At 71.1% G+C, this 53,462-nt stretch carries 52 protein-coding genes and 2 pseudogenes (1 of these 54 only partly in view); 26 read left to right on the forward strand and 28 right to left on the reverse strand.

Translation table 11 applies throughout. From position 1 onward, the window contains the following. Positions 1–919, reverse strand: the 5' portion of a protein-coding gene (locus tag ACFQ6X_RS26535; protein WP_383184946.1) for a helix-turn-helix domain-containing protein. It extends 425 nt beyond the left edge of the window; only the first 919 of its 1,344 coding nucleotides appear in the window; the start codon lies at positions 917–919; the stop codon falls past the left edge of the window. A 326-nt stretch (positions 920–1,245) separates the two neighbouring features. Here ACFQ6X_RS26535 and ACFQ6X_RS26540 point away from each other — a divergent pair, with 326 nt between their 5' ends. Together ACFQ6X_RS26540 and ACFQ6X_RS26545 are read left to right on the forward strand one after the other, a co-directional pair. After that, complete coding sequence (locus ACFQ6X_RS26540; RefSeq protein WP_383184948.1) at positions 1,246–1,908, forward strand: hypothetical protein; 663 nt, start codon at positions 1,246–1,248, stop codon at positions 1,906–1,908. 169 nt (positions 1,909–2,077) lie between these two features. After that, positions 2,078–2,806, forward strand: a complete 729-nt coding sequence (locus ACFQ6X_RS26545; RefSeq protein WP_383184950.1) for a hypothetical protein — start codon at positions 2,078–2,080, stop codon at positions 2,804–2,806. 43 nt (positions 2,807–2,849) lie between these two features. Here the strand turns inward: ACFQ6X_RS26545 and ACFQ6X_RS26550 are convergent, their stop codons facing one another. The 4 genes from ACFQ6X_RS26550 to ACFQ6X_RS26565 all read right to left on the reverse strand — a co-directional run bounded on the left by ACFQ6X_RS26550 (position 2,850) and on the right by ACFQ6X_RS26565 (position 6,046). Beyond that, positions 2,850–3,395, reverse strand: a complete 546-nt coding sequence (locus tag ACFQ6X_RS26550) for an MOSC domain-containing protein (RefSeq protein WP_383184952.1) — start codon at positions 3,393–3,395, stop codon at positions 2,850–2,852. 94 nt (positions 3,396–3,489) lie between these two features. Next, entirely contained in the window at positions 3,490–3,699 is a 210-nt protein-coding gene (locus tag ACFQ6X_RS26555) for a hypothetical protein (RefSeq protein WP_383184954.1), read from the reverse strand. A gap of 4 nt (positions 3,700–3,703) precedes the next feature. Continuing rightward, on the reverse strand, positions 3,704–5,485 hold the full coding sequence (locus ACFQ6X_RS26560) for a hypothetical protein (RefSeq protein ID WP_383184956.1): 1,782 nt from the start codon (positions 5,483–5,485) through the stop codon (positions 3,704–3,706). A 3-nt stretch (positions 5,486–5,488) separates the two neighbouring features. Next, positions 5,489–6,046 carry a hypothetical protein gene (locus ACFQ6X_RS26565; protein WP_383184958.1) on the reverse strand — a complete coding sequence of 186 codons (558 nt, stop codon included), beginning with the start codon at positions 6,044–6,046 and terminating at the stop codon, positions 5,489–5,491. 743 nt (positions 6,047–6,789) lie between these two features. On the opposite strand from ACFQ6X_RS26565, the pseudogene ACFQ6X_RS26570 reads away from it, so the two are divergent. From ACFQ6X_RS26570 to ACFQ6X_RS26615, 10 genes and pseudogenes are all read left to right on the forward strand, one after another. Beyond that, positions 6,790–7,767: pseudogene (locus ACFQ6X_RS26570) on the forward strand (MarR family transcriptional regulator). A 369-nt stretch (positions 7,768–8,136) separates the two neighbouring features. After that, entirely contained in the window at positions 8,137–9,384 is a 1,248-nt protein-coding gene (locus ACFQ6X_RS26575) for an amidohydrolase (RefSeq protein ID WP_383185030.1), read from the forward strand. 138 nt (positions 9,385–9,522) lie between these two features. Further along, positions 9,523–10,578: a BMP family protein gene (locus tag ACFQ6X_RS26580; RefSeq protein WP_383184960.1), complete on the forward strand. Its 1,056-nt coding sequence runs from the start codon at positions 9,523–9,525 to the stop codon at positions 10,576–10,578. A 186-nt stretch (positions 10,579–10,764) separates the two neighbouring features. Next, entirely contained in the window at positions 10,765–12,351 is a 1,587-nt protein-coding gene (locus ACFQ6X_RS26585) for an ABC transporter ATP-binding protein (RefSeq protein ID WP_383185032.1), read from the forward strand. After that, positions 12,348–13,466 carry an ABC transporter permease gene (locus tag ACFQ6X_RS26590; RefSeq protein WP_329208058.1) on the forward strand — a complete coding sequence of 373 codons (1,119 nt, stop codon included), beginning with the start codon at positions 12,348–12,350 and terminating at the stop codon, positions 13,464–13,466. The genes ACFQ6X_RS26585 and ACFQ6X_RS26590 overlap by 4 nt, the downstream gene beginning before the upstream one ends. After that, positions 13,463–14,725: an ABC transporter permease gene (locus tag ACFQ6X_RS26595; RefSeq protein ID WP_383184962.1), complete on the forward strand. Its 1,263-nt coding sequence runs from the start codon at positions 13,463–13,465 to the stop codon at positions 14,723–14,725. The genes ACFQ6X_RS26590 and ACFQ6X_RS26595 overlap by 4 nt, the downstream gene beginning before the upstream one ends. Then, a complete protein-coding gene (locus ACFQ6X_RS26600; RefSeq protein WP_383184964.1) occupies positions 14,722–15,138 on the forward strand; it encodes a cytidine deaminase in 417 nt (138 codons plus the stop codon). Before ACFQ6X_RS26595 ends, ACFQ6X_RS26600 begins: the two co-directional genes overlap by 4 nt. 144 nt (positions 15,139–15,282) lie before the next feature. Beyond that, positions 15,283–16,560, forward strand: a complete 1,278-nt coding sequence (locus ACFQ6X_RS26605; RefSeq protein WP_383184965.1) for a thymidine phosphorylase — start codon at positions 15,283–15,285, stop codon at positions 16,558–16,560. A gap of 131 nt (positions 16,561–16,691) precedes the next feature. Continuing rightward, positions 16,692–16,874: pseudogene (locus ACFQ6X_RS26610) on the forward strand (Uma2 family endonuclease); the annotation flags it as partial. Positions 16,875–16,894: 20 nt separating this feature from the next. Continuing rightward, the gene (locus ACFQ6X_RS26615) at positions 16,895–17,260 is read left to right on the forward strand and encodes an STAS domain-containing protein (protein WP_383184966.1); all 366 of its coding nucleotides are present in this window, start codon (positions 16,895–16,897) and stop codon (positions 17,258–17,260) included. Positions 17,261–17,284: 24 nt separating this feature from the next. Here ACFQ6X_RS26615 and ACFQ6X_RS26620 read toward each other — a convergent pair whose 3' ends face one another. From ACFQ6X_RS26620 to ACFQ6X_RS26635, 4 genes are all read right to left on the reverse strand, one after another. Continuing rightward, positions 17,285–17,578 (reverse strand): hypothetical protein, encoded by a 294-nt coding sequence (locus ACFQ6X_RS26620; RefSeq protein ID WP_383184968.1) that lies wholly within the window; start codon positions 17,576–17,578, stop codon positions 17,285–17,287. After that, positions 17,575–18,570 (reverse strand): sigma-70 family RNA polymerase sigma factor, encoded by a 996-nt coding sequence (locus ACFQ6X_RS26625; protein ID WP_383184969.1) that lies wholly within the window; start codon positions 18,568–18,570, stop codon positions 17,575–17,577. Before ACFQ6X_RS26625 ends, ACFQ6X_RS26620 begins: the two co-directional genes overlap by 4 nt. Before the next feature lie 96 nt (positions 18,571–18,666). Beyond that, complete coding sequence (locus ACFQ6X_RS26630; RefSeq protein WP_383184971.1) at positions 18,667–19,386, reverse strand: L,D-transpeptidase; 720 nt, start codon at positions 19,384–19,386, stop codon at positions 18,667–18,669. An 86-nt stretch (positions 19,387–19,472) separates the two neighbouring features. Next, a complete protein-coding gene (locus tag ACFQ6X_RS26635) occupies positions 19,473–20,783 on the reverse strand; it encodes an MFS transporter (protein WP_383184973.1) in 1,311 nt (436 codons plus the stop codon). Between the two features lie 62 nt (positions 20,784–20,845). On the opposite strand from ACFQ6X_RS26635, the gene ACFQ6X_RS26640 reads away from it, so the two are divergent. After that, positions 20,846–21,799: a LysR family transcriptional regulator gene (locus ACFQ6X_RS26640; protein ID WP_383184975.1), complete on the forward strand. Its 954-nt coding sequence runs from the start codon at positions 20,846–20,848 to the stop codon at positions 21,797–21,799. 28 nt (positions 21,800–21,827) lie between these two features. On the opposite strand, the gene ACFQ6X_RS26645 is transcribed toward ACFQ6X_RS26640, so the two are convergent. After that, the gene (locus ACFQ6X_RS26645) at positions 21,828–22,586 is read right to left on the reverse strand and encodes an alpha/beta hydrolase family protein (protein WP_383184976.1); all 759 of its coding nucleotides are present in this window, start codon (positions 22,584–22,586) and stop codon (positions 21,828–21,830) included. 114 nt (positions 22,587–22,700) lie between these two features. On the opposite strand from ACFQ6X_RS26645, the gene ACFQ6X_RS26650 reads away from it, so the two are divergent. Both ACFQ6X_RS26650 and ACFQ6X_RS26655 read left to right on the forward strand, forming a co-directional pair. Then, complete coding sequence (locus ACFQ6X_RS26650; RefSeq protein ID WP_383184978.1) at positions 22,701–23,855, forward strand: adenosine deaminase; 1,155 nt, start codon at positions 22,701–22,703, stop codon at positions 23,853–23,855. Positions 23,856–23,989: 134 nt separating this feature from the next. Then, a complete protein-coding gene (locus tag ACFQ6X_RS26655; protein ID WP_356428251.1) occupies positions 23,990–24,298 on the forward strand; it encodes a hypothetical protein in 309 nt (102 codons plus the stop codon). Positions 24,299–24,388: 90 nt separating this feature from the next. Here the strand turns inward: ACFQ6X_RS26655 and ACFQ6X_RS26660 are convergent, their stop codons facing one another. From ACFQ6X_RS26660 to afsQ1, 5 genes are all read right to left on the reverse strand, one after another. After that, entirely contained in the window at positions 24,389–24,592 is a 204-nt protein-coding gene (locus ACFQ6X_RS26660; RefSeq protein ID WP_383184979.1) for a PspC domain-containing protein, read from the reverse strand. A 91-nt stretch (positions 24,593–24,683) separates the two neighbouring features. Then, positions 24,684–25,256, reverse strand: a complete 573-nt coding sequence (locus ACFQ6X_RS26665) for a VanZ family protein (RefSeq protein WP_383184981.1) — start codon at positions 25,254–25,256, stop codon at positions 24,684–24,686. Between the two features lie 94 nt (positions 25,257–25,350). Continuing rightward, entirely contained in the window at positions 25,351–26,004 is a 654-nt protein-coding gene (locus ACFQ6X_RS26670; protein ID WP_383184983.1) for a hypothetical protein, read from the reverse strand. After that, on the reverse strand, positions 26,001–27,533 hold the full coding sequence (locus tag ACFQ6X_RS26675) for an ATP-binding protein (RefSeq protein WP_383184984.1): 1,533 nt from the start codon (positions 27,531–27,533) through the stop codon (positions 26,001–26,003). Before ACFQ6X_RS26675 ends, ACFQ6X_RS26670 begins: the two co-directional genes overlap by 4 nt. After that, positions 27,530–28,207 carry a two-component system response regulator AfsQ1 gene (gene afsQ1, locus ACFQ6X_RS26680; RefSeq protein WP_198959609.1) on the reverse strand — a complete coding sequence of 226 codons (678 nt, stop codon included), beginning with the start codon at positions 28,205–28,207 and terminating at the stop codon, positions 27,530–27,532. The genes ACFQ6X_RS26675 and afsQ1 overlap by 4 nt, the downstream gene beginning before the upstream one ends. 203 nt (positions 28,208–28,410) lie before the next feature. Between afsQ1 and ACFQ6X_RS26685 the strand changes: the two genes are divergently transcribed. Next, positions 28,411–29,187, forward strand: coding sequence for a SigE family RNA polymerase sigma factor (locus ACFQ6X_RS26685; RefSeq protein ID WP_383184986.1), 777 nt, complete (start codon positions 28,411–28,413; stop codon positions 29,185–29,187). A gap of 149 nt (positions 29,188–29,336) precedes the next feature. Here ACFQ6X_RS26685 and ACFQ6X_RS26690 read toward each other — a convergent pair whose 3' ends face one another. After that, on the reverse strand, positions 29,337–30,059 hold the full coding sequence (locus ACFQ6X_RS26690; protein ID WP_383184987.1) for a uridine kinase: 723 nt from the start codon (positions 30,057–30,059) through the stop codon (positions 29,337–29,339). 63 nt (positions 30,060–30,122) lie between these two features. Here ACFQ6X_RS26690 and ACFQ6X_RS26695 point away from each other — a divergent pair, with 63 nt between their 5' ends. Beyond that, positions 30,123–30,539, forward strand: coding sequence for a hypothetical protein (locus ACFQ6X_RS26695; RefSeq protein ID WP_383184989.1), 417 nt, complete (start codon positions 30,123–30,125; stop codon positions 30,537–30,539). An 84-nt stretch (positions 30,540–30,623) separates the two neighbouring features. On the opposite strand, the gene ACFQ6X_RS26700 is transcribed toward ACFQ6X_RS26695, so the two are convergent. From ACFQ6X_RS26700 to deoC, 3 genes are read right to left on the reverse strand one after another with little or no spacing between them, the layout of a single operon-like run. Then, positions 30,624–31,526 (reverse strand): aldehyde dehydrogenase family protein, encoded by a 903-nt coding sequence (locus ACFQ6X_RS26700; RefSeq protein WP_383184991.1) that lies wholly within the window; start codon positions 31,524–31,526, stop codon positions 30,624–30,626. Continuing rightward, a complete protein-coding gene (locus ACFQ6X_RS26705; protein WP_383184992.1) occupies positions 31,519–32,955 on the reverse strand; it encodes an aldehyde dehydrogenase family protein in 1,437 nt (478 codons plus the stop codon). The genes ACFQ6X_RS26700 and ACFQ6X_RS26705 overlap by 8 nt, the downstream gene beginning before the upstream one ends. A 5-nt stretch (positions 32,956–32,960) precedes the next feature. Beyond that, the gene (gene deoC, locus ACFQ6X_RS26710) at positions 32,961–33,908 is read right to left on the reverse strand and encodes a deoxyribose-phosphate aldolase (RefSeq protein WP_307125297.1); all 948 of its coding nucleotides are present in this window, start codon (positions 33,906–33,908) and stop codon (positions 32,961–32,963) included. Positions 33,909–34,044: 136 nt separating this feature from the next. On the opposite strand from deoC, the gene ACFQ6X_RS26715 reads away from it, so the two are divergent. Next, on the forward strand, positions 34,045–34,683 hold the full coding sequence (locus ACFQ6X_RS26715; RefSeq protein ID WP_383184993.1) for a PH domain-containing protein: 639 nt from the start codon (positions 34,045–34,047) through the stop codon (positions 34,681–34,683). An 87-nt stretch (positions 34,684–34,770) separates the two neighbouring features. On the opposite strand, the gene ACFQ6X_RS26720 is transcribed toward ACFQ6X_RS26715, so the two are convergent. The 3 genes from ACFQ6X_RS26720 to ACFQ6X_RS26730 all read right to left on the reverse strand — a co-directional run bounded on the left by ACFQ6X_RS26720 (position 34,771) and on the right by ACFQ6X_RS26730 (position 37,926). After that, positions 34,771–36,411, reverse strand: coding sequence for a phospho-sugar mutase (locus ACFQ6X_RS26720; RefSeq protein WP_383184995.1), 1,641 nt, complete (start codon positions 36,409–36,411; stop codon positions 34,771–34,773). A 102-nt stretch (positions 36,412–36,513) separates the two neighbouring features. Further along, positions 36,514–37,338, reverse strand: a complete 825-nt coding sequence (locus ACFQ6X_RS26725) for a purine-nucleoside phosphorylase (protein ID WP_329208018.1) — start codon at positions 37,336–37,338, stop codon at positions 36,514–36,516. A gap of 150 nt (positions 37,339–37,488) precedes the next feature. Next, entirely contained in the window at positions 37,489–37,926 is a 438-nt protein-coding gene (locus tag ACFQ6X_RS26730) for a gamma-glutamylcyclotransferase (protein WP_307125293.1), read from the reverse strand. 261 nt (positions 37,927–38,187) lie between these two features. On the opposite strand from ACFQ6X_RS26730, the gene ACFQ6X_RS26735 reads away from it, so the two are divergent. Both ACFQ6X_RS26735 and ACFQ6X_RS26740 read left to right on the forward strand, forming a co-directional pair. Beyond that, a complete protein-coding gene (locus tag ACFQ6X_RS26735; RefSeq protein ID WP_383184998.1) occupies positions 38,188–39,627 on the forward strand; it encodes an NAD(P)H-quinone dehydrogenase in 1,440 nt (479 codons plus the stop codon). A 210-nt stretch (positions 39,628–39,837) separates the two neighbouring features. Continuing rightward, a complete protein-coding gene (locus ACFQ6X_RS26740) occupies positions 39,838–40,809 on the forward strand; it encodes a DeoR/GlpR family DNA-binding transcription regulator (RefSeq protein ID WP_383185000.1) in 972 nt (323 codons plus the stop codon). A 62-nt stretch (positions 40,810–40,871) separates the two neighbouring features. Here the strand turns inward: ACFQ6X_RS26740 and ACFQ6X_RS26745 are convergent, their stop codons facing one another. Next, complete coding sequence (locus tag ACFQ6X_RS26745; protein WP_383185002.1) at positions 40,872–41,483, reverse strand: TetR/AcrR family transcriptional regulator; 612 nt, start codon at positions 41,481–41,483, stop codon at positions 40,872–40,874. A 106-nt stretch (positions 41,484–41,589) separates the two neighbouring features. Beyond that, complete coding sequence (locus ACFQ6X_RS26750; protein ID WP_383185004.1) at positions 41,590–43,344, reverse strand: acetyl/propionyl/methylcrotonyl-CoA carboxylase subunit alpha; 1,755 nt, start codon at positions 43,342–43,344, stop codon at positions 41,590–41,592. A 367-nt stretch (positions 43,345–43,711) separates the two neighbouring features. On the opposite strand from ACFQ6X_RS26750, the gene ACFQ6X_RS26755 reads away from it, so the two are divergent. Next, complete coding sequence (locus ACFQ6X_RS26755) at positions 43,712–44,176, forward strand: hypothetical protein (RefSeq protein ID WP_383185006.1); 465 nt, start codon at positions 43,712–43,714, stop codon at positions 44,174–44,176. A gap of 11 nt (positions 44,177–44,187) precedes the next feature. On the opposite strand, the gene ACFQ6X_RS26760 is transcribed toward ACFQ6X_RS26755, so the two are convergent. From ACFQ6X_RS26760 to ACFQ6X_RS26775, 4 genes are all read right to left on the reverse strand, one after another. After that, positions 44,188–44,799, reverse strand: a complete 612-nt coding sequence (locus ACFQ6X_RS26760) for a nucleoside triphosphate pyrophosphatase (protein WP_383185008.1) — start codon at positions 44,797–44,799, stop codon at positions 44,188–44,190. Positions 44,800–44,895: 96 nt separating this feature from the next. Further along, positions 44,896–45,024: a morphogenic membrane protein MmpB gene (mmpB, locus tag ACFQ6X_RS26765; RefSeq protein ID WP_267882482.1), complete on the reverse strand. Its 129-nt coding sequence runs from the start codon at positions 45,022–45,024 to the stop codon at positions 44,896–44,898. Between the two features lie 84 nt (positions 45,025–45,108). Then, positions 45,109–45,315: an acyl-CoA carboxylase epsilon subunit gene (locus tag ACFQ6X_RS26770; RefSeq protein WP_383185011.1), complete on the reverse strand. Its 207-nt coding sequence runs from the start codon at positions 45,313–45,315 to the stop codon at positions 45,109–45,111. 15 nt (positions 45,316–45,330) lie between these two features. Next, positions 45,331–46,911, reverse strand: coding sequence for an acyl-CoA carboxylase subunit beta (locus ACFQ6X_RS26775; RefSeq protein ID WP_383185013.1), 1,581 nt, complete (start codon positions 46,909–46,911; stop codon positions 45,331–45,333). Positions 46,912–47,086: 175 nt separating this feature from the next. Between ACFQ6X_RS26775 and ACFQ6X_RS26780 the strand changes: the two genes are divergently transcribed. The 5 genes from ACFQ6X_RS26780 (at position 47,087) to hutH (ending at position 53,398) form a co-directional block, all read left to right on the forward strand. Further along, entirely contained in the window at positions 47,087–47,995 is a 909-nt protein-coding gene (locus tag ACFQ6X_RS26780) for a biotin--[acetyl-CoA-carboxylase] ligase (protein WP_383185015.1), read from the forward strand. 181 nt (positions 47,996–48,176) lie between these two features. Next, complete coding sequence (locus ACFQ6X_RS26785; protein WP_383185017.1) at positions 48,177–49,376, forward strand: adenylate/guanylate cyclase domain-containing protein; 1,200 nt, start codon at positions 48,177–48,179, stop codon at positions 49,374–49,376. Between the two features lie 339 nt (positions 49,377–49,715). Next, positions 49,716–50,528, forward strand: coding sequence for an enoyl-CoA hydratase-related protein (locus ACFQ6X_RS26790; protein ID WP_329207996.1), 813 nt, complete (start codon positions 49,716–49,718; stop codon positions 50,526–50,528). Positions 50,529–50,610: 82 nt separating this feature from the next. Further along, positions 50,611–51,789 carry a diguanylate cyclase domain-containing protein gene (locus ACFQ6X_RS26795; RefSeq protein WP_383185019.1) on the forward strand — a complete coding sequence of 393 codons (1,179 nt, stop codon included), beginning with the start codon at positions 50,611–50,613 and terminating at the stop codon, positions 51,787–51,789. Between the two features lie 58 nt (positions 51,790–51,847). Then, entirely contained in the window at positions 51,848–53,398 is a 1,551-nt protein-coding gene (gene hutH, locus ACFQ6X_RS26800) for a histidine ammonia-lyase (RefSeq protein ID WP_383185021.1), read from the forward strand. Positions 53,399–53,462 lie beyond the last annotated feature (64 nt).

Below are 53,462 nucleotides of genomic sequence, written 5' to 3' on the forward strand. Positions count from 1 at the left end.
TGTCGGACGTCCCCTGCACGGACAGTTTCACGATCGTCTCCCCGCCGTGCACCGCCCGCTGGGTCGCCGCCCAGGTACCGGCGTCCTGTTGGACCGGAGGGGGCGGCACCCGCTCCGGCGGTGCGGCGATGACGTAGTCGTGGCCGCAGCCGAACGCCCATCCCTGGGAGTCGACGGACCAGGCGAGGGGAGGACCCGCCGGTTCAGACCCTGCCGGGGTTCTCGTGGAGCCGGCCGGGTCCGAAGGCTCGCGCCGGGTGCCCGGAGAGCTCGCGGTGCCGTCCTTCGGACCATGGGAAGGCGACACGGAGCGGGTGTCCGAGGCCCTCGGCCCGGCGGACGCGGCCGCGGTCTCCGGGGCGACCGACGCGGCCCGTGAACCGTCGTCGGCGTCCCGGCCGTCCGGCAGCAGGGCCAGGCTCCCCGCAGCGGCGAGCACGGCACACACGACGGCCGCGGAGCGCTTGCGCCGGTACCAGGGCCGGGGGCGGCGGGGCGCGGCGGGTGGCGGACCGCTCACCAGGCCGTCCGAGCCGGCCGGACCACCGGCAGCTTCGCTCGTAGGGGCGCCGCCGTCATCGCAGCCGCTGTCGCCGGGCTGCCCGCCGGCCGGGGCATCCGATCCTTCCGCCTCGCCAAGAGGCCCGGTCGGGTGCGGGCGTTGCCGGGCAGCCACGGCCAGGAGCCAGCGGCGGTGCAGCTCCAGACGCTCCGCACCCGACGCCCCGCACAGAGCCGCGAAACGCTCCACGGGCGCGAAGTCGAGAGGGACGGCCTCACCGGTGCAGTAGCGGTGCAGCGTGGACGTGTTCATGTGGAGACGACGGCCGAGCGAACCGTAACTGCGATCCGTACGCTCCTTCAGTTCCCTCAGCAGCGCCGCGAACTGTGCCACGGAGTCCTGTGTCTGCACCGTCACCTCCGCACCCGTCAGTCCCGATCCGGTTCCGGGAGCAGGCGTCCCGGGGTGGGGGGCCTGTCCCAGGCGCCCATATACCTGCACGTCAGGGTGGCTGGGATGGTTCCACCCCGGCCGATCCGACGGTGGGCCTTGCGCCGGCCCACCGGGACCGCCGATGCTCGTGGTGCCGCCCCGGTCCTCGCCGGACGCACCGCCACCGTCGAAGCGAGCGGCGCGGCTACTCGGTCGTACGACGGCCGGCGCGATGACGTCGGGCCGTCACACCGCCACATCCCACGCATGCCACCAGGCACTTCATCACGCACTCCACACGGGGGACACCCATGCCCATGCACACCCGCACCGCTGTGCTCGCCGCCGCGCTCTCCGTCGTCGCTCTCGCCGCCTGCGCGGCACCGACCCAGGCAACGGAGGGCGCCGCGCAGGGGAAGGCCGTCACAGCGAAGAACGCCGTCGTGTCGGCGAAGGCCGTCCCGCCCGCGTTCCTCAAGGCGTCCCAACTGCCGCCGCACCCCTCGTCCGACTGGGTCGCGGGGCCGGTCACCGACGGTTTCCCGGTCGAGCTCGCCTACTGCCTGGGCGAGGGCGTACCGGCCTACGACTACCGGCACCGGGTCTTCCACACCGATCTGGACACCGGCGCCGCACAGGTCACCGTCGTCGCGGGCTCCGACGCCAAGGGCAAGGCGCTCGCCGCACTGCTGAACGAGGAGATCCGCTCCTGCGCCGACCGTATCGAGGAGAACGACCCGGAGGTCGAGGCCGAGGGCAGGGACTACGGTTCGCTGCCGGTCGAGGAGGGCGCGCGGGTGCACGGTCTGCACACCACGACGTCCTACGGCGCCACGGACATCCATCTGCTGTCCGTGGGACGGGACGGCCGGACGGTGACCGTCGTGAGCTGGGGGCAGATGGGGACCTTCGCCGACGCTCCGGTGGCCGCCTTCAAGAACACGACGACCACGGCGGTCAAGAGGCTGTACTGACGCCCCGGCAGACGGCATCGCGAAACCGACCGACCGCACGACCACCATGAAAGCCGGGGCGTCCTCCCGCCGGGGGATCCGGGAGGACGCCCCCCCCGGCGGTGCGAGCGCCTACGGCCCGGCTGCGTCCCGCGGGACTCCGGCGGTCCAGCCGGGCAGACTGTGCGGGGTGAACGACTACCGCCCGGTGGACCGGGACCCCGCTCCCGGACACTACGGACTCCTGCGCGTGCGGACCGCCGATCTCGGCCCGGCCCGCTGGCTCAGCGAGCGTGCCCCGGGGCACGGTGACTTCGGGACCGTGGCAGGCGTCGCCGCACCCGGATTCGCCGCCTACGCCAGGGTGTTGCATCCGGCCTCCCTGGACGAGCGGCCGGTGCGGTGGGCCGGGGTGGCTGCCGCATACGGGCGCGAGGTCGCGCCGGGCACGAACTGGCACGAGCTGATCGGGATGGACCGCGACTACTCCAATGCCGACGCGTACGGCCTGCCCGGTGTCTGGGACGAACATCCGGCGGAGGGACCGACGCCGCCCGCTGTCGCCCAGGCTCTGATCCCCGTCCTGGCCCGGCACACCCGTACGTCCGAGCGCTGCTGGTTCGGTCTGTGGAACGGCTACGGGCGGTGGGACTTCGACCGGGTTCCCTACTTCGAAACTCCCGGCCGGGAAGAGGTCCTGCTCACCGGGACACTGGCCGAAGCCGTCTCACCGGTGTCGTTGGACGAGTTCGCCGAACTGCCCGACCTGTGGTGGCCACAGGACCGAGCCTGGTGCCTGGGCGGTGACGTGGACCTGGTAAGCACGTACGTCGGCGGGTCCCAGGCCTTGATCGCCGAACTGCTGGCCGCCCCGGAGCTGGAGACGCACCCGGTGGCGCCGGGCGACGGAGTCGGTTGAGGCCGACAGTGGTCGGCCGGTGCCATCGGAACAGGGGGAAACCCTAGACGCGTTCCAGGGGGCGGTGGGGCTGGGGCGGGAGTTCGACGCCGATGGAGTCGTAGGGGCGAACGGGTCCGCCACGGCGGACCACGGCCATGATGCCGGACTTGAAGGTGAACTCGCCCGAGGCCGGGTCCAAGGCGAAGACCTCGCCCAGCAGCCCCTCACGAAAGTCGTTGATCTTCGCGCACGGGTTGCGCAGCCCCGTCACCTCAACCACTGCCTGCTCCCCGAGGTGGAGCAGAGCGCCGGTGGGGAGGCCGAGAAGGTCGACGCCTCGGGTGGTGATGTTCTCCCCGAGCCCGCCGGCGGAGACATCGAAGCCCTTGAGCGCGAGCTCGTCGAAGAGCTCCTCGTGCATCAGGTGGACCTGGCGCAGATTGGGCAGGTCCGGCTCGTAGGTCATGCGGAACTGGTGGCGGATCGTCTCACCGGCGTGAACGTCCCCTTCGACCCCGAGACCGGCAAGCAGCGTGATGGACTCGCGATTCGGTTTGCTGAACGAGTACGTCGCGTTGCAGCTCACCGCGGTGACGTGGCCGGCCATCGTTTCCCCACCTGTTGTCGGTCCCTGGCGAGGCCGATCCTAAGAGGCGCCGCGACCAGCCTCGACCGGTCAGACATCTTGTGCGGGACAGGCCTTAGCCGTGCCTGCGCCTTCCGCGGATCAGCCACACTCCGACAGCGGCCAGCGCAGCCGCGATCAGGGCCGTCCCGACCGATCCGTCGGCCTGTGCCGTTCCGAATCCGTAGACCACCGTGAGGAAGGCGGCGAACAGGAAGCCGCCTCCGAGGAACCGCTCCCGTGCTCGGACCGTCATCGTCGCCCGCCCCTCGTTGTGTGAACTCATTGTTCTAACCCTTCAGCTTATCTCTGAGGCCTCCGGAGCACGGCGAGGCCGCCATCTCCCTCGTGCGCAGAGCGGCATAGGTGCCCAGGCCCAGTCCCTCGCCGGGGTCGCTGTCCCCGGCAAGCGCCGGCAGTCCGACGGGGCGGGCCGGGGCCGTCCCCGCTTCGGCGCCCTTCGAACACGCCAGTTCCGCGCTGCTCCACGCCGCCACGGCTTGCGCGGTGGGGTTGTCCGGCGTCGCCTCGTGGCTCTTCAACTGCTCCATGAAGGACGAGGACTCGGCCGCTGTCTCCTTCTGGAAGCCTCCGCATGCGGCGGTGGTGCTCCAGAGCAGGGTCAGCCATGCCTTCACCGCGTCGCTGCCCTGCGCGTACTGCGCGACGGCTCGTTTCACCGCGTCCTTGAGCAGGGGCTTGTCGTGGTCGAGGACGGCACAGGATTGGTCCGTCCGCAGCAGGGCGAGCGTCGCGGATGTCGTCACCGTGATCCGGTCGAGGGGGTCCTCCGTCCGCTTCAGCTCGGTCTTCGCCCTGCTGAGGATGTCCTTGGACGCCAAGGGTTCAGCCTTGAGGGACGCCTGCAGGAAGAAGCGGACCTGCTCCCGGAGCGGCGCCGTCGGAGCCGGCTCCCGGATCTCACCGAGGCCGGCGGCTGTTCCGGTCAGTTGAGCCTGAGCGACGGTCGCGAGATACCCGTCAACAGCCGAGTTGTCGTCCGGCTGGTCCGAGATCCGGCCCCGCAGCAGGGCGATGTCCGCCATCGCCTCAGCCGTCGAGTCCGCCACCGCGACCGTTGGCCGGCCAGGCACTGACGCGAGTGCTGTGGAGGCCACCGCCAACTCGGTCAGGGAAGCCGAGGCCTTGCGGTAGTACGGGCCGTTGCCGGCCAGCGAGTCCCGCAGCGCATCCTGGGCCCGCCGGCCCACGGTCTCGACGTCTCCGGTGTCCTGGCGCCCGTCCGAACGCGCAGCGCCCGACACCTGCAGAAGCAGAACGGCTTCCGGTACGGACCACGAGTCGTCCCGCTTCACCAGCCGTGCGATCTCGGCCCGGACGGCGTCGCCGGTCCTCGGGCCCACAGAGCAGGAGAAACCAAGGCCGCCCAACGTGCGCGCTGCGACGTAGTCCGACAGCACCTCGCTGGTACCCGTGACCCGACAAGCCCGGGGCTGCGCCTCCAGATGTCCCGCCACCAGGCCCCTGACCTGCGTACCGGCTGTCTGCCACCGTGCGTTGCCGGGATCCGTGCGGTGGATCTCGTCGGCCAGCCGTGCCGCCGCCTCCACGTCCGGAAGGGCCGGCCCGGCGAGAAGCAGAGCGCGGACCGCAGCGGAAGCCGCAGGCCGCACGAGGTCCGGGTCCAGCTCACTCCCGAACGCCTGGAGGCCTGCCCGCAGATGCTGGATGCGCAGCGCCGCGTCGTCCTCCTGCGTGGCGAGTACGCGATCCGACCACCAGGCGGCACGCCGGCCGAGGTCGGTCGCCGCCTCGGGCCGGCCGGTGTTGCGGAGCACGGCGACTGCCGCCGCGGTCCGGTGCGGGTCCTCACCCGTCAGCGGAACGGTGCTCATGGCGGACGGACGGTCGGCGAAGGTCGCTGCCAGCCGAGCCGTCACTGCGTCAGGAGCCTGTACGCGGGGCCCGATGTGCAGTCCCTCATCGGGCGGGAGCTGCGGCGGAGCCTGACAACTCACGATGCCCATCAGCCCCGTGGTCAGCAGGGCGGCGAACAAACGGCGCCGGGGGGCGGAAGCGGGCTTCCGCCCCCCGGTGGTCGAGAACGACATGCGTCAGACGGTCCCGCCTATGGGGCTGGTGCGCCTGTAGGCATTCACGTCGTAGTGAGTGTTGCCGTACTTCATGCTGGCAGTGGCCGTGTGGGAGACCCAAATCCATCGGCCGTACGGATTCCCGCGTCCGATGACCCTCCCGTGATTGGCAACCACAGCGGAGTTCTTGTCGCCGGCGTACACCCCGCCGCCGCAGTCGTCCTCGCCACCGATGCCGCCGGGGGACAACCCGCCGCCACCGACACTCACGCTGCCTATCCCATACTTGTTGAAGCAGATACCGTCGCTCAGCTTGATGGTGTAGCTGGCCACCGGACCCGCGGAATTCCTCTTCCAGGAGGCAGAGGCAGTGGACGAATCGAGCGTCCACGTCCGCTGTCCCGCGCCACGCCAGGTGTCCTTGAAGCCGACCTTCAGCGTGCCGATACTCACCCTGCGGGTGTTCGACTTGCTGTTCTCGACCGCAACAGCCGGCAGCACACTCGCTGTCAGGACTGCTGAGGCGACGGCCCCGAGCACGACGGCCCGCGCAGCGGTCCGCCCTTGATTCTTCCTCACGGAATATTCCCCCATTTATTCTTCTGTCGCCCGGACGCAGGCAGGTAAAAGCGCCACGCCCGTAGCGGAAGATCGACAGAGCAGCCAGGCGGAATGGAAGCCCCCTGGCGATCCCTGCCGCCGACGGTGCAAACCCACCAATGTGCCCCTGGTCAGGGGGCGGTGGGCGACCTTGATCAAAGTATGGCTTCCAAGATCCGTTCACTACAAGGCTCTTGAGGAACATCTGAGGTCGGCGCACTCTCCGGCCAAAGGCTCGCCCGGCAATTCGCTACAGCTGCGGGATTGTTCACCCGCTTTCCCGTACCGGTTGAATTCTGAACCAGGTAACCCCGGTGCAGAGGGTGTCCTTTTGGTCGGTCGGCCGGGGAAAGGCGAGCGGCCACGTCTCGGGCGTCGGCTCGGAGCTCGGGTTCCGGGGCTCGGGTTCCGAGCTCCGTGACCGGGCCGTTCACTCCTCGGGGGTACGTGGACGGGCGCGGGCCCGAGTCTTGAGCTTCGGGATCCGGGTGTCGGGATGCGAGCCCCGGGGTCCGAGCGCTGTCTTTCCTCCGGTAGGCGGAAGAAGGGTTGGGTAGACCTCCCCACCCTCCCTGACCCGTCTCGGCCAGCAAGTATGACTAATCGTGACCGGCTTGCGGCGCTGTGTCGCGGCTGCTTACGGTGCCCACAACTGAACGACCCCGACTCGGTGTTGAAGCACCGTGCCGGGGTCTCACCCCAAGATCGAAAAGAGCGATCTCGTGGCTACCGAGCACCCTAGCTCCGCCTTGCGCGCACCCGCATCCTCGCGCCCGTACGCGAGGGCCAATCCCGGCTACGGCAAGCGTTCCGTACCGGATCAACGTCCGCCCCGCGCAGATGACTTCGTGCTCCTGCCGGAGCGCGAGCGCCACATCGCCGGGTACGTGGACAGGCTCCCCGACGGCGCCGCCATGGACATCAAGTCGCTGGCCAAGGACCTGCCGCCGTACGGGCAGATGGCCGTCGGCAGCGCGCTGAGGGCCCTGGGCGTCGCCGGGCACCTGCGCCACGTCCGGTGCCTGGCCGCCGTCGGTGACGGGCAGGTCCGCTGGGTCACCCGCACGTACTGGTCCCGGACGGCCCGCGACAACGAGTGGTGGATCGCCCGCCTCCAGGCGGAGGGCAACCCGGAACCGCCCGCGCCCCTGCCGATCCCGGCCCCGTCTGCCGCCGCACCGGTCCCGGTGCCGGGCGCAGCCGCCGTCGTGCCGCAGCGGCGGCCCCCGGCACCGGCAACGGCGTCGGCACCGCGGGGCCACTCGCCCGCCTACCTCGCCCTGGCCCGGCTCGGCCGCGTCGACCCGCGGCTCGCCCTCTCCGCCGGCGACTGCGCCGCCCTGGAGGAGCTCGCCGCCGCGTGACTCGCGCGGGGCGTGGACGGTGAGTACCTCGTACGTACCCTCGCGGCCGGTCTCCCCGCCGCCGTCGACTCACCGGTCGGATTCGTCAGGCGCCGGCTCCGCGACAAGATCCCGCCCCGGCTGCCCGCCGCGCCCGCGCAGGATGCGCCCGTACGCCGGCTGATGGTCGAGTGCACCCAGTGCGGCGCCCCCGGCCGCCCGGAGGCGCTCCCCGACGCCCTCTGCCGCTCCTGCCGCACCAGCCGGCAACCCGCCCCGGACACCGGCCCGGCCACGGCGCCGACCGCGGACGGACCTGACGCAGCGGCTTACGTCGGCACCCTCCGGCTGCCCTGACCGCCGGAAGCGGTGCTGACCACTCCCAAATCGGGAACCGCGCGTCGCGCGTCGTGCCACGGCCCCGTACTGGCGGGCGTGATCCGATGGGGAGGGCGAATCGGGAGTGGCCGGTGATCCTTGCCCGGCGACCGGGCGGGGCGGGCGGGTCGGGCGGGCCGGGTGGGTCGGGCCGACCGGGCGGGTCGATTCCGTGTGCGGCCGCGCTCGCGCCCCGCTCGCGCCGCCGTGGAGAACGGCGGAGTGTACCCACCGTGAACGCCCGTCACACGCCGCAACGCCAACTTTTGTTCCTCTAAGCGGCTGAACTTTTATTGATCTGTGGCCAGTTGAGGGGCCCGGGGGCCTACCCTTCACTGGGTGAACCAGTTGAAGTCCCGCGCGTCCCACGCCGAAGCCGAGCTGCCCGGGGGAGTCGCCCTGCCCGGTGTGCTTCCCGGCGCCCTGTCCGATGAGCTGCGTGCCGAGCTGATCGCCTTCCGGCGTGACCTTCACATGCACCCCGAGCTCGGCAACCAGGAGTTCCGTACCACCGCGGCCATCAAGGCCCGGCTGGAGAGGGCGGGGCTGAAGCCCCGGGTGCTCTCGACCGGGACCGGGCTCATCTGTGACGTGGGACGGCGGGAGGGCGACACGCGGAGCATGCTCGCGTTGCGGGCCGACATCGACGCGCTGCCGATTCCGGACACCAAGGAGGGCATCTCCTACCGGTCCACGGTGCCCGACCGGGCGCACGCCTGCGGGCACGACGTCCACACCACCACGGTTCTCGGTGCGGGTCTCGTGCTCGCCGAGCTCGACCGGCAGGGCCTGCTGCCGAACCCCGTGCGGCTGATCTTCCAGCCGGCCGAGGAGGTCCTGCCCGGCGGTGCGGCCGACGCGATCGAGGACGGGGCGCTGGAGGGCGTCCGGCGGATCATCGGCGTGCACTGCGACCCGAAGGTGGACGTGGGGAAGGTCGGGCTCCGGATCGGTGCGATCACCTCTGCCTGCGACCGGCTGGAGATCACCCTCGACGGGCCCGGCGGGCACACCGCCCGGCCGCACCTGACCACCGACCTGGTCACCGCCGCGGCCAGGGTCGCCACCGACGTGCCCGCGCTGCTCGCCCGGCGGGTCGACGCGCGCGCGGGGCTCGCCCTCACGTGGGGGCGGCTGGAGACCGGGCACGCGCCCAACGTCATCCCGCAACACGCCGAACTGTCCGGAACGGTTCGCTGCCTCGATCTGGACGCCTGGCGCGAGGCGCCGGATCTGGTGCACGCGGCGGTCGACGAGGTGGCCGGAATGCACCGGGCCAAGACCGTGATCAATTACATCCGCGGTGTGCCGCCCGTCGTGAACGACGCGGAATCCATCGGTCTGCTGGACGCCGCGATGACCGCCCGCCGCGGATCGTATGCGATCGAGGACACCGAACAGAGCCTGGGCGGGGAGGACTTCTCCTGGTACCTGGAGCACGTCTCCGGCGCCATGGCCAGGCTCGGAGTGCGTACGCCCGGCGACACCCGCGGTCTGGACCTGCACCGGGGGAACTTCGACGTGGACGAGGAGGCGATCACTGTTGGAGTGGAGCTGTTCACCGCTTCGGCGCTGCTCGACGGCAACCGCTCGTAACCGGACAGGACACCTCCTGTTCGCGACGATCCGATAACGGCTTCCGTACAGGTCCTTATCTGACATCTACGCGCGTTACGATCGCCGCGAAACCAGCGCCGGAAGAGGCGCTTCGGTCAGGTTTGAAGGAGCCTTCCCTTGCGCCGGATCACCAGGATTGCCACCGTGGGCATTATGTCCGCGGCACTCGCACTCAGCGTTACCGCGTGCGGCGACTCGTCCTCGTCCTCCTCGGACACCGCGTCGTCGTCCACGGACAACAAGACCGCCATCGCGTACGACATCGGTGGCCGCGGCGACCAGTCGTTCAACGACGCCGCTTACGCGGGTCTGGCCAAGGCCGAGAAGGAACTCGGCGTCAAGGGCACCGAGGCCGAGCCCTCCGAGGGCGAGTCGGACGCGGACAAGGTCCAGCGCCTCACCTCGCTGGCCCGCGCCGGCAACAACCCGGTCATCGGTGTCGGCTTCGCCTACGCGCCCGCCATCAAGAAGGTCGCGCCGAAGTTCCCGAAGATCACCTTCGGCATCATCGACGACGCCTCGGTCACCGGCGACAACATCGCCAACATCGTCTTCAACGAGGAGCAGGGCTCCTACCTCGCGGGTGTCGCCGCCGCCAAGGTCACCAAGACCAAGAAGGTCGGCTTCATCGGTGGTGTCGAGACCCCGCTGATCAAGAAGTTCGAGGCGGGCTACGCCCAGGGTGTCGCGGACACCGACCCCTCGGTGAAGGTCATCCCGCAGTACCTGACCCAGCCGCCGAACTTCGACGGCTTCTCCAAGCCCGACCTCGGCAAGGCCGCTGCCCAGGGCCAGCTCGACCAGGGCGCCGACGTGATCTACTCCGCGGCCGGTCTTGCCGGTTCCGGTGCGATCGAGGCCGTCTCCAAGGCCGGCAAGTGGAACATCGGCGTCGACTCCGACCAGTACAACCAGGAAGGCCTCGCCGCCTACAAGAAGTCGATCCTGACCTCGGTCACCAAGGACGTCGAACTGGCCGTCTTCAACCTGATCAAGTCGGTCCAGGACGGCAAGCCGCAGACCGGTGAGATCCGCTACGGCCTGGACAAGGACGGTGTCGGCCTGGCCATGTCCAACCCGGCCTTCACCGAGATGACCGAGGTCATCGCCGCGGTGGACAAGGCGAAGCAGGAGATCATCGACGGCAAGATCACCGTCAAGACCACTCCGTAACGACCCCGGTCGTTCGTCTGGTTTCCTGTGGGCCCGGAGCGTGCGCATCACTGCCGCTCCGGGCCTCCGGAGTAACTCCCCGAAGAAGATCCGCCCGTCTGATTTACGATTCGGCAGCGCTACGCGTGTAGACAGCCCTCAGGCGCGATAACTTCACCCCGCCCCTTTGCCCCTCCGCCCCCGCTCCTGTCCGGCCAAGGAGAGTGCGTCATCAACGCGTCCAGCAGCCCCCCTGCCGTAGAACTGCACGGCATCACCAAGCGTTTCCCCGGCGTCGTCGCCAACCACGACATCGGCATCACCGTCCGCAAGGGCACCGTCCACGCCCTCGTCGGCGAGAACGGCGCCGGCAAGTCGACGCTGATGAAGATCCTCTACGGCATGCAGAAGCCGGACGAGGGCACCATCGCCGTGGACGGCGAGCAGGTCTCGTTCGGTAACCCCGGCGACGCCATCGCGCGCGGCATCGGCATGGTGCACCAGCACTTCATGCTCGCCGACAACTTCACCGTCCTGGAGAACGTCGTCCTCGGCGGCGAGAGCCTGTACGGCATCGGCTCCGGCGCACGTAAGAAGATCAAGGAGATCTCCGACGCGTACGGCCTGGGGGTCCGGCCCGACGCACTCGTCGAGGACCTCGGGGTCGCCGACCGCCAGCGCGTGGAGATCCTCAAGGTCCTCTACCGCGGCGCCCGCATCCTCATCCTCGACGAGCCGACCGCGGTGCTCGTGCCGCAGGAGGTCGACGCGCTCTTCGCGAACCTCCGCGAGCTCAAGGCCGAGGGACTCACCGTCATCTTCATCTCGCACAAGCTCGGCGAGGTCCTCTCGGTCGCCGACGAGATCACGGTGATCCGGCGCGGTACGACGGTGGGCACCGCGGATCCCGCGCACACGACCACCAAGCAGCTCGCCGAGCTGATGGTCGGCAGCGAGCTCCCCTCGCCCGAGACCCGTGAGTCCACGGTGACGGATGTGCCGATGCTCCGCGTCGAGGGGCTCTCCCTCAGCGTGACGGACTCGGACGGAGCCGTCCGTGACGTCCTGTCCGATGTCGGCTTCACCATCCACAAGGGTGAGGTCCTCGGCATCGCGGGCGTCGAGGGCAACGGGCAGACCGAGCTGATCGACGCGCTCATCGGCATGCGGGCGGCCGACAGCGGCGTGATCACCCTGGGCGACGACGACATCTCCCGCGCGCCCACGCGCAAGCGGCGCGAGGCGGGCATCGGCTACATCCCCGAGGACCGGCACCGGCACGGAGTCCTGCTGGACGCACCGCTCTGGGAGAACCGCATCCTCGGCCACGTCAGCGAGAAGCCCAACAGCCGCGGGTTCCTGCTGGACCCCAAGGCGGCGCGCCACGACACCGAGCGGATCGTGCGCGAGTACGACGTCCGCACCCCGGGCATCGAGGTCACGGCCGGCTCCCTCTCCGGCGGCAACCAGCAGAAGCTGATCGTCGGCCGCGAGATGAGCCACGAACCGAAGCTCCTGATCGCCGCCCACCCCACCCGTGGCGTGGACGTCGGCGCGCAGGCGCAGATCTGGGACCAGATCCGCGCGGCCCGCCGCGAAGGACTCGCCGTACTGCTCATCTCGGCGGACCTGGACGAGCTCATCGGGCTCTCCGACACCCTGCGCGTCATGTACCGCGGACGGCTGGTCGCGGACGCCGACCCCGCCACCATCACCCCCGAGGAACTGGGCTCGGCCATGACCGGCGCCGCCGCCGGTCACCTCGACGCAGCACCGGAGGACGAGGCCCGATGAAGAAATTCGACAAGGACCGGCTGATCCTGGGCTTCGCAGGGCCGGTACTCGCCCTGGTCGTCGCCTTCGCGCTCGCCACCGTGGTCCTGCTCATCTCGAACCGTGATCCGTTCGAGCTGTACCGGCTGCTGTTCGAGCAGGCGTCGTACTCCGACGTACAGGTACTGATCATCAACCAGGCCGGTACGTACTACCTCGCCGCTCTCGCGGTCGCGGTCGGCTTCCGGATGAACCTCTTCAACATCGGCGTCGACGGCCAGTACCGCCTCGCGGCGATGATGGCGGCCCTGGTCGGCGCGAGCGTCAGCCTTCCCGGACCGCTCCACATCGCCCTGATCGTCGTCGTCGCGATGCTGGTCGGCGCGTTCTGGGCGGGCATCGCGGGCATCCTCAAGACGACGCGGGGGGTGAGCGAGGTCGTTTCGACGATCATGCTGAACTCCATCGCGACCTCGCTGATCGCCTGGCTGATCCTGCCGAAGAACTTCGGTGACCAGGCAGCCGGTTCCAACAACCTGACCACGGGCGAGATCCCGGAGTCCGGCTGGTTCCCGGGGCTGTCCCTGGGCGCCGAGGCCGGAGAGATCTACGGCTTCACCTTCGTCGCCGCCGGCTGCGGCCTCGTCTACTGGTTCGTCCTGAACCGCACCCGGTTCGGCTTCGACCTGCGGGCCACGGGCGCGAGCGAGACCGCCGCCCAGGCGTCCGGCGTGGACGCCAAGAAGATGATCCTGACCTCCATGCTGATCTCCGGCGCGGTCGCCGGTCTGGCCGGAATGGCGACGCTGCTGGGCGACACCCACACGTACAGCCTCGACTTCCCGGTCGGCATCGGCTTCACGGGCATCACCATCGCGCTGCTCGGCCGTAACCACCCGGTGGGCATCGCCCTCAGCGCCCTGCTGATCGCGTTCCTGGACAAGGCGTCCTCGTCGCTCGACCAGTTCGGGTTCGAGAAGGAGATCGCCACGATCATGCAGGGCCTGATCGTGATCTCCGTCGTCATCAGCTACGAACTGGTCCGCCGTTACGGGACCCGCCGTCAGCAGCAGAAGGTCGGCGAGGAACTCGCCGCCGGCCACGCCCTCACGACCGAGAAGGAGGCGGCCCTGTGAGCACCCAAGTACCTGCCGCACGCGTCGCCCCCAAGAAGGGCGGCGGACGCCGCAAGCTCTCCCTGCCCGTCGTCCTCCTGATCATCGCCGGTGCTCTCGCCCTCGTCTCGCTGGTCCGCCTCATCAGCGGCGCGGAGGACGTGACCTCCGTCGGTCAGGTCGCGGGCGCCCTCGAACTGGCCGTTCCCATCGGCCTCGCCGGCCTCGGCGGTCTGTGGGCCGAGCGGGCCGGCGTCATCAACATCGGGCTCGAGGGCATGATGATCCTCGGCACCTGGTTCGGTGCCTGGGCGGGATTCCAGTGGGGCCCGTGGGTGGGCGTGCTGTTCGGCATCATCGGCGGCGCGCTCGGCGGTCTGCTGCACGCGGTCATGACCGTCACCTTCGGCGTGAACCACATCGTCTCCGGTGTGGCGATCAACATCCTCGCCGTCGGAGTCACCCGCTACCTCTCGAACTTCACGTTCGCCCAGGAGCCGGGCGGCTCCTCCAAGCAGTCCCCCCGCCTCGAGGAGATCGACAAGATCACCATTCCGGGGCTGTCGGACTGGATGCAGGACCTGCAACAAGAACACTGGTTCTTCGTATCCGACCTCGCCGGCATCATCGGCGGGCTCGTCACCGGACTGTCCCTGCTGACCGTCGTGGCCCTGCTGCTGATCCCCGCCACGTGGTGGATCCTGTGGCGCACCGCGTTCGGCCTGCGGCTCCGCTCCTGCGGCGAGAGCCCGGTGGCCGCCGAGACCCTCGGCGTGAACGTCTACAAGTACAAGTACATCGCCGTCGTCATCTCCGGCGGACTGGCGGGACTCGGTGGCGCCTTCCTCGCCATCGTCGCCACGAGCATCTACCAGGAGGGCCAGACCGGCGGCCGCGGTTACATCGGTCTCGCCGCGATGATCTTCGGTAACTGGATGCCGGGCGGAATGGCCCTGGGTGCCGGGCTCTTCGGCTTCACCGACAGCCTCAAGCTGCGCGGTGGCGCGGAGAACGTGCACGCGATGCTGCTGCTCCTGGCGATCCTGCTGGTCATCGCCGCGTTCTGGCAGCTGTACCGGAAGAAGTACGTGTCCGCGGTGATCTCGGCGGCCTGTTCCGCGCTGCTGTTCACCTGGTACGCGCTGACGGACCAGGTCCCGAGCCAGTTCGTGGACGCCGCTCCGTACGTCACCACGCTGCTCGTGCTCGCGCTGTCGGCGCAGCGGCTGCGGCCGCCGAAGGCGGACGGTGTTCCGTACCGCAAGGGCGAGGGCAAGTGACACCGCCGTCCGCGGATGCCGGTGCGGCGGCTGTCGACTGGGAGGCACTGCGTACGGCCGCCCGGGACGCGATGTCCCGGGCGTACGCCCCGTACTCGGGCTTCCCGGTCGGCGTCGCGGCGCTGGTCGACGACGGCCGCACGATCGTCGGCTGCAACGTCGAGAACGCGTCGTACGGCATCGGCCTGTGCGCCGAGTGCGGCCTGGTCTCCCAGCTGGCCGCCACGGGCGGCGGCCGGCTGACCCACTTCACCTGCGTGGACGGCAGGGGCGCGGTGCTCGTGCCGTGCGGGCGGTGCCGGCAGCTGCTGTACGAGTTCGGGGGACCGGAGCTCGTCCTGGAGACCCCGGACGGCTTCCGGACGCTCGACGAGATGCTGCCGCAGGCCTTCGGGCCGCAGCACCTGAGGTAGCGCGGGGGCGGGCCGCCGGGGTCTTCCGGCGGCCGCTCGCCCTCAATCGCCGGGCCCGCTTGGCCTTTTGTGAACCAGAACCTCTATGCGCGTAGAGTCATTCGGGACTCTTGCGTACGTACCGGCCGGAAGGACTCCAAGGACATGGACGCCATCTCCGTCATCCGCACGAAGCGGGACCGCGGCGAGCTGAGCCCCGAGCAGATCGACTGGGTCATCGACGCGTACACCCGCGGCGAGGTCGCCGACGAGCAGATGTCCGCGTTGGCCATGGCGATCCTGCTGAACGGTATGAACCGCACCGAGATCGCCCGCTGGACCGCCGCGATGATCGCCTCAGGTGAGCGGATGAACTTCGACGCGCTCTCCCGCCCCACCACCGACAAGCACTCCACCGGCGGCGTCGGCGACAAGATCACGCTGCCGCTCGCCCCGCTGGTCGCCGCCTGCGGCGCCGCGGTGCCGCAGCTCAGCGGCCGGGGCCTCGGCCACACCGGCGGGACCCTCGACAAGCTGGAGTCCATCCCCGGCTGGCGGGCACACCTCACCAACGCCGAGATGCTGCACGTCCTCGACACCACCGGCGCCGTGATCTGCGCCGCGGGCGACCAACTCGCCCCCGCCGACAAGAAGCTGTACGCGCTCCGCGACGTCACCGGCACCGTCGAGGCCATCCCGCTCATCGCCAGCTCGATCATGTCCAAGAAGATCGCCGAGGGCACGGGCGCGCTCGTCCTGGACGTCAAGGTCGGTTCCGGCGCCTTCATGAAGACCATCGAGGACGCCCGTGAACTGGCCTCCACCATGGTCGCGCTGGGCACCGACAGCGGCGTAAGGACAGTCGCCCTGCTCACCGACATGTCCACCCCGCTCGGCCTGACTGCGGGCAACGCCCTGGAGGTACGCGAGTCCGTCGAGGTCCTCGCCGGCGGCGGCCCCAAGGACGTCATCGACCTGACCCTCGCGCTGGCCCGCGAGATGCTCGACGCCGCCGGGCTCAAGGACGCCGACCCGGAGAAGGCACTCGCCGACGGCTCCGCGATGGACGTGTGGCGCCGCATGATCTCCGCCCAGGGCGGCGACCCGGACGCCGAGCTCCCCGTCGCCCGCGAGCAGCACGTGGTGACGGCCCCGTCCTCGGGCGTACTGACCCGCCTGGACGCCTACGACATCGGTGTGGCCGCCTGGCGCCTCGGTGCGGGCCGCGCGCGCAAGGAGGACCCGGTGCAGGAGGGTGCGGGCATCGAGCTGCACGCCAAGCCCGGTGACACGGTGACCGAGGGCCAGCCGCTGCTGACGCTGCACACGGAGACTCCGGAGAAGTTCGAGTACGCGCTGAAGGCACTGCCCGACTCGTACGACATCGCTCCGGCCGGAACGCCGTTCGCCGCCACGCCGGTCGTGCGGGAACGTATCGCCTGACCTGGGGCTTTCCCTTTCGGGTGAACGGGACCGGTGGACCACCACCGGTCCCGTTCGGCATGCTGGACTCGGTGACGCACCCAATGAGGAGACCGCCGTGAGCGCACTCACTGTCGATCCCGTCCCGGGCAGCGGCCAGGAGACTCTTCCTGCTCCTCGATCCGTGGCACTCCGGTCGGCCCACTGCCACCCTTAACGGTGACCCGGAGCGTGGCACCTACCGTGTCTTGGAGTCGGTCGAGTACGGCGGGAAGCTGGCGCTCCCCGAGCCGTTCGGGCTGGAAGTGGACACGGGGATGTTCCCGGTGAGCTGAGACGCACGCCGGCCGGAGCGATGAGTTTCGGGCGTCACGCCGGTCTTTGTGGTGTGGATGCCATGACCCCGAACGCTCTCGTCCTCACCGGCCGCATCACCAGGGCCGATGTGCCGGGACTCTGTGCCGAGCTGGAGGCACTGCTGCGCGGCCGCGAGGACGCCGGTCCGCCCGCGGCGGTGGACTGCGATGTGGGCGGTGTCCTGCGCCCGGATCTCGCCCTGGTCGAGGCGCTGGCCCGGCTGGCGCTCGTCGCGCGCCGGGCCGGAGGCGTCGAGCTGCGGCTGTGCAACGTGCCGGGCGAACTCCGGGCGCTGCTCGACCTCGTGGGTCTGGCCGATGTGGTGGGCCTGGGTGGTGCGGACCAGGCGCGGGACCCGGTCTGATCCGCACCGCACCCGCGTCCCCGGTCAGCGGCGGGCCTCGGCATAGGCACACAGGTGCTGGACGGGCCGCCCGCCCCCCTTCTCGACGCTCAGGAGCCACTCGCTCGGGGCGGGCGACGGTGTGGCGCCCGGCCTCGCTCGCACCGTCGAGCACGGGCCTTCGGGCTGCGGCCCCGGTTCCGCGTCGGCCGGAGAGCTCGGGGCCGGGGCAGGCCCAGGCCCGGCGGTGGCCGTGGGCTCGCCGAGCCAGAGGGTCGCCGCCCAGCCGCCCGCCGCGAGGAGGGCCCAGCCGATCACCACCGGCCTGCGCAACCTCACGAGGCGTCTGCCTCCAGGTGGTCGGGGAGACCGAACAGCGGGAACCAGCGCGGCGTGTCCAGGAAGCAGTGCATCCCGGTGATGGAACCCCCCGAGATGTCGATGACCTGCACCGCCCACGGTACGAAGCCCGGTCCGTCGGGATTCGGCTTGTAGTGCGCGAAGGCCGGGGACCCGTTGGCCTCGGTCGCCACCAGCCGGGAGCCCTCGCAGCTCGCGCCGATGCTGAGCATGAAGCCCGTGATGTCGTCGTGCCCCTGCAGCCAGAGGTCGAACGGCGGCATGGTCATCACGGCGTCCTCGTGGAGCAGCGCGGTCAGCGCCGCCATGTCGTACCCCTCGAAGGCCGCCACGTACCGGTCGAGGAGCTTGCGCTGCTCGTCGTCCAGCGGGTTCGCGGTGTCCGGGGCCGAGCTGTCCGTGTCCGCCAGCGTCGCCCGTGCCCTCTGCAGGGCGCTGTTGACCGAGGCGACCGAGGTGTCGAGGAGCTCGGCGACCTCGCTCGCCTTCCACGCGAGGACCTCGCGCAGGATCAGCACGGCACGCTGCTTGGGCGGCAGATGCTGCAGCGCGGCGACGAAAGCGAGGCGAACCGACTCACGGGCCACGGCGGCCTCGGCCGGGTCGGCCACCGAGGGCAGGATGCGGCCGTCCGGCATCGGCTCGAGCCAGGTGTTCTCGGGAAGCGGATTGAGCGCCGCCTGTGCCAGCGGCGTCGGGCCGGTCAGGTCGACCGGCCGTGCCCGCTTGTTGCCCGCGTTCAGCATGTCCAGGCACACGTTCGTCGCGATCCGGTACAGCCACGAACGCAGCGAGGAACGGCCCTCGAACTTGTCGAAGTTGCGCCAGGCACGCACGAGCGTGTCCTGGACCGCGTCCTCCGCCTCGAAGGCCGAACCGAGCATCCGGTAGCAGTAGCCCGTCAGCTCGATCCGGTGTCCCTCCAGGCGGCTGTCGATACTCGTCCCGGCCGTGGCTGTCAGATCACTCATCGCTTCACCCCAGTTGCGCTGTGACACCGCTCACTCAGCACTGTGGAAGCTACCGCAGGCCACTGACAATCGGGCGGGAAGCGGAGAAACCGCTGCTCAGGTGCCGGGCTTGCGTCCGTACACGAAGACGTCGTCGCCGTTCTTCAGCAGGTTCCAGTATGACTTCGCGTCCGCCGGGCGCATGTTGACGCAGCCCGCCGAGCCGGGGTTGTTGTACATGGACTTGGTGACCGAGTGGAACGCCTGGCCGCCGTCGAAGAACTGCGCGTACGGCATACGGACGTCGTAGAGCGTCGACCAGTGGTTGATGCTGCGCCAGTAGACCTTGCGTGCGCCGGTCCGCGTCTCCGCGCCGTTGCGGCCCGTCCGCACCGGCACCGGACCGAACTTCAGCTTGCTGCCGTCCTGGATCCAGGTCAGCTGCCTGGTCAGGTCCACGCACGCGATGCGCCCCTTGTTCGTGGGGCACTTCTTCGCTGCGTTGGGGTTCTTCCCGGCCGCCTTCTGGGCGGCGATCGTCTTCATCGTGCGCCAGGTGACCGGCCCCGCGTACCCGATGGCGGGGGTGATGCCCTTGGCCACCTGGTACGAACGGATCGCATTGCAGTCGGCCGTCGACTGCCGGCCGTCGGCGGGCAGCTTCAGGTTCCGCTCGACCTCGATCTGGTACGGCCCCTTGGCCGCCGTACAGGAGGCCGCCTGGGCGGAGGTCCCGGTGCCCAGGACGATGGCCGGTGCGGCCACCAGACCGGCGACGGACAGCGCGACCCCGCGCCGTGTCCCCGCGCCGGTGCGTATCTTCCCCGAGATTGTCATGTACGCCTGCTCCCCTTCGCGCGACCGCGCTGTGTCTTCGCCTGTTGGACGCGCGTGGAGGAGCGGTGGTTGTGCGTGCGAAGGTCTCAGTTCTGCATGGCTGCCGACGGCAGGGCCAGGCGGCGCTCCGCCCGTGCGGCCCGGGTGCCGTACAGCGTGATCGAGACCACGCCGAGGACCGCGAGGAGTCCCAGTGCGACCGTGGCCGCCCAGCCCCCGGTGTGGAAGGCGACGGCGCCGAGCGTGCCGCCCGCGCTGGAGCCCAGGTAGTAGGCGGACTGGTACAGCGCCGATGCCTGGGCGCGGCCGGTCGTCGCCGTACGGCTCACCGAGGACGAGGCGACCGCGTGCCCGGCGAAGAAGCCGGCCGTGATCAGGACCAGGCCGAGCAGGACGGCGGCGAGCACGTCGGCCAGGGAGAGCAGCAGGCCCGCGGCCGTCGTGGAGACGGCGAGGTAGAGCGCCCCGCGGCGGCCCAGCCGGGCGACCAGGCGGCCGGCCGCGGCCGAGGAGAGCGTGCCGACGAGGTAGATCAGGAAGATCGAACCGACGATGCCCTGCGGGAGGTTGAACGGTGCCCCGACGAGCCGGTAGCCGATCACGGTGTAGACCGCGCCGAACACCGTCATGAACAGGGCGCCGATCGCGTACAGGCGGCGCAGGAGGGGGTCGGAGAGGTGTCCGCCGACCGTCTTCGCCAGGGCCCTCGGGTTCAGCGAACCGGGGGTGAAGTGACGGGCCTTCGGGATCATGAAGTGGAAGACGACCGCGCAGGCGAGGGCGAGCAGCCCGATCGCGCCGAGCGCCGCACGCCAGCCCCACAGCTGGGCGACCCATCCGGCGAGGATCCGGCCGCTCATGCCGCCGATGCTGTTGCCCGCCACGAACAGGCCGATCGCGGCCACCAGTGCCCTGGGCCGCACCTCCTCGGCCAGGTACGCCATCGCGGAGGCGGGCAGTCCGGCCAGCGCCGCACCCTGGATCACGCGCAGCGCGATCAGCCAGCCGAGCGACGGCGCGAACGGGACGAGCAGCCCGACCAGTACCGCGACCGTCAGTGAGGCCGTCATCATCTGGCGCCGCCCGAAGCGCTCCGAGAGGGCGCTCAGCGGCAGCACGCACAGCGCCAGCGCGCCGGTCGCCGCGGAGACCGTCCAGCTCGCCTGGCCGGCCGTGGCGCCGAAGGAAGCGGAGACGGCGGGCAGCAGCGCCTGGGTGGAGTAGAGGAGTGCGAAGGTCGCGATCCCGGCGGCGAACAGCGCGAAGCTCATCCGGCGGTAGCCGGGACGGCCCGGCTCGAGGCGGTCCGGGTCCGGGGTGGGGACGGCGGCGACGGGCAATGACGGAGTCGAGGCGCCCAGCACGATGGTGGACGCCCCGGTACTGGCAGGAGGCATACCCCGAACGTAGAGCTCGGCGTTTCATGCGTCCAATGCATGAACTCGTCATAATCGTTCCCATGGTGCATCAACACAGCTCACAGCCTCGGCTGTCACCGAGTAGTTACGAAGAAGACATTCGCTCCGTGCTCGCGCCACGCCTTGCGTACTTCGAAGCGGTGGCGCGCCACGAGCACGTCACCCGTGCCGCGCACGAGCTCGGCGTCCCGCAGTCGACGCTGTCGCGGGCCATGGTGAGGCTCGAACAGGACCTGGGTGTCGCACTGTTCGCCCGCCGTGGCCGCACCGTCTCGCTCACCCCGGCGGGCCGCACCTTCCTCGGCTCCGCCGAACGCGCCCTGGCCGAGGTGGAGAAGGCCGCCGACTCGGTACGGGCGGACGCCGACCCGACGGCGGGCAAGGTCGCCTTCGGCTTCCTGCACACGATGGGCTCCGAGACGGTGCCCGCCCTGATCCGCGCCTTCCGGGCCGACCACCCCCGGGTCCGCTTCCAGCTCGTCCAGAACTACGGCGAGGCGATGATCGAGCGCCTGCGCGCCGGCGACCTCGACCTCTGCCTCACCTCGCCCGTCCCCGACGCGCCGGATCTCGTGACCCGCCGCCTGGACGAGCAGCGGCTCCGGCTGGTCGTCCCCGACGACCACCGGCTGGCGGGCCGCCGCCGTATCCGGCTGGCGGAGGCCGCCGACGAAACGTTCGTCACCCTCGAACCCGGTTACGGCCTGCGGAGGATCACCGACGACCTCTGTGCGGAAGCCGGCTTCACGCCCCGTGTCGCGTTCGAGGGGGAGGAGGCCGAGACGCTGCGGGGCCTGGTCGCGGCCGGGCTCGGGGTGGCCCTGCTCCCGCCGCCCGCGGTCGCCAGGCCGGGCGTGGTCGAACTGACGGTCACGGCCCCGCGCGCGGCCCGTGAGATCGGGGTCGCATGGCTGGACGGCCACCCGGACACGCCGCCGGTGGCCGCCTTCAAACACTTCCTGCTGTCGCGCAGGGGGCACCTGCTCCCGGACTGACGCGCGGCACCTGCTGCCGCACAGCCGCTCAGTACCGCAGCGACTGCCCGAACCCCGCGGCCAGCGGCATGCGCAGCCCCAGCGGCGGCGGCGCGGCGAACGCGTCGGCGACCGGCCGTGCGTACGACCCGGCGAACAGCGAGCCGCGGATGAAGTCCGCGGCCAGCGCCACCACTTCGGCCCGGTGCTGACGCAGCGCGTGACCGTCCGAGTGGACCTCGAACCGGCAGGTGTCCCGGTTGGCCTTCTTGGTCCGCTCGGCCAGCCGGTAGGAGAGCTCAGGATCCGTCCGGGAGTCGTTCGTGCCGTGCACGATCAGCACCCGCCGCCCCGCCAGGTGCTTCACCGGCTCGGGCTCCGGTGCGTCCGGGCCGGGCAGCCAGGGAGCCATCGCCAGTACGGAGGTGACGGCGGGGTGCCCGCCCGCACGCAGTGCCGCCCGGCCTCCCATCCCGTGCCCGGCCAGGCAGACGGGGATGTCGCCGTAGCGGCGCACGGCCTCGTCGGCGGCCCATTCCGCGTCCGGTACCGGATCGCCGTCCGCGTTCCAGCCGCGCCGGCGGTAGTGCACCACGTGCACGGCGAGACCGTCGCCCTGCCCGGCCCGCGCCAGCATCCGGGCGAACGGCAGCTGTACCGCGTACGAAAAGGTGGAGGGGCGGCGCTGTGAGTGGGTCTCGCCGTCCGGGAGCAGCAGGACCACGCCGCTGACCTCAGGTGGTGCTCCGGCCGTGTGGACGGCCCGTCCCAGCCTCGCAGCAGGCAGGGGAAGTGCGCGCTGTGCCATGACAGAACAGTGTCAGAAGGGCAGGTGTATTCCACCCGACATCGCGGTCACTGTTACGCATCGGCAGCCTGCGCCCACCACGCGCTCTACGCGCGTAGGCGCTAGAGTGCCCCAATGACGAGCCAGACCCTGAATGTCCCCGGACCCGATCAGATCCGCCGCGCGCCCAAGGTGCTCCTCCACGACCATCTCGACGGGGGCCTGCGCCCCGGCACCATCGTCGAACTGGCGCTCGCGCAAGGCTATGACGCGCTGCCCGAGACGGAACCCGACAAACTCGGCATCTGGTTCCGCGAGGCGGCGGACTCCGGCTCGCTGGAGCGCTACCTGGAGACGTTCGCCCACACCTGCGCCGTCATGCAGACACGCGACGCCCTGTTCCGGGTGGCCGCGGAGTGCGCCGAGGACCTCGCCGAGGACGGCGTCGTCTACGCCGAGGTACGGTACGCGCCCGAGCAGCACCTCACCGCCGGCCTGACCCTCGAAGAGGTCGTCGAGGCGGTCAACGAGGGCTTCCGGGAGGGCGAGCGCCGGGCCCGCGCGAACGGCCACCGCATCCGTATCGGCGCCCTCCTGACCGCCATGCGGCACGCCGCCCGCGCCCTGGAGATCGCCGAACTCGCCAACCGCTACCGCGACCTGGGCGTCGTCGGCTTCGACATCGCGGGCGCCGAGGCGGGCTTCCCGCCCACCCGGCACCTCGACGCGTTCGAGTACCTCAAGCGCGAGAACAACCACTTCACCATCCACGCGGGCGAGGCCTTCGGGCTGCCGTCGATCTGGCAGGCCCTCCAGTGGTGCGGTGCCGACCGGCTCGGCCACGGCGTCCGCATCATCGACGACATCGAGATCGCCGAGGACGGCAGCGTGACGCTGGGCCGCCTCGCCTCCTACGTACGGGACAAGCGGATCCCGCTGGAGCTCTGCCCGACCTCCAACCTCCAGACCGGTGCCGCGCCCTCGTACGCGGAGCACCCCATCGGGCTGCTGCGGAAGCTGCATTTCCGCGCCACGGTGAATACGGACAACCGGCTGATGAGCGGGACCAGCATGAGTCAGGAATTCGAGCGGCTGACCGAGACATTCGGATACACGCTCGACGACATGCAGTGGTTCACAGTCAATGCGATGAAATCAGCGTTCATTCCTTTCGATGAACGTCTGGCGATGATCAACGACGTCGTCAAGCCGGGATACGCGGAGCTGAAGTCCGAGTGGCTCTTCCGTCAGACGGCTACGACCAGCGCTTCTTCGTCGATGGCAGGCTGAGGGCACCGAAATGGGAACGGCCGGGATCTTCGGATCCCGGCCGTTTTCCGTGTCTTGGCATGTTTGCGGGAAGGGCGGAGAAATGACTACGTTGCAGAGCCGCTCACATCCCCTTCCCCAAGGATGAATTTCACATGAAGCAGTCTGCTGTCAGGACCCTCGGTGTCGCCGCTCTCGGTGCCGCTTTCGCTGCCGCCGGTGCGGGAAGTGCCTCCGCGGTCGCCCTGCCCGTCGACGCCGCTGCCGGCGCGCTTCCGGCCGGTGTCGCGCTCGACTCCGTGACTGACGCGCTGCCTGCCGTGCAGGAGGCGGCCAGCGGCCTCCTCAACCAGCAGGGCGGCGGGAGCGAGGTCTCGGCGCCGGGCACCAACCTGCTCGGCGGCCTCCCCGCGGGCGGCGTGACGGGTGCCCTGCCGCTCGGTGCCCTGCCGATCGGCGGCTGACCGCCCCGTACACGCGAATGGGGCGCGCACCCGGTCCGGGTGTGCGCCCCATCGTGTTCTCCGTGTTCCGTACCCCCGTGGTCCCGCCGGTCACCAGGCCGTCGCGGACGAGGTCTTCTCCGACGGCAGCAGCAGCCACAGCGCCAGGTAGACCAGGAACTGGGGGCCGGGAAGCAGGCACGAGACCAGGAAGATGATCCGCATGGTCCGTGCGGAGGTGCCGAAGCGCCGTGCCAGCGCCGCGCACACTCCACCGATCATGCGTCCCTCGCTGGGGCGGACAAGTGCGGCCATGGTGGGCTCCTTCGCGAACCGTTGCGGGGGCGGCTCCGTCGCGCTCCCGGTACCTCCATAGTGGCTCCGCGAAGGGGTGCAAAGCGTCGCTCTACGGGGCGATACCGACCCTGGAAATCGTCGGGGTCGACCCCTGAGGAGCCTCGCTCCTGAAGCGGGCCTCGTCCCTGAGGCGGGCCAGATCCCCGGCGCCGGCCCGGTTCCCGCGGCGCAGGCGCGCCCGGGACATCGGAACCACCAGCAGATGGGCCATCGCGACACCCACGGTGTTCAGCAGCATCGAGTCGACGTCGACGACCTGCCCCGGCACCCCGGTCTGGCCCAGTTCGATGGCCATGGAGATCAGCGCCCCGGCCGCGACGGTCCGCGCCAGCGAGGCCCACGGGGAGACCAGCAGCCGTCCCCCCGCCATCGGCAGCAGCACGCCCAGCGGAGCCAGGAGCAGCAGCCCCTCACCGATCCGGCGGGCCGCCTCGACGGGGCCGAACGCCAGGTCCGCCCTGATTCCGGCGAACGGCTGCAGATTCGCGGCCGTCACCCAGGGCACGTCCAGCGGGCGCAGCGTCAGCCAGCCGACGAACAGCAGATGCGCGAGGAGGAGGAGGACCCCCGCCGCGCGGAAGCGGATGACGGCGCTGCCGTCCGAACTGTGGCGCACGTGCACCAAGACGCCACGACCGGCAGGATCGGTTCCGCCGGGTGGCAGGAAGCATCTGTGACGAGCGGCACGGAGGGCGGAACCGGGCCCGGACACGCCCTCAGGACAGCTCGACCGCACCCAGCGTCGGCACGTTCCCCGGGCGGCTCTTCGTCTCCGTCGTGCAGAGATAGCCCCGTGGGGTGTAGTTCCCGGGCCCGCCGAGGAGCACCGACCCCCCGGAGCTGAGCGGCTCGCTCTCCGCGTACGAGCACACCACCTGCGCGAGTGCCTCCGCGGGCAGGTCCTCGGGCTGCTCGCTGAGGCGCAGCGTGCCCTCCGGGTCGCCCTTGCGCGCCGCGGTGACCCGCAGATCCGTCGGTACATCCGTGGAGAAGCCGGCGCGCCGCTCCTCGGCTGTCGGTACCCGCTGGAGCTCGCCGAGCAGCGACTGGGCCATGCGGAGCCGGTCGGAGCTGGACTCGTCGACCTCCACCGTGCGCTCCACCGTCACCAGCTGCGACGCGCAGACCAGGTAGATGTGGACCGGGATGCTCTCCAGCGGCTGCGCGGTCGCCGCGGGCGCCGCCGTACGGCACGGCATCCGGGACGGTGCCGCCCCCGCGTCGACCGGCACGGAAGTGCTCCTGATGCCGCACCCGGCGGCCAGCGCCGTACACGCCACGACGGCCGCGAGCGCGGCGGCCACCCGGCCGGGGACCCTCCTGGAGGATCCCGTGCGGGGCGCGTCGTACGCGCGGTCGCTGCGTATCACTTCGCACCGCCCTTCTCGTTCCGGTCCGGGTCGTCGTCCCCGGGGGCGCCGGTCAGCCGCTCCGCGTCGCGCGGCAGCCGCAGCACGAACACCGCCCCGTCGCCGTCCGGCGAGTTCGAGGCCGTGATGTCACCGCCGTGGATGTGCGCGTTCTCCATCGCGATCGACAGACCCAGGCCACTGCCCTCGGAACGCGGCCGGGAGGCACTCGCCTTGTAGAAGCGGTCGAACACATGCGGCAGGACGTCCTCGGGGATGCCCGGACCGTGGTCCCGCACCTCGATGACCAGCTCGTCGTCGTCGGCCCGCACGGCCACGCGCACCGGCGAGCCGCCGTGCTTGAGCGCGTTGCCGATCAGATTCGCCAGGATCACATCGAGCCGGCGCGGATCGAGCCGCACCATCATGCCCCGCTCCGCGTCCAGGTCGACCGCGTCCAGCCAGGCGCGTGCGTCGATGCAGGCGGTGACCATGTCGGCCACGTCGACCGTGTCCAGGACGAGCCGGGCGGTACCCGCGTCGAAGCGGGTGACCTCCATGAGGTTCTCCACCAGGTCGTTCAGCCGCCGGGTCTCGCTCACCACCAGGTGCACGGCGGGCGCGATCATCGGATCGAGGCTGTCGGCCTCGTCCTCCAGCACCTCGGCGACCGCGGTGATCGCGGTCAGCGGGGTCCGCAGCTCGTGCGACATGTCGGCGACGAACCGGCGGCTCGACTCCTCCCGCGCGGTCATGTCCGCGACCTTCTTCTCCAGCGAGCTCGCCGTCCTGTTGAACGTGCGGGAGAGATCGGCCAGTTCATCGGTGCCGGAGACCACGAGGCGGGTGTCGAGCTTCCCCTCGCCGAGCTTGCGGGCCGCGTCCCCGAGCCGTTGCACGGGGCGCAGCACGGTCGTTGCCGCGCCCTGCGCGAGGAGCGCCGAGCCGACGAGGGCCAGCGCGGTGGCGATACCCAGGGACCAGGCCAGCGAGTTGAGGTCCTGGCGCTCCTGGTCCAGCGACTTCAGCATGTAGCCCGCGGGACCACCGCCGATGATCTTCGTCCCGGCCACCAGGTACGGCGTGCCGCCGATGCTCGTACGCTGCCAGAACAGGTGGTACTCATGGGAGTTGCTCGACGTCAGCGGCTGCTTCTTGTTCACCTGCCGCTGCAGCGACGCGGGTACGTCGAGCTTGGTGAAGGCATCGATGTCGGAGGACCCGACGATCGGCTTGCCGTCGTGGGAATCGACCAGCAGCACGTGGTAACCGGGGCCGCTGCTCGCCATCTGCCCGGCGGCGTCCTGCAGATCGCTGCCCGTCGGCTGCAGCGGCAGCGAGGCCGCCCGGTTCTGCATCTGCCGCCGGAAGTCGCCGAGCGCCGTGTCCTGCGTACGCGTCAGGACGGCCTCGCGGTTGAGCCAGTACGCGATGCCCGACGCGGACACCGCGGCTGTCAGTGCCACCAGCGCGAACACGACAACGAGCCGCAGCCGCAGGCTGGTCCAGCGAAGACCCGCGAGTATGGAGCGTTTCGCGGAATCGCTCACTGAGGCGAGTCCAGCCGGTAGCCCACGCCGCGCACGGTCCGGATCAGGGTCGGCGAGGACGGCACGTCCTCCACCTTCGCGCGCAGCCGCTGTACGCAGGCGTCCACGAGCCGCGAGTCACCGAGGTAGTCGTGCTCCCACACCAGGCGCAGCAACTGCTGCCGGGACAGGGCCTGACCGGGCCTGCGGCTCAGTTCCAGCAGGAGCCGCAGCTCGGTCGGCGTGAGCTGCAGGTCCTCCCCGTTCTTGGTGACGGTCATCGCCGAGCGGTCGATGACGACGCTCCCGAAGGTCGCCGAGTCGGTGGACTCGCGTTCACCGCGCCGCAGCACCGCACGGATACGGGCGTCGAGCACCCGGCCCTGTACGGGTTTCACCACGTAGTCGTCCGCGCCGGACTCCAGTCCCACCACGACGTCGATGTCGTCGCTGCGCGCGGTCAGCAGAATGATCGGCAGCTGGTCGGTCCGCCGGATGCGCCGGCAGACCTCGAAACCGTCGATCCCGGGCAGCATCACGTCCAGCACGACCAGGTCCGGCCGCTGCTCCCTGAGCAGGTCCAGGCCGTCCTCTCCCGTCGCCGCGGTGGCCACACGGTGGCCCTGGCGTGACAACGAGAGTTCGAGGGCCGTGCGGATGGCGTCGTCGTCCTCGATCAGCAACAGGAAAGGCACGGAGGTCATTCTGGCCCATGGTGGTGCCACAGTTCGACAAACCCCCCTACTGGATCTGTCTCCCCATGCACTCCGACGCCCCCGGGACGCGGTCAACATGCCCTGTGACAGGCCTGTGACAGTCGGGGGACAGCGCCATGAAACTGCCCCGGCAAGCTCATTGGCACAGGGAACGAACGGACTCCACCGACGGGGGGCGCGAGATGAACGCACTGCACAGCACCACCTCAAGCGCAGTTGTCACGCGTCTCCACGACGTCGGCCGGAGCCCGGAGAAGTCCGGCGCCGGGGGAGGGCGGGGGTGCTTCCGCGGCGCCGGGCGTCAGCACTCGTCGTATCTGACGATGGTCGACGCGCCCACGGGGGGAAACGGGGGCCACGGGGGAAACGGGGCCACCGGGGAAACCGCGTACGGGGAGGCCACGGGGGAGCGGAAGCCCCTGGAGCGGACCGAGGACGCCGAAGCGGCGTTCACGGCCTACGTCCAGGAGCGCCGCGCCTCCCTGTACGCGACCGCCTACCACCTGACCGGCGACCGGTTCGAGGCCGAGGACCTGCTGCAGAGCGCCCTCTTCTCGACGTACCGGGCGTGGGACAGGATCAGTGACAAGGCGGCGGTCGGCGGATACCTCCGCCGCACCATGACCAATCTGCACATCAGCGCCTGGCGCAGGCGCAAGCTCAACGAGTACCCGACCGAGGAGCTGCCGGAGACGGTGGGCGACACGGACGCGATGCGCGGCACGGAGCTGCGGGCGGTGCTCTGGCAGGCCCTCGCACGGCTGCCGGAACTCCAGCGCACGATGCTGGTCCTCCGCTACTACGAGGGCCGCACGGACCCGGAGATCGCGTCCATCCTCGACATCAGTGTCGGCACGGTGAAGTCGAGCATCTGGCGGTCGCTCCGCCGGCTGCGCGAGGACGAGGTCCTCAGCTTCGGCCGTGACGAGGAGGAGTCCTTCGGCGAGCTGGTGGCCTGAGGCGCAGGGGGGAACGGGGGAACGGGCCGCGGCTTCGGGGGAAGCGGCGGTACGGGGGTAGTGCGTGGCGGGGTCGGACGGGCCGGGGGGTCCTGTCCGGCCCCGCTGCGTTGTGCCGTGCGCGGTCCGAAGTGGTGCGGTCCGGAGCCTCAGGACGCGGGCGGGGCCGGTGAGGCTGCCGCCGCCGTCGTCCGGCGGCAGCGGCCCGCCGCGGCCGCGGCCAGGCGGCCCAGGGCCTCGGCCTTGCCGCACGGGTACGCGCCCAGCGCGGTCTGGCGGGCCACGATGCGCCGCTCGGCCCGCATCAGGCGCCAGCCGCGGCGCAGCAGGAACGGAACCGACTTCCGGCCCTCGCGCAGATCCCGCAGCAGCCGCCGCCGGAACGTCGTCGACGGGCGACCGCGCAGGCACAGCGCGTCCGCGAGCAGGCCCAGTTCCTGGCAGCGCTCCACGATGTCCGCGGCGAAGATGCCCTCGGCGACGAACAGGGGCGTGCGTTCTATGTCGAGTCCCTCACGGCCGACCCGGGAGCTCGTGGCGATGTCGTACACCGGGACGTCCGTACGCCCGGTGCGGCACAGCTCGGCGATGGCGGCGACCGCCCCGTCCGCGTCCCAGGACCGCGCCGAGTCCCAGTCGATGTCCGTGCTGCCGGTGACCAGAGGCAGCGTCGGGTCGTTGGCCTCCTTGTAGAAGTCGTCCAGCCGCAGCACCGGGAGACCGGTACGGGCGGCGAGGGAGGACTTGCCGGAGCCGGAGGGGCCGGCGAGCAGCACGACACGCGTGGGGATCGGTTGGGAACTCACAGAACAGAAGTGTGAGGCATTGACCCGCGCAGGGGATCCCCGGGAGGTCCTGTTGGTATCGAGCATCACACCTCAACTACTCTGCGCGCACGAATGATTACTCGACCAGCCTCGATCAGGTGGGAAAACATGGCACGTCATGCACTCTCCAAGCCCCGGCGCCGCGCCCTGCTGCGCGCCGGTCTGACCCTCACCGCGCTGGGCGCGGCGCTCGGTGCGGGAGGTGCGGCGGCTCAGGCGGCACCGCTGCCCGCCGCTCCGGCCACCGGCGCGGACAGCACCCTCGGAGCGGTCAGCGACGCGGCGGCGCCCGCACTGACCAGCGCGCTCGGATACGGGCTCGCCGGTGCCGTCGCGCCCATCACCGATCTGCAGCTCGACCCGCTGGCCGGGACGGGGGTGGACCCGCTGGACAACGCCGTGGGTACGCAGATCGCCGACTTCAAGCCGGTGACGACGGCCATCGTCACCGACCCGCTGACCAGTGGCGCGGCGCTCGGTGATCTGCCCGTGGTGGGACAGGTGACCGGCCTGATCACCGGCTGACGCGCGCACGGAAGCACGCGCACAGCACGCAGGGCCGCCCCGGGGGGCGGCCCTGCGTGCTGTGCCCAAGGGGGCAGGCGGGGGTCAGTACGAGGAGCCTGAGGCTCCCAGGGCGCCCGTCGGGTGCCAGACCGTCTTGGTCTCCAGGAAGGCCGTCAGACGGCGTGTGCCCGGATCGGCGGTCCAGTCCGCGCCGTCCACAGCCTGTGGACGAAGAACCCGCTTCACGTTGTCCGCCGCCGCGATCTCCAGATCCTTCGCGAGCTCGCTGCCCGCGACCGCACCCGTGAGGTCGATCGCGTTGACGTCCTGGTGGGACGCCAGCGGAGCGGCGAGCTCCGCGGTCTTCCCCGACAGGATGTTCACCACACCGCCCGGCAGGTCCGAGGTGGCCAGCACCTCGCCCAGCGAGAGCGCGGGCAGCGGGGCGTCGGCCGAGGCGATGACGACCGCCGTGTTACCGGTGGCGATCACCGGTGCGATCACCGAGATCAGGCCCAGGAACGACGACTCCTGCGGGGCCAGGACCGTGACGACACCCGTCGGCTCCGGGGTGGACAGGTTGAAGTACGGCCCCGCGACCGGGTTCGCCCCGCCCACGATCTGGCCGATCTTGTCGGTCCAGCCCGCGTACCAGACCCAGCGGTCGATCGCCGCGTCGACGACGGCCGCCGCCTTGGACTTCGACAGTCCCTCGGCGTCCGCCACCTCCCGTACGAACTGCTCCCGGCGGCCCTCCAGCATCTCCGCGACGCGGTAGAGGACCTGGCCGCGGTTGTACGCGGTCGCTCCCGACCAGCCGCCGAACGCCTTGCGCGCCGCCACGACGGCGTCGCGCGCGTCCTTGCGGGAGGACTGCGGGGCGTTCGCCAGCCACCTGCCCTTGGAGTCCGTCACCTCGTACACCCGGCCGCTCTCGGAGCGGGGGAACTTGCCCCCGACGTACAGCTTGTAGGTCTTGAAGACGCTCAGTCGTCCGTCAGACATCGAGGTAGGCCTCCAGACCGTGGCGGCCGCCTTCGCGGCCGAAGCCCGACTCCTTGTATCCGCCGAACGGCGAGGTCGGGTCGAACTTGTTGAACGTGTTGGCCCAGACGACGCCCGCACGGAGCTTGTTCGCCACCGCGAGGATGCGGGAGCCCTTCTCCGTCCAGATGCCCGCCGAGAGGCCGTACTGGCTGTTGTTGGCCTTGGCGACGGCCTCGTCCGGCGTACGGAAGGAGAGCACCGACAGCACCGGACCGAAGATCTCGTCGCGGGCCACCCGGTGCGCCTGCGTGACGCCGGTGAACAGGGTCGGTGCGAACCAGTAGCCGGAGGACGGCAGTTCGCACGGGGCGGACCAGCGCTCGGCGCCCTCCGCCTCGCCCGTCTCGACGAGCGCGGTGATCCGGGAGAGCTGCTCCTCGGAGTTGATCGCGCCGATGTCGGTGTTCTTGTCCAGCGGGTCGCCGAGACGGAGCGTGGACAGACGGCGCTTGAGGGAGTGCAGCACCTCGTCCTGGACGGACTCCTGTACGAGGAGCCGCGAGCCCGCGCAGCAGACCTGCCCCTGGTTGAAGAAGATCCCGTTGACGATGCCCTCGACGGCCTGGTCGACGGGCGCGTCGTCGAAGACGATGTTGGCGCCCTTGCCGCCCAGCTCCAGCGTGGCCTTCTTGCCCGTGCCGGCGATCTGGCGGGCGATGGCCTTGCCGACCGCGGTCGATCCCGTGAAGGCGACCTTGTTGACGTCGAGGTGCTCGACGAGCGCCGAACCCGCGTCCCCGTACCCCGTCAGGATGTTGACGACACCCTTGGGCAGGCCCGCCTGGCGGCAGATGTCGGCGAAGAAGAGCGCGGAGAGCGGGGTCGTCTCCGCGGGCTTCAGCACGACCGTGTTGCCGGTGGCGAGCGCCGGGGCGATCTTCCACGCGAGCATCAGGAGCGGGAAGTTCCACGGGATGATCTGTCCGGCCACTCCGAGCGGGCGCGGGTCGGCCCCGTACCCGGCGTGGTCGAGCTTGTCGGCCCAGCCCGCGTAGTAGAAGAAGTGCGCGGCGACGAGCGGGAGGTCCGCGTCGCGGGTCTCCTTGATCGGCTTGCCGTTGTCCAGGGTCTCCAGGACGGCCAGTTCGCGGGAGCGCTCCTGGATGATCCTGGCGATCCGGAACAGGTACTTGGCGCGCTCGGAGCCGGGCAGCGCCGACCACTTCTCGAACGCCCTGCGGGCGGCCTTCACGGCCCGGTCCACGTCCTCGGCGCCGGCCCTGGCGACCTCGGAGAGCACCTCCTCGGACGACGGGCTGACCGTCTTGAAGACCTTGCCGTCGGCGGCCTCGGTGAACTCGCCGTCGATGAACAGGCCGTACGAGGGGGCGATGTCGACGACGGAGCGGGACTCCGGAGCCGGTGCGTAATCGAATACAGATGCCATGGGGATCAGTCCACCGTCACGTAATCGGGGCCGGAGTAACGGCCGGTGCTGAGCTTCTGGCGCTGCATCAGCAGGTCGTTCAGCAGGCTGGAGGCGCCGAAGCGGAACCAGTGGTTGTCCAGCCAGTCCTCGCCCGCCGTCTCGTTCACCAGGACCAGGAACTTGATCGCGTCCTTGGACGTGCGGATGCCGCCCGCGGGCTTCACACCGATCTGCACCCCGGTCTGCTCCCGGAAGTCGCGCACGGCCTCCAGCATCAGCAGCGTGTTCGCCGGTGTGGCGTTGGTCCCGACCTTGCCGGTCGAGGTCTTGATGAAGTCCGCTCCCGCCAGCATCCCGAGCCAGGAGGCCCGCCGGATGTTGTCGTACGTGGACAGCTCGCCGGTCTCGAAGATCACCTTCAGCCGGGCCGAGCCGCACTCGGCCTTCACGGCGAGGATCTCCTCGTACACCTTCAGGTAACGGCCGGAGAGGAAGGCGCCGCGATCGATCACCATGTCGATCTCGTCGGCCCCTGCCGCCACGGCGTCGCGGACGTCCGCGAGCTTGACGTCCAGCGCGGCGCGCCCGGCGGGGAAGGCCGTCGCCACGGACGCCACCTTCACTCCGGAGCCGGCCAGTGCTGCGGCGGCGGTCGCCGCCATGTCGGGGTAGACGCAGACCGCGGCGGTGCGCGGGGTCGTGCGGTCGGTGGGGTCGGGGTTGACGGCCTTGGCGGCGAGAGCCCGGACCTTGCCCGGGGTGTCCGCGCCTTCCAGCGTCGTCAGGTCGATCATCGAGATGGCGAGATCGATGGCGTACGCCTTGGCAGTCGTCTTGATCGATCGGGTACCGAGAGAGGCGGCGCGCGCTTCGAGGCCGACGGTGTCGACGCCGGGCAGCCCGTGCAGGAAGCGGCGCAGCGCACTGTCGGACGCCGTCGCGTCGGCGAATGCAGGTGCAGTGGTGGGCATGGTCACCACATGAGCATATCTACGCGCGTAGCGACCTGTACAGGGCCCTCCCCGTTTCTGCGTCTCCCGCAGGCCGGACGAGGCCGCCGGACGGGCGCCCCGCCACCGCCCGCGCCCGTCAGGCAGAATCGGGACCATGACGAGCCCCACACCTCCCGCCGAGCCCGCCTACGCCGACCGGACCTTCCGGTCGGTCGCCGGGCTGGTCAGCGGCGCGCTGCTGATCCTGCTGGTCGGCTGGATCGGCGGCGACGCGGTGGTCCGGGGCAACGGGTGGGTGCCGTGGCAGGCGCTGGCCGCGCTGCTGACCCTGATTCCGCTGATCGTGGCATTCACCCTGCGGCCGGCGGTGTTCGCCGACGAGGAGCGGATCCGCATCCGCAACCCGTTCCGGACGATCGTGCTGCCCTGGACCGACGTCTCCGACGTCCGGGCCTCGTACTCCAGCGAACTGTTCACCCAGGACGGCAGGAAGTACCAGCTCTGGGCGGTGCCCGTATCGCTGCGCGAGCGCAAGCGTGCGGCGCGCAAGGCGACCCGGGAGGCGCACGACGACCCGTACGGCCGGACCTCCGTGCACGCCGACGTCCGCGACATGCAGGCCCGCGCCGCCGCCGCCGACCAGTCCGTGCGGGACCTGCGGGAGCTGGCCGAGCGGGCGGGCAGGCGCACGGAGGAGGCCGTGACCACGGCGTCGGTGCGCTGGGCGTACGAGGTGATCGCCCCGGCCGTCGTCGGCGCGGTGCTGCTCGTGGTGCTGCTCGCGATCGCCTGAGGCGCCGGACGTGTGCGCCGTGGGCCTCCCTGACGGCAGGGACGCACGGAGCCGATGCCCGGACGCACCGGCCCCACCCGTCGGCCCTCAGATGCCGGCGGCGGCAGCCAGGTCGCGCTTGATGCCGTCGAGCAGCTCCGTTGCCCGTTCCCGGGCCGCGGGCAGCTCGTCCGCCGAGGCGACCGGCACCACGACCTCCAGGTAGCACTTGAGCTTCGGCTCGGTGCCGCTCGGGCGGACGATGACCCGGGCGCCCGTGAGGTGGTAGCGCAGACCGTCCGTGGGCGGCAGCTGCTCCGTACCCCGGGACAGGTCCTCGGCCGAGGTGACGGGGAGGCCGGCCAGCGCGGCCGGGGGGTTCTCCCGCAGGCGGCGCATGGCGTCGGCGATGACCGTCAGGTCCTCGACGCGGACCGACAGCTGGTCCGTGGCGTGCAGGCCGTGCGCGAGCGCGAGGTCGTCGAGCAGGTCGAGGAGGGTGCGGCCCTTCTCCTTCAGTACGGAGGCGAGTTCGGCGATCAGCAGCGCGGCCGTGATGCCGTCCTTGTCGCGGACCCCGTCCGGGTCCACGCAGTAGCCCAGCGCCTCCTCGTACCCGTAGCGCAGCCCCTCGACGCGGGCGATCCACTTGAAGCCCGTCAGCGTCTCCTCGTAGCCGAGGCCCGCCTTCTCGGCGATCCGGCCCAGCAGGGACGAGGACACGATCGACTCGGCGAACACGCCCGTGGCGCCCCGGTCCACCAGGTGAGCGGCCAGCAGTGCGCCCACCTCGTCGCCGCGCAGCATCCGCCAGCCGCCGTCCGTGGACGCGTCCGGCACGGCGACGGCGCAGCGGTCGGCGTCCGGGTCGTTGGCGATGATGATGTCCGGATCCGAGCGGCGCGCGGTCGCGAAAGCGAGATCCATGGCGCCGGGCTCTTCCGGATTGGGGAAGGCGACGGTGGGGAACGCCGGGTCGGGCTCCGCCTGCTCGGCGACGAGCACGGGTGCGGGGAAACCGGCCCGTGCGAAGGCTGCCGTGAGGACGGAGGTGCCGACGCCGTGCAGGGCCGTGTAGACGGTGCGCGCGGTACGCGGGGAGCCGTGACCGAGGACGGTGTCCGTACGGGCGAGGTAGGCGTCCAGGACCTCGTCGCCGAGGGTCTGCCAGCCGGCCTCGGGGCGCGGCACGGTCTCCAGCGGGCCGACCGCCGCGATCGCGGCGGCGATCTCCGCGTCGGCCGGCGGCACGATCTGCGAGCCGTCACCCAGGTAGACCTTGTAGCCGTTGTCGCGCGGCGGATTGTGGCTGGCGGTGACCTCCACGCCCGCAACGGCGCCCAGATGCCTTATGGCGTACGCGAGGACGGGGGTGGGCAGCGGGCGGGGGAGCACGGCGGCGCGGAGGCCCGCTCCGGTCATCACGGCCGCGGTGTCGCGGGCGAAGTCGGCCGACTTGTAGCGGGCGTCGTAGCCGATGACGACGAGTCCGCCGGCCTGCCCCTGCGCCGTCAGATACGCGGCGAGGCCGGCGGCGGCGCGGATGACGACGGACCGGTTCATCCGCATCGGGCCCGCGCCGAGCTCACCGCGCAGGCCTGCCGTGCCGAACTGCAGGGTGCCCGCGAAGCGGTCGGCGAGCGCGGCGAGGTCTCCGGCGTCGATGAGTCCGGCGAGCTCCGCGCGGGTCTCGGGGTCCGGGTCCTCGGCGAGCCAGGTCCTGGCCCGCGTGATGAGGTCCTGCTGCACGGTGTCCGCCTTTCTGCGGTGCGGTTGTGGGGGCCGGGGAGGGGCGCTGCGGGGGCTCTGCCCCCGACCGCCGCGCCCCGGACGCCGGCGAGGCCGGTCGGCTCAGATCCGGTCGAGGACCCGGGCCAGCAGCGAACCCATCCGGGCGGCCGAGTCGCGGCCGGCCTGGAGGACCTCTTCGTGGTTGAGGGGCTCACCGCTCAGGCCGGCGGCCAGATTCGTGACCAGGGAGATCCCCAGCACCTCCGCGCCCGCCTCGCGGGCCGCGATGGCCTCCAGCACGGTGGACATGCCGACGAGGTCGCCGCCCATCACGCGCACCATGTTGATCTCGGCCGGAGTCTCGTAGTGCGGGCCGGGGAACTGCACGTACACGCCCTCTTCGAGCGTCTCGTCGATCTCCTTGCACAGCGCGCGCAGCCGCGGCGAGTACAGGTCGGTCAGGTCGACGAAGTTGGCGCCGATGATCGGCGACGCCGCCGTGAGGTTGATGTGGTCGCTGATGAGGACGGGCTGTCCGGGGCGCATGCCCTCGCGGAGACCGCCGCAGCCGTTCGTCAGGACGATGGTCTTGCAGCCCGCGGCGACGGCCGTGCGGACACCGTGGGCGACGGCGGCGACGCCGCGGCCCTCGTAGTAGTGCGTGCGGCCGAGGAAGACCAGGGCGCGCTTCTCGCCGATGCGGTACGAGCGGATCGTGCCGCCGTGCCCCTCCACCGCGGGCGCCGGGAATCCGGGCAGTGCGGTCACCGGGAACTCGGCCTCCGGCGCGCCGAGCGCATCGCCGGCGGGGGCCCACCCGGAGCCCATCACGAGGGCGACGTCATGGGTCTCGGCACCGGTGAGCTCGCGCAGGCGGGCGGCGGCGTCGGCTGCGGCGACGTGGGGGTCGCCCTGGATGTGGTCCGGAATAACAGATGCGTTCACGCGGATGAGGGTAACCGGTGAATCCCTACGCGCGTAGATGCGCAGGTTCAGAGTCTGGCCTGTCGTACTCGTACTTTCGTACGAAAGTGGTGCGGCAGTGCCACGGCGAGTGCCGTTCAACAGGGGATCGGCACAGGCTCCGCGGGGGGCTCAGCAGGGGTGCTTGCGCAGGCCCATCACATAGTCGTGCGGCGCGCCCGCGGACTCGGCGGCGTCGGCCACCTCGCCCAGATAGCGGGCGGACGGCAGCCCGCCCTCGTAGCCGTTCAGCACGTACATCCAGGCCGGCTCCTCGCCGTCCAGGGTGTGCACGCGCACCCGCATCCGCCGGTAGATGTCGAGGCCGACACCCTCCCAGCGGTCCATGGAGTCCTCGTCCATCGGCGCCAGGTCGTACAGCGCGACGAAGACCTGGGAACGCGGCGCCTCCACGACCGTGGCGAGCGCGCCCTCCCAGCCCATCTGCTCCCCGCCGAACGTCAGCCGCCAGCCGTTGAGCCAGCCGGTGCCGCGCAGCGGGGAATGCGGAGCGCGGCGCGTCATCAGCCGCGCGTCGAGGTTGCCGGCGTACGCGGCGTAGAGCGACATGGGGTCGAGGGTACGGGAGGTGGCGGGGCGCGTGCCGATTCCCGTGAGGAAGCCCCCGGCCGGGGCGTCGTCCGGGGTGTGTCATCGGGCCCGGAGGCCGTGGCCCGATCGGCCTCGTTCCCGTATGGAGGGCCCCGGGGCGAAGCACCTTGGCGCGTGCGGGACAATGAATTACGTACTGCATTCCCCGGGGCGATCCCCCGGACCCCCGGCCGGGGCGGCAGACGGCCGCGGGAAGACACCACGCGAGGCGGACTTTTCGTGACCCGGATCGTGATCATCGGCGGTGGCCCCGGCGGCTACGAGGCGGCACTGGTGGGCGCCCAGCTCGGCGCCGAGGTGACCGTCGTCGACTGCGACGGCCTCGGCGGCGCGTCGGTACTCACCGACTGCGTACCCTCGAAGACCCTGATCGCGACGGCCGAGGTGATGACCACCTTCGACTCCTCGTACGAGGAACTCGGCATCATCGTCGCCGACGACACGCCGCACATGGAGCAGGCGGCGCGCGTGGTCGGTGTCGACCTCGGCAAGGTCAACCGACGGGTCAAGCGCCTGGCGCTCGCCCAGTCCCACGACATCACCGCCTCCGTCACCCGCGCCGGTGCCAGGGTCATGCGCGGCCGGGGCCGCCTCGAGGGCCTCCAGGCCGCCGACGGCTCCCGCCAGGTCGTGGTGACCGCGGCCGACGGCACCGAGGAGCGCCTCACCGCCGACGCCGTCCTGATAGCGACCGGTGCCCACCCCCGGGAGATCCCGGACGCCCTGCCCGACGGCGAGCGCATCCTGAACTGGACCCAGGTCTACGACCTGGACGAGCTCCCCGAGGAGCTCATCGTGGTCGGCTCCGGTGTGACCGGCGCCGAGTTCGCCGGCGCCTACCAGGCGCTCGGCTCCCGCGTCACCCTCGTCTCCTCCCGCGACCGGGTCCTCCCGGGCGAGGACCCCGACGCCGCAGCCGTCCTGGAGGACGTCTTCCGGCGCCGCGGCATGAACGTCATGGCCCGCTCCCGGGCCCAGTCCGCGAAGCGCGTCGGGGACCGCGTCGAGGTCACGCTGGCCGACGGCCGCGTCATCTCCGGTACGCACTGCCTGATGGCCGTCGGCGCGATCCCCAACACCGCGGGGATGGGCCTGGAGGAGTCCGGGGTCCTGCTCAAGGAGTCCGGCCACATCCGGACCGACCGGGTCTCCCGCACGAGCGCCCCCGGCGTGTACGCGGCCGGCGACGTCACCGGCATCTTCGCGCTGGCCTCCGTCGCCGCGATGCAGGGCCGGATCGCGATGTACCACTTCCTCGGGGACGCGGTGGCTCCGCTGAACCTGAAGACGGTCTCCTCCAACGTCTTCACCGACCCCGAGATCGCCACGGTCGGATACAGCCAGGCCGATGTCGACTCCGGCAAGATCGACGCCCGCGTCGTGAAGCTGCCGCTGCTGCGCAACCCGCGCGCCAAGATGCAGGGCATCCGGGACGGCTTCGTCAAGATCTTCTGCCGGCCCGGAACCGGCATCGTGGTCGGCGGCTGTGTCGTCGCGCCTCGGGCCAGCGAACTGATTCATCCGATCTCGATCGCGGTCGACAACAACCTGACCGTGGAGCAGATCGCGAACGCGTTCACCGTGTACCCGTCCCTGTCCGGATCGATCGCAGAAGTGGCCCGGCAGTTGCACACCCGTAAGCGGGCGGGCGAGGCGTAGGCAGGACCCGACGGGCTGCCGGCGAACCGGCAACTCCCGGCGTCCCCGGCGTCCTGACAGGGCGTTTGTGCATCTCCCGGGCATCTCCCGGACCCCTCATGAACACCAACAGGGCCTCCTATACCACTAGGGGGCCCTGCGCATGTACAACTTCTCTTATTCGGCGCAAACTGCTGAAAAGCAACCTACGGCCAGGTTACTGTCAGTTTCGTGTTCGCTGCAGAACGTCGTCAGTTGATCCTCGAAATGGTGCGCGCCAACGGGGCGGTATCGCTCCGTGAGCTCGCCCGCGTCGTCCAGACCTCCGAAGTGACCGTACGGCGGGACGTGCGGGCACTGGAGGCAGAAGGACTCCTCGACCGCCGGCATGGCGGTGCGGTTTTGCCGGGCGGTTTTACGCGGGAGTCCGGCTTTCCGCAGAAATCCCATCTCTCCACCGCGGAGAAAACGGCTATTGCCGACCTGGCCGCCGGCCTCGTCGGTGAAGGCGAGGCCATTGTGGTCGGCGCCGGAACGACCACGCAGGAGCTGGCCCGCCGGCTCGCGCGTGTTCCCGGTCTGACCGTGGTCACCAACTCGCTGCTCGTCGCCCAGGCGTTGGCCCATGCCAACCGGGTGGAAGTGGTGATGACCGGCGGCACGCTGCGCGGGAGCAACTACGCGCTCGTGGGCAGCGGGGCCGAGCAGTCCCTCCAGGGGCTGCGGGTGTCCCGTGCGTTCCTCTCCGGGAGCGGGCTGACCGCCGAGCGCGGGCTGTCCACGTCCAACATGCTCTCGGCGAGCGTCGACCGGGCGCTGGTACAGGCGGCGGCCGAGGTGGTGGTCCTCGCGGACCACACCAAGCTCGGCTCCGACACCATGTTCCAGACGGTGCCCACGGAGCTGATCACCCGGCTGGTGACGGACGAACCACCGGTCCACGACGAGCGTGCCGCCACCGAGCTGCAGGCTCTGGCGGACCAGGGCGTGGAGATCACGGTCGCGGGACCCGACGCGGAGTCCTCCGGCGGTGAGAGCGGCGCGGGCCACCGGCCCCGGCGGGACATGCCGCTCCCGGGCCAGCGCCGCACCCAGCCCGGGGGCCACTCGGGTCTGGGACCGCCGCAGCTGCGGAGTGCGGCGGCGCTGGCAGAGCAGGGACCGGGGGAGCGTGCCCGGGTGGCGGACCTGCGGCGGCGGTAGCGGGGGCGCGTGCGGCGGCCTTTCTCCGTCCGCCATCCGAAACCGGGGCCCGGGGGACGGCCTCAGCCGCCCTGTGGGCCAGGTGCGGCCGCCCCGCTCTTCAGGCCCTGGAGCGTCAGCATCAGAAGGCGGTCGGCCAGGCCGGGATCCGACGGAGTCTGCTCGGCCGCCAGCGCGATCGCGTTCGTCAGCTGGAGCAGATCGTCGATCGAGACGTCCGCCCGCACCGAACCGCTCGCCTGGGCCCGCGCCAGCAGCCGCGCCCCCGCCTGACGCAGGGGCACATTGCACTGCGCCAGGGCCGAAGTCGTGTCGCCCGACGCCGACATGAGCGCCTGTGCCAGGCCTCGGTACTCACCGGCATGGGTGACGATCGCGCCCAGCCACTCCACCAGCGCCCTGCACGGCTGTTCCGCCTCCGCCAGTTCGTGGGAGCGGGCGAGCAGTGAGGCCAGGGCTTCCTGGAACACCGCGTTCATCAGCGCGTGCCGGTTCGGGAAGTGCCGGTACAGCGTGCCGATGCCGACCTCGGCCTGCCGGGCGATGTCCTCGAGCGAGGCATCCGTACCGTGCTCGGCGAAGGACGTGCGGGCCTCGCCGACCAGCCGCTCGTAGTTGCGGCGCGCGTCGGCGCGCATCGGCCGGTCCGGTGTCCGTGCCGTGCTCATCGCCATCGCGCTGTCCTCCTGGTCTCCGCCTGCGTCCAGGATGCCACCGAGGGCCCGGTCGTTGTCGGGTACGTCATCGACAGCGACCGGGCCCCCGGGTCGAGAAGAGCTCTCAGTCCTTGATCTCGCAGATCATGGCGCCGGAGGAGACGGAGCTGCCGACCTCGGCGGCCAGGCCCTTGACGGTGCCGGAGCGGTGCGCGTTGAGGGGCTGTTCCATCTTCATCGCTTCGAGGACGACGATGAGGTCGCCTTCCTTGACTTCCTGGCCTTCCTCGACGGCGATCTTGACGATGGTGCCCTGCATGGGGGAGGCGAGGGTGTCGCCGGAGGCGGCGGAGCCGGCCTTCTTCGCGGCACGGCGCTTGGGCTTGGCGCCGGCGGCGAGGCCGGTGCGGGCCAGGCTCATGCCGAGCGAGGAGGGCAGGGACACCTCGAGGCGCTTGCCGCCGACCTCGACGACGACGGTCTCGCGGCCCGACTCTTCGTCCGCTTCGGTGTCGGCGGGGACGGCGAAGGCGGGGATGGTGTTGACGAACTCCGTCTCGATCCACCGGGTGTGGACGCGGAACGGGTCGGCGGTGAACGCCGGGTCGGCGACGACGGCACGGTGGAAGGGGATGGCGGTGGCCATGCCCTCGACGGTGAACTCGCCCAGGGCGCGGGCCGCGCGCTGCAGTGCCTGCTCACGTGTCGCACCGGTCACGATGAGCTTGGCGAGGAGGGAGTCCCAGGCGGGGCCGATGACGCTGCCGGACTCGACGCCCGCGTCGAGGCGGACACCGGGGCCGGAGGGCGGGTTGAAGGTGGTGACGGTGCCGGGGGCGGGCAGGAACCCGCGGCCCGGGTCCTCGCCGTTGATCCGGAACTCGAAGGAGTGGCCGCGCACGGCGGGGTCGCCGTAGCCGAGCTCCTCGCCGTCGGCGATGCGGAACATCTCGCGGACGAGGTCGAGGCCGGTGACCTCCTCGGTGACCGGGTGCTCGACCTGGAGGCGGGTGTTGACCTCGAGGAAGGAGATCGTGCCGTCGGTGCCGACGAGGAACTCCACGGTGCCGGCACCGACGTAGCCGGCCTCCTTCAGGATGGCCTTCGACGCGGCGTACAGCTCGGCGTTCTGCGCCTCGGAGAGGAACGGCGCGGGGGCTTCCTCGACGAGCTTCTGGTGGCGGCGCTGCAGCGAGCAGTCACGGGTGGAGACGACGACGACGTTGCCGTGGGAGTCGGCCAGGCACTGGGTCTCCACGTGGCGGGGCTTGTCGAGGTAGCGCTCGACGAAGCACTCGCCGCGCCCGAACGCGGCGACGGCCTCACGGACGGCGGAGTCGTAGAGCTCGGGGATCTCCTCGAGGGTGCGGGCGACCTTCAGGCCGCGCCCGCCGCCGCCGAAGGCGGCCTTGATCGCGATCGGCAGGCCGTTCTGCTCGGCGAACGCGACGACCTCGTCCGAGCCGGAGACCGGGTCGGGGGTGCCGGCGACGAGCGGCGCGCCGGCACGCTGGGCGATGTGCCGGGCGGCGACCTTGTCACCGAGGTCACGGATCGCCTGCGGGGGCGGGCCGATCCAGGTCAGGCCCGCGTCCAGGACGGCCTGGGCGAACTCGGCGTTCTCCGAGAGGAAGCCGTAGCCGGGGTGGATCGCATCCGCCCCGGAGTCCTTGGCCGCCTGCAGGACCTTGCCCATGTCCAGGTAACTGGCCGCCGGAGTGTCACCGCCCAGAGCGAACGCCTCGTCGGCCGCGCGGACATGCAGAGCATCCCGGTCCGGATCGGCGTAGACCGCTACGCTCGCGATTCCGGCATCCTGGCACGCCCGAGCAACGCGGACAGCGATTTCGCCACGGTTGGCGATGAGCACCTTGCGCACGATGACTCCCTCCTTGAGAACAAGCTGAGTTTAGGGACTACCGACACGGCCGTACGACCCGTCCCCAAAGGTGAACTTGCCCACACGGAGTGTGATTCGAGGCTTGCTCGAGTCGCGAAATCCCTTGTCGCACCACGGTACGCCGCGATCCTTAACCGCACAGTAGCCACGAGGTGTGGTCCAAGTCTCTGTTCGTACGGTCAGCCACATGCAGTGTTTCTTTGTGGACACCCTACGAACGGCCGATGGAATCTTTGCCGAACGTACGAGGTGGCGCGAGGACTGCGCGACCCCTTGTCCGAAGGATTACCGGTTAGTAGGGTCCGCGCTGTATCGCAGGTACTACAGGTAACAGGGGGTGGGCGCCGTGGTGCGCAGATCAGTGGCCGTCATAACCGCGATCGTTCTGTTCGGGGAAGCCGCGGGCATCGTGCTCATCAACGGCATCCTCGCAACGGTCGTCGACAATCAGAAGATGTCCCTGGCGGGCATGGACCCGGACGTGATGTCCACCGGCACATGGGTGATGGGCGGCTTCTCCGGGCTCCTGCTCGTGGCGTGCGGTCTCATCCCGCTGCTGGCCGGGATCCGTGACCGCGCGCCGGGCCGGATCGGCAGGATCGCCCTCATCGGGTGCGCGGTCGTGCACGTGGTGCTGGGCGCCGTGGTGGTCGGACTGGTCGGCTGGACCGCGTTCGCTTTCATGATGGTCGTCCTGGGACTGATCGTGCTGACCCTGGTGGCGTACGGACGCCGTGAGGCGGGAAGCGACGAGAAGGAGACCGGCACCAGCGGGAGCGGCGCCGGAGCCGGGGCGCCCGCACCGGCGTGACACCGGTCCGCTCAGACCCACAAATCGGTTACCGAGAGGTCGAGTTCGCCGAGCAGGCGGCGCAGCAGGGGCAGTGAGAGCCCGATGACGTTGCCGTGGTCGCCCTCGATCGAGTCGACGAAGGGCGCCGAGCGGCCGTCCAGGGTGAACGCGCCCGCGACATGGAGCGGCTCGCCGGAGGCGACGTAGGCGGCCACCTCGGCGTCGGTCGGCTCGCCGAACCTGACGACGGTGGACGCGGTCGCCGACGCCGTACGGCCGGTCGCCGTGTCGATCACGCTGTGCCCCGTCTGCAGGACTCCGGACCGGCCGCGCATGGACTTCCAGCGTGCGGTGGCCTCCTCGCTGTCGGCGGGCTTGCCGAGCGCCTCACCGTCCAGCTCGAGGACGGAGTCGCAGCCGATGACCAGCGCGCCGGAGGCTTCGGGGCGGGCCGCGACGGCGGCGGCCTTGGCCTCGGCCAGTACGAGCGCCAGCTCGGCCGGTGTCGGGGCCGAGAGCGCGTCCTCGTCCACGCCGCTGACGATCACCTCGGGGGCGAAGCCCGCCTGGCGCAGGAGGCCGAGACGGGCGGGGGAGGCGGAGGCGAGCACGAGACGGCGCTGATCAGTCATAGCGGCCATCGTAGAAGGGCCCCGGAGCCCTTGTGACCCGGACTCGGCCCCTGTGACACGGGCTCGGCCCGCCGGGACGCGGAACCGGTCCCTCGTGACGGGGACTCAGCGGGTGCCCAGGACGAACATGGCGACGACCATGGCCAGGGCGAGCAGAAGCCCCGCGCGGCGCATCATCTCCTGGGCGTCGCGCAGTTCCTTCGGCGGCTTGTTCTCGGGGTCGGACCACAGCATGGTTCCGATGGTGGTCCCGGTACGGCTGCGGCGCCTGAGTACGCGTACTCAGGCGCCGCAGCGGTGTGACTCAGCGCTTCCCGGTCAGACGGGCCAGTACGTCCGGGCCCAGGACCGCGGGCCCGGCCGCATCGCTCCGCGGCGCGCGACACGGCCCGGGTCGGACCACTGCTCGGGCGGCAGCGGATCGCCGGACGGCAGCGCGGCACCGGCCACGGCACGCGCCCGGACGACCGCGAGGGCGGCAGCCAGTTCCTCCGGGGTGGGATTGCCCCGTACGACCTTGATCATGGTGGCTCCCGGTGCCTAGAGGGGGATGTTGCCGTGCTTCTTCGGGGGCAGCGACTCGCGCTTCGTGCGGAGCTGGCGCAGGCCCTTCACGAGGTGGGCCCGGGTGTCGGACGGCATGATGACCGCGTCGACGTAGCCGCGCTCGGCGGCGACGTAGGGGTTGAGGAGGGCGTCCTCGTAGTCGGCCATCAGTTCGGCGCGGGTGGTCTCCGGGTCGTCGGCGGCGGCGATGGTGCGGCGGTGCAGGATGTTGACCGCGCCCTGCGCGCCCATGACCGCGATCTGTGCGGTGGGCCAGGCCAGGTTGAGGTCGGCGCCGAGGTGCTTGGAGCCCATGACGTCGTAGGCGCCGCCGAAGGCCTTGCGCGTGATGACCGTGATCAGCGGGACGGTCGCCTCGGCGTACGCGTAGATCAGCTTGGCGCCGCGGCGGATGATGCCGCCGTACTCCTGGTCGACGCCCGGCAGGAAGCCGGGGACGTCCACGAAGGTCAGGACCGGCACGTTGAACGCGTCGCAGGTCCGGACGAAGCGCGCGGCCTTCTCGCTCGCGTTGATGTCCAGACAGCCGGCGAACTGCATCGGCTGGTTGGCGACGATGCCGACGGGGTAGCCCTCGATGCGGCCGAAGCCCGTGATGATGTTCGGCGCGAACAGGGCCTGGGTCTCCAGGAACTCGCCCTCGTCGAGCACGTGCTCGATTGCGGTGTGCATGTCGTACGGCTGGTTCGCCGAGTCCGGGATGAGGGTGTCGAGCTCGCGGTCCTCGTCCGTCGTCTCCAGGTCGGCCTCCTCGGGGAAGGCCGGAGCCTCCGAGAGGTTGTTCGACGGGAGGTAGGACAGCAGGGACTTGACGTACTCGATGGCGTCCTTCTCGTCGCCCGCCATGTGGTGCGCGACACCGGAGGTGGTGTTGTGCGTGCGGGCGCCGCCCAGTTCCTCGAAGCCGACGTCCTCGCCGGTGACCGTCTTGATGACGTCGGGTCCGGTGATGAACATGTGCGAGGTCTGGTCGACCATGACCGTGAAGTCGGTGATCGCGGGGGAGTAGACCGCGCCGCCGGCGCACGGTCCGACGATCAGGGAGATCTGGGGGACGACACCCGAGGCGTGCACGTTGCGCCGGAAGATCTCGGCGAACAGGCCGAGGGCGGCCACGCCCTCCTGGATGCGGGCTCCGCCGCCGTCGTTGATGCCGATGACCGGGCAGCCGGTCTTCATCGCGAAGTCCATGACCTTCACGATCTTCTCGCCGTAGACCTCGCCGAGCGAGCCGCCGAAGATCGTGAAGTCCTGCGAGTACACGCAGACGGGACGGCCGTCGACCGTGCCGTAGCCGGTGACGACGCCGTCGCCGTAGGGGCGGTTCTTCTCGATGCCGAAGTTCGTCGACCGGTGGCGTGCGAACTCGTCGAGCTCCACGAAGGAACCTTCGTCGAGCAGGAGCTCGACGCGCTCACGGGCGGTCAACTTGCCCTTGGCGTGCTGCTTTTCGACGGCGCGTGCGGAACCTGCGTGCGTGGCCTCGTCAATACGGCGCTGCAGATCCGCGATCTTGCCCGCGGTCGTGTGGATGTCGCTCTGCGGCTCGGACATCGGGTGGCGGCTCCCTGCCTGGTCACGGGGACGGCTGGTACATCCAGTAAAGGTGCTGGACCGGAAAGTGCTCGACGGCTACCGGCTCGTCGGCTGGTGTTAGCTACTGACCCGTAGCGTATCGGCGCGCCTACGGTTCGGCAGTGCGTCGTTGCCCACACCTAATGTGGGTTGCATGACACCTCCGGATGCGCCACACAACCGCTGGTCGGACCTCGACAGACCGCCCCTGAACGCCGCCGCGCTGCGCCGGGGACTGCTGAAACCGGGCGGCCTTTGGACCTCGCTCGACATCGTCGGGACGACCGGCTCCACCAACTCGGATCTCGCGGCACGGGCCGCCTCCGGACTGGCCGAGGGCACTGTGCTGGTCGCCGAGGAGCAGACCGCGGGCCGCGGGCGGCTGGACCGGAGCTGGACGGCGCCGCCCCGGTCGGGGCTGTTCTTCTCGGTCTACCTGACCCCCGGCAACGTGCCCCCCGAGCGCTGGGGCTGGCTGCCGCTGCTGGCAGGTGTGGCGACCGCGACGGGTCTCGCGCAGTCCGCCGGCGTCGACATGGCACTGAAATGGCCCAACGACCTCCTGGTGACCATTCCGACGGGCTCCGGCACCCGCCCCGGGGAGACCGGGACCCCGCCCGGCGCGGAGCGCAAGACCGGCGGCATCCTCGCCGAACGGGCCGGTGACGGCGTCGTCATCGGCATCGGGCTCAACGTCTCCCTGCGCGCGGCCGAGCTGCCCGCCCCCCAGGCCGGTTCGCTGGCGCTCGCCGGGGCCGTGTCGACCGACCGGGAGACGCTGCTGCGGGCCGTCCTGCGCTCGCTGGAGGAGTGGTACGGCCGGTGGCGCGAAGCCGACGGCGACGCCGCCGAGAGCGGCCTGCAGGCCGCCTACGCGGCGGGCTGCGCCACGCTGGACCGCAGGGTGCGGGCCGAGCTGCCCGGCGACCGGTCCGTCGTCGGCGAGGCCGTCGCGATCGACGGCGACGGACGGCTGGTCCTGGCCACCGGGGACGGGCTCCAGGAGCCGGTCTCCGCCGGTGACATCGTCCATCTGCGCGGAGCGGAGGGCGGGCTGACCTGAACCGGGCCGGCGCCGGCGTACGCACGGCGCGGACGGCACAGGCGATTACGGACGATGTCTCTCATGACGCACCCGAACCGGGCAACCGGGGACGTGAGCTGGGGCACACCTGCCGTATCGTTGAGGCGATCCAGCGACAGATCGGCAGGGCAGTGCGCAGGGAACGGGCAGGAGGCGGCCGGTGACCGTCGACGACACGAACTCAGGCGCGGGCGCGGAGCCCCCGCCGGGATCCTCGGTCCACGCGACACCGCATCACGAAGTCGACCACACGGCCGAACCGACCGACGACCCTCTCGCGATCCGGCTGGAACAGCTGATCCTGGGGGCCGACCGGCGCTACACGCCGTTCCAGGCGGCCAGGACCGCCGGGGTCTCCATGGACCTGGCGTCCCGGTTCTGGCGGGCCATGGGCTTCGCCGACATCGGGCAGGCCAAGGCGCTCACCGAGGCGGACGTGCTGGCGCTGCGGCGCCTCGCGGGCCTCGTGGAGGCCGGGCTGCTCAGCGAGCCGATGGCGATCCAGGTGGCCCGGTCGACCGGGCAGACGACCGCGCGGCTCGCGGAGTGGCAGATCGACTCCTTCCTGGAGGGGCTGACCGAGCCCCCCGAGCCCGGCATGACCCGTACCGAGGTCACCTATCCGCTGGTCGAGCTGCTCCTGCCGGAGCTGCAGGAATTCCTGGTGTACGTGTGGCGGCGCCAGCTGGCCGCCGCCACCGGCCGGGTCGTGCAGGCCGCGGACGACGAGGAGATGGTCGACCGCCGGCTCGCCGTGGGCTTCGCCGACCTGGTCGGCTTCACGCGGCTCACCCGGCGGCTGGAGGAGGAGGAGCTCGGCGAGCTCGTCGAGGCGTTCGAGACGACCTCCGCCGACCTGGTCGCCGCCCATGGCGGACGGCTCATCAAGACGCTCGGCGACGAGGTCCTCTTCGCCGCGGACGACGCGGGCACGGCGGGTGAGATAGCGCTCCGGCTGGTGGAGGCGATGGCGCAGGACACCACGATGCCCGCTCTGCGGGTTGGCATCGCGTTCGGCACGGTCACCACCCGGATGGGCGATGTGTTCGGGACGACGGTGAATCTGGCCAGCCGGCTGACCTCGATAGCGCCGAAGGACGCCGTGCTGGTCGACGGCGCGTTCGCCCAGGAGCTGACGCGGACCGGTGACGCCCCCGCCTCCGAGGCGCAGGCGGCCGAGGTGGTCGCGGCGGCGGCCGAGCGGGCGCGGCTGGCCGAGAAGGAGGGGCGGCCGGTGGAGGAGGAGCCGCCGCTGCCGACGTACCGCTTCGGGCTGCAGCCGATGTGGCAGCGGCCTGTGCGGGGGCTGGGTGTCGTGGAGCCGTGGTTGCTGGCGCGGCGGGGTAAGCCGGCGTCCTGACGTGGTGAGGGGTGCGGGTGGCGCCTGCGGCGGGCCCGTCCCCTACCCGCCCCTTCCCGAAACCGTGGGCTCCGCCCCCGGGCCCCGGTCCTCGATCGCCGGACGGCTGGGAGCGGTCGAGCTCAAGGATGCCCTCAAGCGCCGGGCGGGCTGGGGTGTGCCCGGGGTGGGCTCGAAAGGTGCCCTCAAGCGCCGGGCGGGCTTGAGGTTGCCCGGGCAGGCTTGAGGTTGCCTGGACGGGCTGAGGCTGCCGGGGTGGGCTGAGGCTGCCGGGGTGGGCTGGGGCCGGGTGCGCGCCTAGGATCCCCCGGTAACGCTCGTTAACCGGAGGGGTGCAGCATGACCGTCACGTCGGAGCAGCGGTTCGGGGAGTTCGTCGTCGTGCGGCGGCACGAGGGTCAGGAGCACGTGGCCGAGCTCGTGCTCGACCGGCCCAAGGCGATGAACGCGGTGTCCACCGACATGGCCCGTTCGATCGGGGCCGCCTGCGACGCGCTCGGCGCCGATCAGGGGGTGCGCGTCACCGTGCTCACCTCCAGCCATGAGCGGGCCTTCTGCGTGGGCGCGGACCTCAAGGAGCGGAACTCGTTCACGGACGCCGAGCTGGTACGGCAGCGGCCCACCGCGAGGGCCGCGTACACGGGCGTGCTCGAACTGCCGATGCCGACCGTCGCCGCGGTGCACGGCTTCGCCCTCGGTGGCGGCTTCGAGCTCGCGCTGGCCTGCGATGTGATCGTGGCCGACCGTACGGCCGTGGTCGGACTGCCCGAGGTGTCCGTCGGCGTCATTCCCGGCGGCGGCGGTACGCAGCTGCTGCCCCGCAGGGTCGGCGCCGCGCGCGCGGCGGAGCTCGTCTTCTCCGCGCGGCGGGTGGAGGCGGCCGAGGCGCGTGAGCTGGGGCTGGTGGACGAGCTGGTCGACGCGGGGCTGGACCGGGACGAGGCGCTGGCGCTCGGCGGCCGGATCGCCGTCAATTCCCCGGTGGGGCTGCGCGCCGCGAAGCGGGCCCTGCGGCTCGGCCAGGGGCTGGATCTGCGGGCGGGGCTCGAGGTGGAGGACGCGGCCTGGCGGTCGGTGGCCTTCTCCGGGGACCGGGCCGAGGGCGTGGCCGCGTTCAACGAGAAGCGGAAGCCGAACTGGCCGGGTGAGTGACGGCCCGGCCCGGCGGAACGCGCTGAAGATCATCCGCGCTGTCAACTGATCAAATCACCGCAAACCTCCCTAAGCTGTGGTGATGGGCGGTGATGATGTGCGTCTGCGTGCCGTGGTTTCGCTGGCGCAGACGATGGCGGCGGCCTACACCTCGCGCGAGTCCTGGCGGGCCGCGGCGCTGGGGGCGTGCGAGGCGCTGGGCGGCAGTTTCGCGGCACTGTCCGTGTGGGAGCGCGACCGGGGCAGGCTGCGGGTGCTGGTGAACGCGGGGGAGCGGGCCGAGGGGGAGGAGGAGTTCCCCGACGAGGAGGCCTACCCCGTGCACCAGTTCCCGGAGATCACCGAGTTCCTGCACGAGCGCTGGGCGGGCGGCGGTGAGCCGGACGCCTGGGTGGAGACCGCCGACGGCAGCGCGGCCGCCGGGGCCCCGGCCCGGGGTGCCCGCCCCTACTGCCATCAGCGGGTCGCGGCCCTGCGGCGGCGGGGGCGGGGCTGCTGCGTGGTGGCGCCGATCGTCCTGCACGGGAGGGCCTGGGGCGAGCTGTACGTGGCGCGTCCGGCCGGTGCGCCGGTGTTCGACCGGGACGACGCGGACTTCGCCACCGTGCTGGCCGCCGTCGTCGCGGCGGGCATCGCCCAGACCGAGCGCCTGGAGGAGGTCCGCAAGCTGGCCTTCACCGACCCGCTGACCGGGCTGGCCAACCGCCGAGCAGTCGACCTCCGGCTCGACGAGGCGGTGGAGCGGCATCGTATGGAGGACGCCGTGGTGAGCCTGGTCGTCTGTGACCTGAACGGCCTCAAGGAGGTCAACGACACCCACGGCCACGCGGTCGGCGACCGCCTGCTGGAACGTTTCGGCTCCGTGCTCTCGCTCTGCGGGGCGATGCTCCCCGGGGCGCTGGCGGCACGGCTGGGTGGCGACGAGTTCTGTCTGCTGACCGTGGGACCCTCGGCGGACGACGTGGTCCGGGTCTCCGAGGAGCTCTGCGCGAGGGCCGTCGCCCTGGAACTCGGCAACGGGGTCGCCTGCGGGGTCGCCTCGACCGGCGACGAGATCGGACCCGTACGCTCCGCGCGCCGGCTCTTCCGGCTCGCCGACGCGGCCCAGTACCAGGCCAAGGCGGCCCATTCCAGGAGGCCGGTGGTGGCGGGGCGCGACGGCGAGGTGATCCGGCTCGCCGACTCCCCGCCCAAGTCGCCGCACGACCGCCGCAGGCTGCGCGGAAGTCCGCCGCCCGGGAACGGGATGCCGGACCGGTAAGGGGTCAACCCGTCGACCGCTAGTGACATGTCGAGATTCAGTCCGTACGCTTCTGAATATGGATATGCATACAGTCGTGGTGGGGACGTCCGGTACCACCGCCGAGGACGTCATCGCCGTGGCCCGCGGGGGCGCCCGTGTCGAGCTCTCGCAGGCCGCCGTCGACGCCCTGGCCGCCGCCCGGGAGATCGTCGACGCGCTGGCCGCCAAGCCCGAGCCGGTCTACGGCGTCTCCACCGGCTTCGGCGCCCTCGCCAGCCGCCACATCAGCCCGGACCTCCGGGCACAGCTGCAGCGCAACATCGTGCGCTCGCACGCGGCGGGCATGGGCCCCCACGTGGAGCGCGAGGTCGTGCGGGCGCTGATGTTCCTGCGGCTGAAGACGCTCGCCTCCGGGCACACCGGCGTACGCCCGCAGGTCGCGCAGACCATGGCCGACGTGCTCAACGCGGGCATCACCCCCGTCGTGCACGAATACGGCTCGCTCGGCTGCTCCGGCGACCTGGCCCCGCTCTCGCACTGCGCCCTGACCCTCATGGGCGAGGGTGACGCGGAGGGCCCCGACGGCGTCGTGCGCCCCGCCGGTGAGCTCCTCGCCGCCCACGGCATCACGCCCGTCGAGCTGCGCGAGAAGGAGGGCCTCGCCCTCCTCAACGGCACCGACGGCATGCTCGGCATGCTCGTGATGGCCCTCGCCGACCTGAAGAACCTCTACACCGCCGCGGACATCACCGCCGCGCTCTCCCTGGAAGGCCTCCTCGGTACGGAGAAGGTCCTCGCCCCCGAGCTCCACGCCATCCGCCCCCACCCGGGCCAGGGCGCCTCCGCCGACAACATGCTGCGGGTACTGGCCGGATCAGGCCTCACCGGCCACCACCAGGACGACGCGCCCCGGGTCCAGGACGCCTACTCCGTACGCTGCGCACCCCAGGTCAACGGGGCCGGACGCGACACCCTCACGCACGGGCGGCTCGTCGCCGACCGTGAGCTGGCCTCCGCCGTCGACAACCCCGTCGTGCTCCCGGACGGCCGCGTGGAGTCCAACGGCAACTTCCACGGTGCGCCCGTCGCGTACGTACTCGACTTCCTGGCGATCGTCGCCGCCGACCTCGGCTCGATCACCGAGCGCCGCACCGACCGGCTCCTGGACAAGAACCGCTCGCACGGGCTGCCGCCGTTCCTCGCCGACGACGCCGGTGTCGACTCCGGGCTGATGATCGCCCAGTACACGCAGGCCGCCCTGGTCAGCGAGATGAAGCGGCTCGCGGTCCCGGCGTCCGTCGACTCGATCCCGTCCTCCGCGATGCAGGAGGACCACGTCTCCATGGGCTGGTCGGCCGCGCGCAAGCTCCGTACCGCCGTCACCAACCTCGCGCGGATCGTCGCCGTCGAGCTGTACGCGGCCACGCGCGCCGTCGAACTGCGCGCCGCCCAGGGACTGACCCCCGCGCCCGCCTCGCTGGCCGTCATCGAGGCGCTTCGGGCCGCCGGTGTCCAGGGGCCGGGCCCCGACCGCTTCCTCTCGCCCGACCTGGCGGCAGCCGACGCCTTCGTCCGGGAAGGGAAGCTGGTCGCCGTCGCGGAGACGGTGACCGGACCGCTCGCCTGACCCGTACGCACGGAAGGGCGGGGGGGCCCCCCGGGGCCCCCCCCCCGCCCCCGCGCGCCGAACC

This window comes from Streptomyces sp. NPDC056452 (assembly GCF_042796085.1).
GTDB lineage: Bacteria > Actinomycetota > Actinomycetes > Streptomycetales > Streptomycetaceae > Streptomyces.

Bases quoted from the DNA above. Each gene is read 5' to 3' on its own strand.
- ACFQ6X_RS26715 (WP_383184993.1), top strand. From the start codon at position 34,045: ATGACGAGCCCCACACCTCCCGCCGAGCCCGCCTACGCCGACCGGACC.
- ACFQ6X_RS26655 (WP_356428251.1), top strand. From the start codon at position 23,990: ATGAAGCAGTCTGCTGTCAGGACCCTCGGTGTCGCCGCTCTCGGTGCC.
- ACFQ6X_RS26685 (WP_383184986.1), top strand. From the start codon at position 28,411: ATGAACGCACTGCACAGCACCACCTCAAGCGCAGTTGTCACGCGTCTC.
- ACFQ6X_RS26700 (WP_383184991.1), bottom strand. From the start codon at position 31,526: ATGTCTGACGGACGACTGAGCGTCTTCAAGACCTACAAGCTGTACGTC.
- ACFQ6X_RS26730 (WP_307125293.1), bottom strand. From the start codon at position 37,926: ATGTCGCTCTACGCCGCGTACGCCGGCAACCTCGACGCGCGGCTGATG.
- deoC (WP_307125297.1), bottom strand. From the start codon at position 33,908: ATGCCCACCACTGCACCTGCATTCGCCGACGCGACGGCGTCCGACAGT.
- ACFQ6X_RS26770 (WP_383185011.1), bottom strand. From the start codon at position 45,315: ATGATCAAGGTCGTACGGGGCAATCCCACCCCGGAGGAACTGGCTGCC.
- ACFQ6X_RS26635 (WP_383184973.1), bottom strand. From the start codon at position 20,783: ATGCCTCCTGCCAGTACCGGGGCGTCCACCATCGTGCTGGGCGCCTCG.
- ACFQ6X_RS26780 (WP_383185015.1), top strand. From the start codon at position 47,087: ATGACACCTCCGGATGCGCCACACAACCGCTGGTCGGACCTCGACAGA.
- ACFQ6X_RS26605 (WP_383184965.1), top strand. From the start codon at position 15,283: ATGGACGCCATCTCCGTCATCCGCACGAAGCGGGACCGCGGCGAGCTG.
- ACFQ6X_RS26695 (WP_383184989.1), top strand. From the start codon at position 30,123: ATGGCACGTCATGCACTCTCCAAGCCCCGGCGCCGCGCCCTGCTGCGC.
- mmpB (WP_267882482.1), bottom strand. From the start codon at position 45,024: ATGCTGTGGTCCGACCCCGAGAACAAGCCGCCGAAGGAACTGCGCGAC.
- ACFQ6X_RS26630 (WP_383184971.1), bottom strand. From the start codon at position 19,386: ATGACAATCTCGGGGAAGATACGCACCGGCGCGGGGACACGGCGCGGG.
- ACFQ6X_RS26625 (WP_383184969.1), bottom strand. From the start codon at position 18,570: ATGAGTGATCTGACAGCCACGGCCGGGACGAGTATCGACAGCCGCCTG.
- ACFQ6X_RS26660 (WP_383184979.1), bottom strand. From the start codon at position 24,592: ATGGCCGCACTTGTCCGCCCCAGCGAGGGACGCATGATCGGTGGAGTG.
- ACFQ6X_RS26795 (WP_383185019.1), top strand. From the start codon at position 50,611: ATGGGCGGTGATGATGTGCGTCTGCGTGCCGTGGTTTCGCTGGCGCAG.
- ACFQ6X_RS26590 (WP_329208058.1), top strand. From the start codon at position 12,348: ATGAAGAAATTCGACAAGGACCGGCTGATCCTGGGCTTCGCAGGGCCG.
- ACFQ6X_RS26615 (WP_383184966.1), top strand. From the start codon at position 16,895: ATGAGTTTCGGGCGTCACGCCGGTCTTTGTGGTGTGGATGCCATGACC.
- ACFQ6X_RS26760 (WP_383185008.1), bottom strand. From the start codon at position 44,799: ATGGCCGCTATGACTGATCAGCGCCGTCTCGTGCTCGCCTCCGCCTCC.
- ACFQ6X_RS26690 (WP_383184987.1), bottom strand. From the start codon at position 30,059: ATGCTCGATACCAACAGGACCTCCCGGGGATCCCCTGCGCGGGTCAAT.
- ACFQ6X_RS26640 (WP_383184975.1), top strand. From the start codon at position 20,846: ATGGTGCATCAACACAGCTCACAGCCTCGGCTGTCACCGAGTAGTTAC.
- ACFQ6X_RS26705 (WP_383184992.1), bottom strand. From the start codon at position 32,955: ATGGCATCTGTATTCGATTACGCACCGGCTCCGGAGTCCCGCTCCGTC.
- ACFQ6X_RS26555 (WP_383184954.1), bottom strand. From the start codon at position 3,699: ATGAGTTCACACAACGAGGGGCGGGCGACGATGACGGTCCGAGCACGG.
- hutH (WP_383185021.1), top strand. From the start codon at position 51,848: ATGGATATGCATACAGTCGTGGTGGGGACGTCCGGTACCACCGCCGAG.
- ACFQ6X_RS26540 (WP_383184948.1), top strand. From the start codon at position 1,246: ATGCCCATGCACACCCGCACCGCTGTGCTCGCCGCCGCGCTCTCCGTC.
- ACFQ6X_RS26650 (WP_383184978.1), top strand. From the start codon at position 22,701: ATGACGAGCCAGACCCTGAATGTCCCCGGACCCGATCAGATCCGCCGC.
- ACFQ6X_RS26645 (WP_383184976.1), bottom strand. From the start codon at position 22,586: ATGGCACAGCGCGCACTTCCCCTGCCTGCTGCGAGGCTGGGACGGGCC.
- ACFQ6X_RS26790 (WP_329207996.1), top strand. From the start codon at position 49,716: ATGACCGTCACGTCGGAGCAGCGGTTCGGGGAGTTCGTCGTCGTGCGG.
- ACFQ6X_RS26745 (WP_383185002.1), bottom strand. From the start codon at position 41,483: ATGGCGATGAGCACGGCACGGACACCGGACCGGCCGATGCGCGCCGAC.
- ACFQ6X_RS26550 (WP_383184952.1), bottom strand. From the start codon at position 3,395: ATGGCCGGCCACGTCACCGCGGTGAGCTGCAACGCGACGTACTCGTTC.
- ACFQ6X_RS26775 (WP_383185013.1), bottom strand. From the start codon at position 46,911: ATGTCCGAGCCGCAGAGCGACATCCACACGACCGCGGGCAAGATCGCG.
- ACFQ6X_RS26560 (WP_383184956.1), bottom strand. From the start codon at position 5,485: ATGTCGTTCTCGACCACCGGGGGGCGGAAGCCCGCTTCCGCCCCCCGG.